We start from the raw sequence: 56,337 nt of genomic DNA, 5'->3' as shown, positions 1-56,337 counted from the left end.
TTCGTGGGTGGCCCACGGGTGTGACTCACCGGTGGTGAGCACCAGCACGTCACCGGGAGCGCGACCCGCGTCCAGCAGCAGGTCCACGGCCTCTTCGGCGGCGTCGAGAGCGCCTTCGACCGAGGCCGGGATCAGCTGGATCTGCGGAGCGGCCGAGCCCGCGGCGGGAGCGGCGGGAGCCGCAGGACCCGACGGGCCGGGCTTGACCGCAGCCGCGTCACGTGGCGTGCGCTGCGCCGGAGGCGCGGGGCGGAGTGGGCCGGGACGCCCGGGACGCGGCGGAGCCGCGGGGCGAGGACCGGGAACGGGGCGAGGGGTCGGCGCGATGCGGCCGCTGGCCGGAGTGGCGCGGGGACCCTGGGCACTCTCGTGAATCTGAGGCTCCTCGGGAATGAGAGGCATGAGCTGATTTTTATCAAACGTTGGTGCGGCTCGCGCCAGCGGGTGGCACATACGCACGGATGGAAGCGTCAGAAGTCGAAGCCGAGCTGACCCTCGATCGCCGGAACGCTTCCCTCCGCCAAGCTGCGGACCTTCTTGAGGTGCCGCCACTGGGGCAGCGCATCAAGATACGCCCACGACAAACGGTGGTACGGGGTGGGGCCCCGCTCCGCCAGTGCGGCCTTGTGCACGGGCGACGGATACCCGGCGTTGTCCGCAAAACAGAAGTCTGCATGGTCGATACCCAGTTCGGCCATCATTTTGTCGCGCTGGACCTTGGCGATCACCGAGGCCGCCGCGACCGCCACGCACGACTGGTCACCCTTGATCACCGTGCGTACTCGCCAGGGTGTGCCGAGGTAGTCGTGCTTGCCGTCGAGGATGACCGCGTCGGGACGGACCGGCAGGGTCTCCAGGGCCCGGACCGCGGCGAGTCGCAACGCGGCGGTCATCCCCAGGTCGTCGATCTCCTCGGGCGAGGCATGCCCCAGGGCGTACGACGTCACCCAGGTCCGCAGCACCTCGGCCAACTCGCCCCGTCGCCTGACGGTGAGCAGTTTGGAGTCGGTGAGGCCCTCCGGGGGCCGGCGCAGACCGGTGACGGCCGCGCAGACGGTGACGGGGCCGGCCCACGCGCCACGCCCCACCTCGTCGACACCAGCAATGATCTTCGCTCCGGTCGTGGCGCGAAGAGAGCGCTCGACGGTGTGGGTGGGTGGTTCGTACGGCATGGCGTTCATAGCGTACGCCGCCCCGAACCGCCGTCGACACCCCGGTTCCCTCAGCGGCGCGACGCCCTTCTGAGCCGCTTTCCCCGCCGCCCGGTCAGGGGCCGGGAGGACGCAGCAGCGGCACCATCAACTGGTCGATCATCTTCTCTATTTCCGGGTCCGCCCATTCGCTGCCGCACACCTTTGAGCGATACATCATCATCGCCGGGAGAGCATCGAATACATAGCCGTTCGCCGCATCGGAACGCACCTCGTTCCGCTCGATTCCACGATTGATGACCTCGCGCAGCAGCCTGATGGTCGGCTCGATCACGACCTCCGCGATTACGGCGTGGAAGCGTTCCGCCTGCGCGGTGTCGCATTCGTGAATGACCGAACGCAGGGCGAGTCCAGGCCGGGAGAACATGGCGTCGCGGGCCCGCCGGCACAGGGCGAGGAGGTCTTCGCGCACGCTTCCCAGGTCCGGCGCGGTGTCGAAACGCGACAGCCGGGACCGCAGCGCGTCCGCGACGAGATCCTCCTTGGACGGCCATCGCCGGTAGACGGCCGCCTTGCCGGTCTGCGCGCCGGCCGCGACGCCCTCCATCGTCAGCCCGTTCCAGCCGACCGTGCCGAGCTGCTCCAGCGCCGCGTCGAGGATCGCGCGTTCCAGCACCGCGCCACGCCGGCGAGAGGCCGCCTGAGCGGCGGCGACCCCCCATTGTGAAGTAGTCATTCAGCTGCCTCCAGAGGCATGTGAAGCGGGGATTCGGAGGTGCGGGGAGGCGCCGCGCGACCGCGAGGGGGAGGGAAACGCGACACCGGGGACAGTGAACGCTTGCGTTCACTGTCCGAGGGTCACTACCGTCGGCATGACAGTGAACGTCAGCGTTCACTAAGTCTCGCGTGGGGGATTCACAGTGACAACCTCTCCATTACTCCAGGACCGGAAGCCGGGCCAGGCCCGCAGGAACCAACGCCCCGGCATCGCGCTCACCGTCATCGCGGCCTGCCAACTCATGGTGGTACTCGACGCGACGATTGTGAACATCGCTCTCCCGCACATTCAAGACGCCCTGAAGTTCAGCACCACCGACCTCACTTGGGTGGTCAGTGCCTACACGCTCACCTTCGGCGGTCTGCTGCTCCTCGGCGGCCGGGCCGGTGACATCCTGGGCCGCCGCCGGGTCTTCATGGCCGGCATCCTGATCTTCACCTTCGCCTCACTGCTCGGCGGATTCGCCCAGGAGCCCTGGCAGTTGCTGGCCGCGCGGGTGCTTCAGGGCATGGGCGGCGCGATCGCGTCCCCCACCTCGCTGGCTCTCATCACCACGACGTTCTCCGAGGGTCCCGAGCGCAACCGCGCCTTCGGTGTCTTCGCCGCCGTCTCCGCGGGAGGCGGCGCCATAGGCCTGCTGGCGGGCGGCATGCTCACCGAATGGCTCGACTGGCGCTGGGTGCTCTTCGTCAACGTGCCCATCGGCCTGCTGATCGCCGCGCTCGCCCCGCTGTACATCAACGAGTCCGAACGGCACTCCGGCCGCTTCGACATCGCCGGTGCGGTGACCTCCACGGCGGGCATGGCGACCCTTGTCTACGGCTTCATCAGGGCCGCGGACGAGGGCTGGCGGGACAGTCTGACCATCGGCTCCTTCGGGGCCGCCGTGGTCCTGCTGCTGGCGTTCGTCCGCATCGAGTCCCGGGCCCGGGAACCGATCACCCCGCTGCGGATGTTCACCGACCGCAACCGCTCCGGCACGTATGTGATCATGCTGAGCCTGGCCGCCGCGATGTTCGGGATGTTCTTCTACATCGTGCTGTTCGTCCAGAACGTACTGGGCTACACCCCCATCGAGGCCGGACTCGCCTTCCTGCCGGTCACCGTGGTGATCGCGCTGGGTGCCGGTCTGTCCCAGCGCTTCCTCCCCGTCCTCGGCCCCAAGCCGTTCATGGTCGCCGGCTCGACGCTGGCGGCGATCGGACTGGCCTGGCAGGCGCTGATCAGCTCCGACAGCTCGTATGTGGGCGGGGTGCTGGGGCCCATGCTCATCTTCGGTTTCGGGATGGGGCTGAACTTCGTCACGCTGACGCTCACCGCGGTCTCCGGCGTCGCCCAGCACGAGGCGGGCGCGGCCTCCGGCCTGCTCAACACCATGCAGCAGGTCGGCGGGGCACTCGGGCTGTCCATCCTGACGACCGTGTTCGGCACGGCGAGCAGGAACGAGGCGGAGAAGCAACTGCCGAGCTTCCTCGCCGACAGCTCGCCGGAGCAGAAGGCGGAGTTCGCCCGGACCCAGCAGCTGCCCGCCCCCTGGGGGCACGACGTACTGGCACAGGGCATCTCCGCGGCGTTCGTCCCGGCCGCCGCGATGGCCGTGCTCGCGCTGGCCACGGCCTGGCTGGTGATCCGGGTCCGCAAGAGCGACCTGGAGGCCCTGTCCGGGACCGCCGGGCCCGCCGCCGGATGAGGTGACCAGCCCGCGGGCCGGCCGGGGCCGGCCGACAGGTCTGTATTCCGCGGCCTGTCGGCCGTCGTCCCGTCGGCTCACGGCCCCTGTCCGGCGGCTCCATGACCGTCCGTGACGCTCGGGAGCGGACGCGCCCCGTCGTCCGCCGCCCGCCGAGCGGCGCAGCGAGCGGTGCCAGGGACAGCCTGGCCAAAAGGACGACGGGCAGGACAAGGAACCGGACGGCGAGCAAGGCAACCGATACGAACCTGACCAGGACGGACAGGGACGCCATGACCTCCTCCTGACACTCGGCCGATCGGTGCGCGGCCTCCCTGCCTCATGCATGGAGGTCGCACCGCACTTGCCACGACAACGAGCGGCCAGTCACAGAGAGTTCCCAAGACGCGCGGTGCGTCACCGGCGCGCGGCGCGGCGGCTCAGACCCCCGCCGTCAGCCAGTCCGGCAGCGCTTCCGTCCGTTCCGCCCAGGCCGTGGGCGGGGCCCCGGCCCGGCCCGCTGCGATCACGCCGCCCGCAATGGCGCAGGTCGTGTCCACGTCCCCACCGACCTGGGCCGTGGTCCAAAAGCCCCGCTCGTAGTCTCCGAGGGCCCGCGCGGCCGACCAGATCGCGAACGGCACCGTGTCATGAGCGGTCGTACGCCGCCCGCAGCCCAGGACCGCCGCCACCGTGCCCGCGTCGCCGTAGTCGAGCATGTCCCGGGCGCGGCGCAGACCCGCGCCGACCGCGCTCTTCCCTGGTACCAGCGCGATCACCCCGTCGAGGAGCGCCTCCGCGTCCGGCGGGCCGCCGGGCGTCGCGGCCAGTGCGGCGGCAGCGGCCACGGCCATGGCTCCGACCACCGCTTCCCGGTGCTGGTGCGTGGGGTAGGCGGAGATCTCCGCCTGATGCGTGGCCTGCTCGGGATCGTCCGCGTACCAGGCGCCCAGCGGGGCGATCCGCATCGCGGCGCCGTTGCCCCAGGAGCCCCGTCCGTCGAAGAGCGCGGCGGCGAGTTCCCGCCAGTCACCGCCCTCGCGGACCAGCCGCAGCAGCCGGTTGACCGCGGGGCCGTACCCCCGGTCGAAGTCGTGGTGCTCGGCGAAGGAGCGGGCCAGCGCGTCCTGGTCGATGCGCTGGTGGGCGGCGAGCACGGCCACCACGGAGCAGGCCATCTCCGTGTCGTCCGTCCACTGCCAGATTCCGGGCGGTACCTCGCGCCGCTTCAGCAGCGGATGGTTGACGGGCACGAAGTACTGCGAGCCCAGCGCGTCGCCCACCGACAGCCCGCGCAGACTGGCCAGGGCCCGGTCCAGGCGCACCTCGGCCGAGGAACGACGCCCTTCGGCAGAAGAGTGTGCGGTCGTCATGGCCCTGCCCTCCCGTCCAGTCATCGGGTCTGCTCATCCATTCATCGGGGCTGCTCATCCAGTCAGCTGGTCACCTGGCGGCATCCGCTCCGTCATCCAGTCATCCAGTACGGTTCCGGATCGCGCCAGCGGTGGAACGGCCGGTCGAGCCGGTACCGCCCGTCGTCATCGAGAACGAGCATCCGTATCTCGCCGTTCCCCGGGTTGGACAGCGACTCGAACTCCGCGACCGTCCAGTGGAACCACCGCATGCAGAACAGCCGCATGGCCAGCCCGTGCGTCACCAGGAGCACGTTGGGCGGGTGGTCGGGGTCCTCGAAACTGCGGAACAGGCTCTCCAGGAAGCCGCCCACCCGGTCGTACACGTCCGCGCCGGACTCGCCCTGGGCGAAGCGGTAGAAGAAGTGGCCGTAGGCGTCGCGGTACGCCTTCTGGAGGCGTACGTCCTCGCGGTCCTGCCAGTTCCCCCAGTCCTGCTCGCGCAGCCGGGGCTCCTCCCGAACCCGTATGAGTTCGGGGTCGAGACGGAAGGCACTCAGGGTCTCGTGCGTGCGCCGGTAGGGGGAGACGTACACACTGACCCGCTCGCGGCCGAACACCTCTCGCAGCTTCTCGCCCGTCCGCCCGGCCTCCCGCCGGCCCTGCTCGGTCAGCCCCAGGGCGTGGTCGGGCTCGCGCTCGTACACGGAGTCGTCGAGGTTGCCGGTTGACTCTCCGTGCCGGACAAGGACGATGCGCCGTGGTCGTGCCATGCCAAGACCCTAGATCGCGCCGGCCTCCGCCGAGCACCCGGGCGGCCTCCATACGGCGTACGTCACACAGCGCTTCACACCGTCCAGGACGGTTCCAGCTCCACGATGTCCCCGGTGAGCGCCGCGACGTCGGCCTCCGTCTGGGCCCGCAGGGCGAGCCGCTCCAACCGCTCGGTGCGGTATTTGCCGTGCTCGGCGGCGGCCTGCCACATCGACAGCACCAGGTACTCGTGTCCCGGCGCTTCACCGAACAGGCCGCGGATCATGCCGGGCGAACCGGCCATCGCGGGATTCCACACCTTCTCCTGCATCAGGACGAAGTGCTCGGCACGCTCCTCGTGGGCCCGGCAGAGGGCCACCCGTACCAGATCGGCGTCCGTGAACCGCGGTTCAAAACCGGTCTTCACATCGAAGCGGTGGTCGAAGAGCCTGGTCCTGGCGTCCTTGAAGGTGCCCGACTGGGACGCCGCGAGCCGGTCGTGGGAACGGGCCATGAAGGAGTCGTAGAAGGTGCGGCTCTCCCAGAAGGCGAAGACGTGCGCCACGTCCGGCCGTATCCGGCTCCAGCCACCGCCCTGTCCGCGAAAACCCGGCTCCCCCGGAAGCCCCGCCCACTTTCGCTGCCCCCGCTCGAAACCGCGGCGGTCCACCACGGTGCAGCGAATCCACTTGACCAGCACCGCGCCATCGTACGGCCAGGAAACACGGCCCCGGTCGCCCTTGCGGAGTCTGCTTTCCGCTCCGGCCCGCGCATGCGTGGCAGGATGGACAATCGGCCGTCGCTGTTCGGGAGTTGGCGTGCACGGGCAGGACGGGCTACCGGGAAGGGGAAGTGAGTGAACGGCCTCAGCAAGGGGATCGGCAAGGTCGAGGTCGCCCTGAGATGGGACCCGAACCCGGCGGGCGAGCCGCCGGCCGATCTGGACCTGGTCGCCGCGACCTATCTGGCGGGCGATCCGTACGGTGATCCCTCCTATGTGGTGCACTTCGACAGCCGTTCCCCGGACGGCACCATCTATCTCAACCGGGACAGCCAGGACGGCAAGGGCTTCGGCTTCGACGAGGTCATGACGCTGGAACTGGAACGGCTCGACGCGCGGTACGCGCGCGTGGTGGTCGGTGCGGTCATACAGCAGCGCTCCGGCCGGCGCACCTTCGTCGGCGTGACCCACCCGGGCCTGCGCATCCGTGAGGGTTACACCGAGCTGGCCGTGACCGACTTCGGCGAGGTGCTGGGGGCGACGGCGGCGACGGTCGCCGAGTTCGTCCGGGACGCGGACGGGGCGTGGGAGTTCCGCGCCGGTGTGCACGGCTACGAGGACGATCCCGCCGATTTCACCAGGACCATGGGAGCCACCCGGCGGTCCTGAGCGCCGTACCTGAGTAAGGGGCGCCGGCCAATGGCCGGCGCCCCTTACTCATGCGTTACCGGGTGTCAGCTGCAACCGCTGGTCGAGCCGCAGCCCTCGCAGATGTAGCAGGAGCCGGCCCGCTGCATCTTGGTGCCGCAGGAGAAGCACAGCGGGGCGTCGGCCTGGATGCCCAGCTGCATCTCCACCAGCTCGGCGCTGGTGTGCGCCTGCTTGGGGGCGGGCTTGGCCGCCTCGACCTCGGCCTTCGGCGTGGCCACCGCCTTCAGCTCCTGGGCGCGCGGCGCCGACTGGGCCAGGCCCTCGACGTCGACCTCGTCGTCGGACTGCTCGTAGGAGCCGGTCTCCAGGTGCCGCTGGCGCTCGTCGGCGGAGTGGATGCCGAGCGCGGAGCGGGTCTCGAAGGGCAGGAAGTCCAGCGCCAGGCGGCGGAAGATGTAGTCGACGATCGACTGCGCCATCCGCACGTCCGGGTCGTCCGTCATACCGGCCGGCTCGAAGCGCATGTTGGTGAACTTCGAGACGTACGTCTCCAGCGGCACGCCGTACTGGAGGCCGACGGAGACCGCGATGGAGAAGGCGTCCATCATGCCCGCGAGGGTCGAGCCCTGCTTGGACATCTTCAGGAAGACCTCGCCGAGACCGTCGTCCGGGTAGGAGTTGGCGGTCATGTAGCCCTCAGCGCCGCCGACGGTGAAGGACGTGGTGATGCCGGGACGTCCCTTCGGGAGGCGCTTGCGGACCGGGCGGTACTCGACGACCTTCTCGACCTTGGCCTCGACGGCCGCGGGCGCCTCGGCCTGCTCCGCCTTGGTGTCCTTGGTCTTGGCGGAGAGCGGCTGGCCCACCTTGCAGTTGTCGCGGTAGATCGCGAGCGCCTTGACGCCGAGCTTCCAGGCCTCGTAGTAGATCTCCTCGACCTCCTCGACGGTCGCCGACTCCGGCATGTTGACCGTCTTGGAGATGGCGCCGGAGATCCACGGCTGGATCGCGGCCATCATGCGGACGTGGCCCATCGGGGAGATGGCCCGCTCGCCCATGGCGCAGTCGAACACCTCGTAGTGCTCGGGCTTGAGGCCGGGGGCGTCGATCACATTGCCGTGCTCGGCGATGTGGGCGACGACCGCCTCGATCTGCTCCTCCTGGTAACCCAGGCGGCGCAGGGCCTGCGGCACGGTGCCGTTGACGATCTGCATCGAGCCGCCGCCGACCAGCTTCTTGAACTTGACCAGCGCGAGGTCGGGCTCCACACCGGTGGTGTCGCAGGACATCGCCAGACCGATGGTGCCGGTCGGGGCGAGCACGGACGCCTGGGAGTTACGGAAACCGTTCTTCTCGCCGAGGCGCAGCACGTCCTGCCAGGCCTCGGTGGCGGCGGCCCACACCGGGGTGTCCAGGTCGTCCATGCGGACGGCCACCCCGTTGGCGTCGGAGTGCTGCTTCATGACCCGCTGGTGGGCGTCCGCGTTGCGGGCGTAGCCGTCGTACGGGCCGACGACCGAGGCCAGCTCGGCGGAGCGGCGGTAGGCGGTGCCGGTCATCAGGGAGGTGATGGCACCGGCCAGCGAGCGGCCGCCGTCGGAGTCGTAGGCGTGGCCGGTCGCCATCAGCAGGGCGCCGAGGTTGGCGTAGCCGATGCCGAGCTGGCGGAAGGCGCGGGTGTTCTCACCGATCTTCTGGGTCGGGAAGTCCGCGAAGCAGATCGAGATGTCCATCGCGGTGATGACCAGCTCGACGACCTTCTGGAAGCGGTCGGCCTGGAAGGACTGGTTGCCCTGGCCGTCGTCCTTCAGGAACTTCATCAGGTTCAGCGAGGCGAGGTTGCAGGACGTGTTGTCCAGGTGCATGTACTCGCTGCACGGGTTGGAGCCGTTGATCCGGCCGGACTCCGGGCAGGTGTGCCAGTGGTTGATGGTGTCGTCGTACTGGATGCCCGGGTCGGCACAGGCCCAGGCGGCCTCGGCCATCTTGCGGAACAGGCTCTTGGCCTCGACCTCTTCGATGACCTCGCCGGTCATCCGGGCTCGCAGGCCGAACTTGCCGCCCTGCTCGACCGCCTTCATGAACTCGTCGTTCACGCGGACCGAGTTGTTGGCGTTCTGGTACTGGACGGACGTGATGTCGTCGCCGCCCAGGTCCATGTCGAAGCCCGCGTCGCGCAGGGCGCGGATCTTCTCCTCCTCCGAGACCTTGGTCTGGATGAAGTCCTCGACGTCGGGGTGGTCGACGTCCAGGATGACCATCTTGGCCGCGCGGCGGGTGGCGCCACCGGACTTGATGGTGCCGGCCGAGGCGTCGGCGCCGCGCATGAAGGAGACCGGGCCGGAGGCGTTGCCGCCGGAGGACAGCAGTTCCTTGGAGGAGCGGATCCGGGAGAGGTTCAGGCCGGCGCCGGAGCCGCCCTTGAAGATCATGCCCTCTTCCTTGTACCAGTCGAGGATCGACTCCATGGAGTCGTCGACGGACAGGATGAAGCAGGCGGAGACCTGCTGCGGCTGGGGCGTGCCCACGTTGAACCAGACGGGGCTGTTGAAGCTGAAGATCTGGTGCAGGAGGGCGTAGGCCAGCTCGTGCTCGAAGATCTCGGCGTCGGCGGGCGAGGCGAAGTACTTGTAGTCCTCGCCGGCCTTCCGGTACGTCTTCACGATGCGGTCGATCAGCTGCTTGAGGCTGGTCTCGCGCTGCGGGGTGCCGACGGCACCCCGGAAGTACTTGCTGGTGACGATGTTGACCGCGTTCACCGACCAGAAGTCGGGGAACTCCACGCCGCGCTGCTCGAAGTTGACCGAGCCGTCGCGCCAGTTGGTCATGACGACGTCACGACGCTCCCAGGCCACCTCGTCGTAGGGGTGCACCCCCGGGGTGGTGTGGATGCGCTCGACGCGGAGTCCCTTGCTCGCCTTCGTGCCCTTGGCGCGGGAACTCCGTGCCGGACCGCTCGCCGTCTCTGTCATGCCGCCTCCCTGTACGGGCGAAAACGCCCTGAAGTACCACGATGTTCCCGTGACACGGTGTTCTGTCTGGTGCTGCGGGCCCCCTGGCACGGCCCGCAACAGGTCTCTTCTTCGCCGCCGTCCGGCCGGGCCCCGGTCCTCACTCCTGGGGCCGGCCCGCCGGCCAGTCGGCGGCGCCTGCGGGCTCGGGGACCTGCGTCGTCCCCGCGGGCCCGCGGCCGTCTTCTTCCTGGCTCCCCGCGCCGGCACCGGCACCCTCGCCGGGCCGTCCCGTCTCTTCCCTGAGTTCCGCGATCGCGGCGTCGAAGTCCTCGAGCGAGTCGAACGCCCGGTAGACCGAGGCGAACCTCAGGTAGGCGACGAGGTCCAGCTCCTGGAGCGGGCCGAGTATGGCCAGCCCCACGTCGTGACTGGTCAGCTCGGCACTTCCGGTGGCCCGCACCGCCTCCTCGACCCGCTGGCCGAGCTGGGCGAGCGCGTCCTCGGTGACGGGCCGGCCCTGGCACGCCTTGCGCACACCGTTGATGATCTTGGTGCGGCTGAACGGTTCGGTGACCCCGGACCGCTTGACCACCATCAGTGAGCAGGTCTCCACGGTCGTGAACCGACGGGAGCAGTCAGGGCACTGGCGACGCCTGCGGATCGACGTGCCGTCGTCGGTCGTACGGCTGTCGACGACGCGGCTGTCGGGGTGCCTGCAGAAGGGACAGTGCATGGGACTCCAACCCTCCTCACGGCAGACTCAATAGCCTCACAAGGGCCTTCAGGCCCCTCGAAGCAGCCCCCAGCATAGGCGATCGCCACCGGCCTCAAGACCGGGGGGACCACAACTTGTGGGCCACTGATGCAATCCAACCACTAGATGTGGGGATTGGCTCATACATCCACGCCGTCACGCGTGTCGCACCCCGACAGGCCCCCGCCACCCGGCCGTTCACCTCGGCGAACCGGACCGTACTCGGCCGGGGCCCTCGCCGGGACCGCCGCCGGGGCCGCTTCCCGGACCGCCCCCGGCACCGCGCGCGGTCCGCCGGCGCGGCGCCGCCGGCCGGGCCGCGCGTGCGCGACCGCAAAGCCGGGACATGTGCGCTCGCGAATCCGGGACCCGTACGGCCACGCATCCGGCAGCCGGACGACACGGCACGCGCGCGTGCGCACCAGGTACCGGCGCGGCACGTGCGGAGATACCGTGGGCGCCGCGGGGAGGCGAGGTGGGACTCCCGCACAGATGGGGACCGCTCCCCGTCCGACGGAATGCCGAATGGCAGACTGGGGCACAGCCCGCGAGGTGACCACCCGGCGGTGAAGGGTACAGCAATGGACCCTTATGTCCGCCGGACCGCGTGGGGCGATACACCTGGACACCTGATCACGTCAGGCAAACCGCGTTTTTTCACTCGAACGTGTGTTTGGCGCAACCTTTCGAAAGCAACTACCGTTGTCCAGCAGGGAGACCATCGAGAGGGGCCGACGTGACCACCACCGCAGACAGTGCCGCCATCACCGCCCAGGACCGCTCCGCTGGGCGGATCGAGCCGGTGCACGCGATGAACGAAGCCACGAATCCCGAGGGGGTAAAGCGCTCGATGCCGGGCCGACCTCCAGGAATCAGGGCGGACAGCTCGGGACTCACCGACCGCCAACGCCGGGTGATCGAAGTCATCCGGGACTCGGTCCAGCGCCGGGGCTACCCGCCGTCGATGCGGGAGATCGGCCAGGCCGTCGGCCTCTCCAGCACGTCCTCGGTCGCCCATCAGCTGATGGCGCTGGAGCGCAAGGGCTTCCTGCGCCGCGACCCGCACCGCCCGCGCGCCTACGAGGTGCGCGGCTCCGACCAGGCCGCCTCCGTGCAGCCCACGGACACCGCGGGCAAGCCGGCCGCGTCGTACGTGCCGCTCGTCGGGCGCATCGCGGCCGGTGGCCCGATCCTCGCCGAGGAGTCCGTCGAGGACGTCTTCCCGCTGCCCCGGCAGCTGGTCGGTGACGGCGAGCTGTTCGTGCTCAAGGTGGTCGGCGACTCGATGATCGAGGCCGCCATCTGCGACGGCGACTGGGTCACGGTCCGCCGCCAGCCGGTCGCCGAGAACGGTGACATCGTCGCCGCGATGCTCGACGGCGAGGCCACGGTCAAGCGCTTCAAGCGCGAGGACGGCCACGTCTGGCTGCTCCCGCACAACTCGGCGTACGAGCCGATCCCCGGCGACGACGCGACCATCCTCGGCAAGGTGGTGGCGGTGCTGCGCCGCGTCTGACCGTCACGGCGCGCGGGCCCCGTCCGGGCCCCGCCGTCCTGACCGGGCCCCGGGACCCCTGCGCCGGTTCCGGGGCCCTGTGCTGTCCGCGGGCCCCTGGTGACAGCGGCTTTGGTCCCCCGATGACGGCGGCCTTCGGATCCCCGATGACGGCGGCTTTCTGATCCCCGGTGACAGCGGCTTTCTGAACTCCGATGACAGCGTGACAGCGGCTTTCTGATCTGCCCCGGTGGCAGCGGCTTTCGGGTCGGTGGGTAGCCTGGCGCGGTGCCGCGCCAGGCTACCCACCGATCAGCCGGCCTCGGTCCCCGCCACCGCCTGCTTCGCCGCCGCGTCGATGGCGGAGAGGGACTTCCGGGCCTGATTACGGTCCGTGGTGTACCAGAAGTCGGGCAGTGACGCCTTCAGATAGCTCCCGTACCGGGCCGTGGCCAGCCGCGGATCCAGTACCGCGACCACGCCCCGGTCGCCGGAGGCCCGCACCAGCCGGCCCGCGCCCTGGGCCATCAGCAGGGCCGCGTGGGTGGCGGCGACCGCCATGAAGCCGTTGCCGCCGCCCTCCTCCACGGCCTTCTGCCGGGCGCTCATCAGGGGATCGTCGGGGCGCGGGAAAGGGATCTTGTCCATGACGACCAGCTGACAGCTGGGACCGGGGACGTCGACGCCCTGCCACAGGGACAGCGTCCCGAACAGACAGGTCCCCGGATCGCCCGCGAAGTTCTTGATCAGCTCGCCGAGCGTCTCCTCGCCCTGGAGCAGGATCGGGAACTCCGGAATCCGCGTGCGCAGCTCCTCGGCGGCCAGCTGAGCCGCCCGCATCGACGAGAACAAGCCGAGGGTCCGCCCGCCGGCGGCCTGGATCAGCTCGGTCAGCTCGTCCAGCATGTCGCCGCGGTCGCCGTCCCGAGCGGGGCGGGCCAGGTGCTTGGCGACGTACAGGATGCCCTGCCGGGGGTAGTCGAAGGGCGAGCCGACGTCGACGCCCTTCCACGGCGGGACGTCCTCACCCTCGGTGCCCTCGGGGGCGAGGCCGAGCGAGGCGCCCACCCCGTTGAAATCACCGCCCAGCTTCAGTGTCGCCGAGGTCAGCACGACCGAGCGGTCGGCGAACAGCTTCTCCCGCAGCAGACCGGACACGGACATGGGCGCGACCCGCAGGGACGCCCCGAAGCGGTCGTGCCGCTCGTACCAGACGACGTCCCACTCGGAGCCGTTGACGATCCGCTCCGCCACATCGTGCACGTTCTCCACGGAGGCGAGGGCCTGTTTGCGGACCGCGTCCTCGTCCTGGACGGACTTGTCGCGGGTGGCGCCGATCCCCGAGATCACCGTGCGGCAGGCGTCGCGCAGGGCCGCCAGGGCGTAGCCGAGGTCCTCGGGGATCTCCTCCAGACGGCCGGGCAGGGCCAGTTCCATGAGCCGTTCGAAGCCCTCGGAGGCGGTCTGGAGCTGGTCGGCGGCCTTCTCGTTGACCAGCTTCGCGGCGCGCCGCACCGCGCGGTTGACCTGGCCCGGGGTGAGCTCGCCGGTGGCGACGCCGGTGACCCGGGAGACCAGTTCGTGCGCCTCGTCGACGATCAGCACCTCGTGCTGCGGGAGGACCGGGGCGCCCTCGATGGCGTCGATGGCGAGCAGCGCGTGGTTGGTGACGACTACCTCGGCGAGCTTGGCGCGCTCCCGGGCCATCTCGGCGAAGCACTCGGCGCCGTACGCGCACTTCGAGGCGCCCAGGCACTCCCGGGACGACACCGACACCTGGGACCAGGCCCGGTCCGAGACCCCGGGCGTGAGGTCGTCGCGGTCGCCGGTCTCGGTCTCGTCCGCCCAGTCGCGCATGCGCAGCAGGTCCTGGCCCAGTCTGCTGGTGGGGGCGGCGGCCTCGAACTGGTCGAAGAGGCCCTCCTCCTCGTCCTGCGGGACGCCCTCGTGCAGCCGGTGCAGACACAGGTAGTTCGACCGGCCCTTGAGCATCGCGAACTCCGGGCGGCGGCGCAGCAGCGGGTGGAGCGCGTCCACCGTGCGCGGCAGGTCCCGCTCGACGAGCTGGCGCTGGAGGGCGAGCGTCGCGGTCGCCACGATCACCCGGTCCCCGTGCGCGAGCGCGGGCACGAGGTAGCCGAGCGACTTGCCGGTGCCGGTGCCGGCCTGGACCAGCAGATGGGAACCGTCGTCGATCGCCTCCGCGACCGCTTCGGCCATGGCCACCTGGCCGGGACGCTCCGTGCCGCCGACGGCGGTGACGGCAGCATGCAGGAGTTCGGGGAGTGAGGGCTTCGTCATAGCGCGACCACCCTACGGCCCGGCACTGACAAACGGGTGAGCAGGCAGCCGGGAGGGCCCGCCCGCCAAAAGCCCGGCAGGGGCGCAGGGAAGGACAGCAGGGCGCACGGGGGTGGTGGACGGCGCTACCGGAGTCGGTCGGGGGCCCGGTCCCGGACCATGAGGGCGGCCCGCTTGGCCGGCAGGTCGACCGCGCCGCCGAACCGGAAGCCGGCGCCCCGGAACGCGGCGACGCAGGCGGTGTTGCGGAAGTCCGGTTCCGCGAGGACACGCGTGCACGCGGGCCGGCGGTCCAGCGCGAGTTCGGCGACGGCCCTGATCAGCGTGGTGCCGAGCCCCCGTCCTCGATCGGCGGCGGCGCCGATGAGCAGATGGATGCCGATGTCGTGGGGGCGTACGGCGCAGTGGCGCGCCAGCGGATCGAGGTCGGCGCGGTAGATCTCCCAGTAGCTCATCGGCCTGCCCTCCAGCACACCGAGGCACGGCACGCTGTCGCCGTCCCCAGTCAGCTGGGCGCGGACATGGGCCTCGGTGATGCCCGGCGGCCCGGCCAGCTCCCAGAACCGGGCGACCGCCGGATCGTTCATCCAGCGGCTGAGCAGCCGAAGGTCCCGCCCGAGGCGCACCGGGAGCAGGCGGAACGCGCCGACGGGTGTGCCGGTCGGGCCCCAGTCGGCGACGTGGGTCCTCACCTCGGTGCGTGACACGGTGTCGCTCCTGTTTCGGACGGGTCGGCTGTGACGACTCGGGCGGGGGCGGTGATGCAGGGCTGGGCGGGGGGTGGGGCGGTGGTGCAGGGCTGGGCGGAGGGGTGGGGCAGTGTGTGCAGGGCTGGGCAGGGCAGTGGTGCCGGCTCGGGCCAGTCAGCGGTGAAGGCTTGAGCCGGCCGGTGGTGCGGGCTCGGACCGGGCAGCGGTGAAAGCCCCAGCCGGTCAGTGGTGCGGGCTCGGGCCGGTCACTGGTGCAGCGGGTTGGCCAGGGTGACGTAGACGGACTGGGTGTCGACCGGGCCGACGAGTTCGTCGAGGCCCCGCATCCGGGTCAGCAGGTTGGCCTTGCAGCGCAGGACGGGTGAGTCGAGGAGCCGGGCGGGCAGTGCGGTGCGCATCCGGCGCGGTCCGGCGGCGGCCTCGCTCAGGAAGCGGCGGAAGACGCCGAGCAGCAGCCTTTCGTCGGCGAGCCGCTGGGAGCCGAGGGCGCCCACCAGGCCGAGGACGTTGTTGATCGCCAGGTAGTAGGCGAACCGTTCGTCGGCGACCTCGTCGGAGACAAACGTGTCGCTGCGCTCGCCGATGCCGGGCAGCCGGGCGTCGAGCTCCGCGCGGTGCGACGCGCGGAAGTAGTAGCCCTGGTTGTCGCGGTAACGGCCGCCCGTGGGCCACCCGTCGGCGTCCAGCAGGACCAGCGTGTTCTGCTGGTGCGCCTCCAGGGCGATGCCCGCTTCGCCGTCCAGCCACAGGACGGGACGCACCACCTGTTCGAGGTAGCGCAGGAACCACTCGGCGGCCACGGTGTCGTACGGCCGGCCGGTCCGGGCGGCCAGGCGGTGGACGATGTCGGCCAGCCGGGAGGCGGAAGTGTGGGCGCGGGGTGCGACGAGTCCGGCGACGCAGCTGACGTCGTCGGACGGACTGAACGGGTTGTGCCGGATGACGACGTCGAGTCCGCGCACGGGTGCGCCGTCCGGTCCGTCCACGGCGAGCCAGGCCGGGTCGCGGACGATGTCGAACCCCGGGTACGCGGCCTGCCACCGGGCCGCCAGGCCCCTGCGCAGGAGGCGGTGCACCTCGACGCCCCGGTGCAGTTCCTTGCGGAGGTTCTCCCGGCATGAGTTGGTGATGCGCAGGCCCAGTGAGAGCTTGAGCATGGCGGGCGCGGCGGTGCGATGGACGGTGCGCACGGAGGAGGTGGGTGACCAGGGCAGGCCGCGGACACCGAGGTCGAGCAGGAGTCCGGCGTCCAGCAGGGCCGCGACCTCGGGCCGGCGCCGGAGCTCCTGGGCCTGCCAGGGGTGCAGGGGCAGGGCGGCGTATCCGTCCGGGAGGTCCGGCAGTTCGCGTTCCGGTCCCAGCCGGGCGGTGAGTCGAGGGCCGGTGACAAGGCGGCCGCGTTCGGTCCAGGCGGAGTCGGTACGGAGCACGGCGGGGGCGACCGCCATCCAGTGCAGGGCGAAGGAGCCGCGCAGTTCCGGCGAGTAGCGGCGCAGTTCGCTCTCCGAGAGTCCCTCGCGGCTCTTCGGGGTGGGGTGCAGGGGGTGGCCGTGGACGAGGGCCTGTTCGGCGGCGAGGAACAGGTCGGGCGGACCGGCTGGCCGTGCCCCGCGGTCGGCGATGAAGACGGTGGTACGGCGGACCGAGTCGGCGACCCGGGCCACCAGGTCGACGGCGTCCTCCGGGGCACCGGGCGCCTCCCTGGCGAGCAGCGCGGCGACCGTCACCGCGTCGACCGGTCCGGGAGCCCCGGCCAGGCACGGGGCACCGAGACGGTGCCGGCCGGTCGGCGACCAGTACTCGACGGGCACCAGCAGGGCCGTACCGCTGGCGGGCAGGGGCACGCGGAGTACCCCGTCCTCCGGGGCGGGTGCGCCGGTCTCCCGGAGCCAGCAGCGCAGCAGGTTCTCCACGGTGGCGGCCTGCGCCGCGGAGTGGGGGTCCGTTTCGGCCGGTGGCTGCTGTCTGGGCACGGTTTCGTGGGCGCGGGCGCGGTTCTCGGACGAGGGGAAGGAGATCAAGGCGAATCCTTTGGATAAACGTTTCTTCATACCGAAGTACTGCGAACGGGATGATCGGTACGGTCTTCTGCGGCCGACCGGAGATCGGCATACCGGCCCGTCGTGCGAGAAGGGTCAGCCCGGGTGCGGATCGGCCGGGGCCCGGCCGGAGTGGCCGCGGGCCGCTGAGCCGACGGCGTCGGCCAGGCGGTCGAGTACCGCCGCCGCCTGTTCCTCCGTGGTGGTCAGCGGCGGTGTCAGCCGGACCAGGTCGGCGGACCGGCCGCCGATGCCCACGATGAGGCCGCGGCGCAGGCACTCGCGCTGCACGGCGGCCGCCAGTTCGGGCGCGGGGCGACGGCCGCCGTCGAGCGGGTGCTCCTCGGCCCGCACGAACTCGATCCCGATCATCAGCCCGCGCCCGCGCACATCACCGACGCACGTATGGGAGCCGGCCAGTTCTCGCAGCCGGCCGAGCAGACCGGCGCCCAGGGCGGCCGCGTGCTCGGCGAGGCGGTTCTCGCGGACGTGGGCGAGGGTCGCCGTACCGGCGGCCATGGCGAGCTGGTTGCCGCAGAGCGCCGCGGTACGGGCGCCGAGGTCATCGGGGCCGGGGTCGAGGGCGTCCTGGTGGACGACGACAGACAGCGGCAGGCCGCCGCCGATCGCCTTGGACAGGACCAGCACGTCGGGGACGACCCCGGCGTGGTCCACCGCCCAGTAGGCACCGGTCCGGCCGACGCCCGTGCTTCGCTCGTCGGCGATCAGCGCGACGGACCGCTCGGCGGTCAGCCGTCGCGTACGGCGCATCCGGTCGTCGGAGACGGGACGCAGGTCCTCGTCCGAGACCGGCGCCAGGAGCAGCCCGGCGGGCGCATCGGCACCCCACGCGACGACGCCCGTCCGCCCGGTCGCGGCCGAAACGGGGCCATCACACGGGCCGGCAGGCGTGTCCGCACCCCACGTGACAATGCCCGTCCCCCCAGCCGCGGCCGACTCGGGACCAGTCCACAGCCCGGCGGGCGCGTCCGCATCCCACGCGACGACACCCGTCCGCCCGGTCGCAGCCGAAACGGGGCCGGCACACGGGCCGGCAGGCGCGTCCGCACCCCACGTGACAATGCCCGTCCCCCTAGCCGCGGCCGACTCGGGACCAGTCCACAGCCCGGCGGGCGCATCCGCACCCCACGCAACGGCACCCGTCCCCCCAGTCGCGGCCGAAACAGGGCCATCACACGGACCCGCAGGCGCATCCGCACCCCCCACAACAGCGCCCGTCCCCCCGACCGCAGCCGGCTCGGGGCCGCACCACGGCCCGGCGGGCTCTCCCGCACCGCACGCGGCAATGCCCGTCCGACCGGTCGCCGCGCGGACAAGCGCGATGGCGGTATCCAGCGCGTCCGCCTCGCAGGGGCCGCAGAACCGTACGCGCGCGTGCCGGGCGAGAGCGGGCGGCAGGGTGTGCAGGAGTTCGTCGACGAAGGCGTCCTTGACCGGTGTCGGCAGGCCGGGGGCCTGCAAGGGCGCGCCGGAGTCGAGCACCGCGCGGATCGCCGCCAGCACGACCGGATGGTTGTGTCCGAGGGCCAGGGTGCCGGCGCCGGACACGCAGTCCAGATAGCGGCGGCCGTCCGCGCCCTCCACGGTGAGGCCCCGCGCGCGAACGGGGACGATCGGCAGGGCGCGCGGGTAGGTACGCGCCGCCGCCTCGCGCGTCGGCCGGCGCCGTGCCGCACCCTCGTACGCCCCTGGCTCCGCCGCTCCGGCGGACCCCGCGGACCCCGCGGACCCCGCGGACCGGGCGGACCGGGCGGAACGCACCGTCGTCCCAGCCGCCCCGTCCCCCGACGACACCAACCCCCCGCACCCGGATCCGGCCACGGTTTTCTGTCCTCCCGCTGTTCAGAGGGGGACCGCGGTCGGGCAGCAGGCCACCCCTCACCGCTACCAACCCCCGAACGCGCAACGGGTTACGGCCTGCCGCCAGATCCGCGCGGAGAGGCGGCCGCTGCCGTACCGGCGACGGTCCCCCACAGCGGGTGCATAGTGTGAAGTGCCGTGCGGTTCTCAGCAGGGGGGGTCACACCATGCGATCCATACGGCTGTCGTTCCCCGGGCGGCGACCAAGGGACGGGCGGCGGGGCCGCGCCCTCGCGGGACCGGCCGCCCTGGCGCTGGCGCTGGCACTCACCGGCTGCGGCTCGGACGGCGGTTCGGCCGGCGATTCCGCCGCGTCGACCGCGGCCGACGGCAGCGGCGGGTTCGAGATCCCGGACGATGTCAGGGACAGGCTCGAGGAGCACGGGATCGACGTCGACCAGTGGCAGGACGGCGCCTGGCGGGACTGGGACCGTGCCGACTGGCTGCGCCGGGCGCGGGATTTCGTCAACCCGGTCATCGAGGACCTGTGGGACCCGGACCGCATGCGGGACGCCGAGGAACTGGACCCGGAGGTCACCGCGGGCGATCTGGCCGGTGACGGCGACGCGGGCGTCACCGACCCGGAGCCGCGGCCGGTACCGGCGCGGGCCGTGCCGCCCCCGTACCACGCCAACGCGGCCACGGCCGGCAAGGTCTTCTTCGACGCCCCCGAGGGCCAGATGGTCTGCTCGGCCACCGTGGTGGCGGACCCGGCCCGGCCCGGCCGGTCCAACCTGGTGTGGACCGCGGGGCACTGTGTGCACGCCGGCCGGACCGGCGGCTGGTACCGCAACATCGCGTTCGTGCCGTCGTACAACGACGCGGGCCGGTCGGGCGCGGAACTGGCGAACGCCACCGAGGACGAGGTGGCTCCCTACGGCGTGTGGTGGGGGGACCGGGCGCGGACCTCGGACCAGTGGATCGAGCGGGGCGGGGCGACGGGCGGGGACGGTGCCCCGTACGACTTCGCTGTCATCCATGTGACGCCCGAGGAGGGCGGTGGCGGCAGGTCGCTGGAGGAGACGGTCGGCGCGGCGCTGCCGGTGGACTTCGCGGCTCCCGCAGTCTCGGAGCTGCCGGATCTGACGGCGTTCGGCTATCCGGCCGCCGCGCCCTTCGACGGGCAGACGCTGTTCGGCTGCGAGGACCGGCCGGGCCGGCTGTCGGTCGACGCGGCCGAGCCGACGATGTACCGCGTCGGCTGCACCATGACCGGGGGTTCGTCCGGCGGCGGCTGGATCGCGGCCGGGGCCGACGGGGATCCGGCGCTGGTGTCCAACACGTCCATCGGCCCGGTGGGCGCGGGCTGGCTGGCCGGTCCGCGGCTGGGCGGGGCGGCGCGGGCCGTGTACGACGCGGTCAGCGCGGACGCCGCCGGGGACGGCAGTCAGTAGTACGGGCACCCGCCCGTACTACTGACCGCTCGGACCCGCCGCCTCGCGGACCGGTGGTACGGGTGAGGGCCCGCCCCGGCCAAAGCAGGGGCGGGCCCTCACCGCGTACGCGTTCCGCGCCGGTCAGGCGAGCGGCGCCGGTACGTACGGCGTGAGCTCCGCCGCCAGTTCCTCGTGCACCCGGAGCTTGAGCAGGGTGCCCTCCGGGGTGTGCTCCTCGGAGATCACCTCGCCCTCGTCGTGGGCGCGGGCGACCAGCTTGCCGTGCGTGTACGGCACCAGTGCCTCGATCTCGACGGACGGGCGGGGCAGTTCCTCGTCGATCAGCGCGAGCAGTTCCTCGATGCCCCGGCCGGTGCGGGCGGAGACGGCGATGGAGTGCTTCTCGACCCGCAGCAGCCGCTGGAGGACCAGCGGGTCGGCCAGATCGGCCTTGTTGATCACGACGATCTCGGGTACGTCGGTGGCGCCGACGTCCCTGATCACCTCGCGCACGGCGGCGAGCTGCTCCTCCGGAACCGGATGCGATCCGTCCACCACGTGCAGGATCAGGTCGGCGTCGCCGACCTCCTCCATCGTGGAGCGGAACGCCTCGACCAGGTGGTGCGGCAGGTGCCGGACGAAGCCGACGGTGTCCGTCAGCGTGTACAGCCGTCCGCTCGGCGTCTCCGCGCGGCGCACGGTCGGGTCCAGGGTCGCGAACAGCGCGTTCTCGACCAGGACGCCCGCGCCGGTGAGGCGGTTGAGCAGGGAGGACTTGCCGGCGTTGGTGTAGCCGGCGATGGCGACCGACGGCACCTTGTGGCGCCGGCGCTCCTGGCGCTTGATCTCGCGGCCGGTCTTCATCTCCGCGATCTCACGGCGCATCTTGGCCATCTTCTCGCGGATCCGGCGCCGGTCCGTCTCGATCTTGGTCTCACCGGGACCGCGGGTGGCGAGACCGCCGCGACCGCCACCCATCTGCCGGGACAGCGACTGGCCCCAGCCGCGCAGCCTCGGCAGCATGTACTGCATCTGCGCGAGCGCGACCTGCGCCTTGCCCTCCCGGGACTTGGCGTGCTGGGCGAAGATGTCCAGGATCAGGGCGGTCCGGTCGATGACCTTGACCTTGGCGACGTCCTCCAGCTGGATCAGCTGGCCGGGGCTCAGCTCACCGTCGCAGATGACCGTGTCCGCGCCGGTCTCCAGCACGATCTCGCGCAGCTCCTGCGCCTTGCCGGAGCCGATGTAGGTGGCCGGGTCGGGCTTGTCACGGCGCTGGATCACGCCGTCGAGGACCATCGCGCCGGCGGTCTCGGCGAGCGCGGCGAGCTCCGCCAGGGAGTTCTCCGCGTCCCGTGCCGTGCCCGTGGTCCAGACGCCGACGAGGACGACCCGCTCCAGGCGGAGCTGTCGGTACTCGACCTCGGTGACGTCCTCGAGTTCGGTGGACAGGCCCACCACGCGGCGCAGGGCCGCGCGCTCGGAGCGGTCGAACTGGTCGCCGTCCCACTCCGCGTCGTCTCCGTGGCTCCAGGCGACGTCCTCTTCCATCAGGGCATCGGCCCGAAGACCTTCGGGATAGGTGTGCGCGAGGCGCTTGGTGTCCTGGGAAGGGGAAGAAGAGGAGGTCATTGGATCCTTACGTCTCTGGGAACGGATACTGCGGCGCTTTTCCGCGTCGTAGGTCACAACGCGTGAGCGGGCGGCGAGATTCCCGCGCCCGTGCCACGCCGACCGGAAAAGCGGTCCGGAAAATGGTCGCACGGCACGGGACGTCTCGTCACCGGCTTATTCCCCGGGCGCGGGTGAGGTAGTCGCGGCCGGCTGCTGGACCGGTTTCCAGTCGGGGTGGCCCGGCATCGGCGGGGTCTTCGCGCCGTAGAGCCAGGCGTCGAAGAAGCCGGCCAGGTCGCGGCCGGAGACCTCGGTGGCGAGCCGGACGAAGTCGGCGGTGCTCGCGGCGGCGTCCCGGTGCCGGCTCACCCAGGTCCGTTCGAGGCGTTCGAAGGCCGGGGCGCCGATCTCCTGGCGCAGCGCGTAGAGGACCAGCGCGGAGCCGTCGTAGACGCTGGGCCGGAAGATGCTCGTCTTGCGGCCCGGTTCGGGCACCTTGGGCGCGGCCGGCGGTCCGCCCTTGGCGCGCCACTGGTCGGAGGCGCCGTAGGCGGCCTTCATCCGCGCGGTCAGCGTTCGGCCGGCCCGCTCCTGCGCGTACAGGGCCTCGTACCAGGTGGCGTGCCCTTCGTTGAGCCACAGGTCGGACCAGGCGCGCGGGCTGACGCTGTCGCCGAACCACTGGTGGGCCAGCTCGTGCACCATGATCGACTCGACGTACCACTTCGGGTAGCCGGGCTCGGTGAACAGTTCCCGCTCGAAGAGGGAGAGCGTCTGCGTCTCCAGTTCGAAACCGGTCGCGGCGTCGGCCATGAGCAGGCCGTACGTCTCGAAGGGGTAGGGCCCGGCCTTGCTCTCCATCCAGGCGATCTGGCCGGGGGTCTTCGCCAGCCAGGGTTCGAGCGCCGCGCGGTGCCGGGTGGGCACGACGTCCCGTACCGGCAGGCCGTGCGGGCCGGTGCGGTGCAGGACGGTGGAGCGGCCGATGGACACCTGCGCGAGTTCGGTGGCCATCGGGTGCCGGGTGCGGTACGTCCAGGTCGTCGCGCCGCCGGCCGCGCGGGGCCGGTTGGCCGGCAGCCCGCCGGCGACGGCGGTGTGGCCGTCCGGGGCGGTGACCCTGATGGTGAAGTACGCCTTGTCGGAAGGGTGGTCGTTGCAGGGGAAGACCAGGTGGGCGGCGTCGGCCTGGTTGGCCAAGGCGAGGCCGTCCGCAGTGCGCACCCAGCCGCCCTGGCGGCCTTCGGGGGGCACGGGGTCGCTGGTGTGCCGCACGGTGATCCGGGTCCGGTCGCCCTCGTCCAGGGCGTCCTCGGGTGTGATCACCAGGTCCTCGCCGGCGGTGGTGAAGCCGGCGGGTTCGCCGTCGACCGCCACGGAACCGACCGTGCCGTGGGCGAAGTCGAGGTTGAGCCGGTCCAGGTCGGCAGTGGTGCGGGCCTCGATGGTGGTGACGGCCCGCAGCGGCTCGGTGTTGCTGCCGGAGTAGGTGAAGGAGAGGTCGTACGCCAGCACGTCGTAACCGGGGTTGCCCAGGTGGGGGAAGAGGCGGTCGCCGATGCCGAGCGGGGCCGGCGGGGCGCTAGCGGCGATCAGACAGACCGAGACGGCCGAGGCGAGCGGCACCGCCGCCCGCAGCCGCCGTCGGCGGCCGGGGCGGGCAGAGGGGGCGGGGCTGCGGGGGATGTGCGGCATGCCCCACGGCTATCAGCGCCCGCCCGCCCGACGTCGACGGCGCGCGCCCGGCGCACCCGAACGGGTTCCCGCGCTGCGGAGCGCCCAGGCGTGCGCCACGGGGCGGGCGCCGCCCGCGTCTCAGCCCCCCGTCGGCTGCGGCTGCTGGGCGCGGCTCACGTCGTACACGCCCGCCACGTTGCGCATCGCGCGCATCAGGGCGGGGAGGTGGGCGACGTCCGGGAGGCGGACGGTGTACGTGTGGCGCACGCGCTGCCGGTCGGGGGGTTCGACCGTCGCGGAGACGATTTCGGCGCCCTCCAGGGCCATCGCCTCGGTGAGGTCGGCGAGGAGATGCGGACGGACGAACGATTCGGCGAGCAGCGTGACCCGGCCGCCGGCGGTACCGCCCCAGCGCACGCCGACCTCCGCGCGCCCTCCGCTCTTCATCCGCGCCACCACGGCGCACTCCGCGCGGTGCACGGTCACCACCGACCCGCGCACCGCGAAGCCGGTGACCCGGTCGGGCGGTACGGGGGTGCAGCAGCCGGCCAGCCGTACGGTCACGTCCGGCAGGTCGACCAGGACGGCGGGGGCGTCGGCGCCGGACGGGTCCTCCGGGGTACGGCGTACGACCAGCCCCTCGTCGGTGCCCGGCCGGGCGGATTCCGCGTCCTCGGCGGCACCGCGCCCCGGATGGGCGGTGAGCCAGCGCTGGATGGCGATCCGGGCGGCGGGGGTGTGGGCGTGCTCCAGCCACTCCCGGGACGGCTCGGAGGCCGGGTCCTGGCCCATCAGGAGCTGCACGGTGTCGCCGTCGCGCAGCACCGTGCTGAGCGTCGCCAGCCGGCCGTTGACCCGGGCGCCGATGCAGGCGTGCGCGTCCTCGCCGTACTGCGCGTAGGCGGCGTCCACGCAGGTCGCGCCGTCCGGCAGGCCCAGCGTGCCGCCGTCCGGGCGGAAGACGGTGATCTCCCGGTCCTGGGCGAGGTCCTCGCGCAGGGTGGACCAGAAGGTGTCCGGGTCGGGGGCGGCCCGCTGCCAGTCCAGGAGGCGGGAGAGCCAGCCGGGGCGGGTGGGGTCGATCCGCTCGCCGTCGCCCGCGGCCTGCTCCTCGGCGGGCCCGGTGTACGGGTTGCCGAGGGCGACGACGCCGGCCTCGGCGACCTTGTGCATCTGGTGGGTGCGGATGAGGACCTCGACGACCTGGCCGTCGCCCGCGCGGGCCACCGCGGTGTGCAGCGACTGGTAGAGGTTGAACTTGGGTACCGCGATGAAGTCCTTGAACTCCGAGACCACCGGCGTCAGACAGGTGTGCAGTTCGCCCAGCACCGCGTAGCAGTCGGCGTCCTCGTTGACCAGCACCAGCAGGCGGCCGAAGTCGGTCGGGCCGATCCGGCCGCGTTTGCGGCCCACGCGGTGCACGGAGACGAAGTGGCGGGGCCGGATCAGCACGTCCGCCGGGATGTCGGCCTCGCGCAGCACGGCGCGCACCTCGTCGGCGGTGGCGGCCAGCGGGTCGTCCGCGCGGGCCGCGTTCTCGGCGATGAGCTCCTTGGTGCGGCGGTGGTCCTCGGGGTGCAGGACCGCGAAGACCAGGTCCTCCAGCTCGGTCTTGAGCGCCTGGACACCGAGCCGTTCGGCGAGCGGGATGAGGACGTCGCGGGTGACCTTGGCGATGCGTTCCTGCTTCTCCTGGCGCATGACGCCGAGGGTGCGCATGTTGTGCAGCCGGTCGGCGAGTTTGATCGACATCACCCGGACGTCGTTGCCGGTGGCGACGAGCATCTTGCGGAAGGTCTCGGGCTCGGCGGCGGCGCCGTAGTCGACCTTCTCCAGTTTGGTGACGCCGTCGACGAGATAGCGGACCTCTTCGCCGAACTCGGCGCCGACCTGGTCGAGGGTCACCTCGGTGTCCTCGACGGTGTCGTGCAGCAGGGAGGCGGTCAGTGTCGTGGTCTCGGCGCCCAGCTCGGCGAGGATGAGAGTGACGGCGAGCGGGTGCGTGATGTAGGGCTCGCCGCTCTTGCGCATCTGGCCGCGGTGCGAGGACTCGGCGAGCAGATAGGCGCGGCGCAGCGGGTCGATGGCCGCGTCGGGGTGGTGGGCGCGGTGCGCCTCGACCACATGGCCGATGGCGTCGGGCAGCCGGCCCCGGGTGCCGGTGCCGAGGAGCGCGGCGCGGCCCAGACGCCGCAGATCGAGCCGGGGGCGGGCCTTGCGGCGGGGCGCCGCCGGGGTACCGGCGACGGTGGTCGCGGGCGTCACCGGGCCGGGGCTCGCTGGTTTCGCGGCCTCCGCGTTCATGGGCACCTCCGGCTGCGTCGACCGGCGGACGGGCCACCCCGGGGCGGACGGGGCGCGGGGGACGGCGTCGGTCCCCCGCCCGGGCCGGTGCTTGATGCTATCGAGCCCATCACGTACGGCCGACCGCCTCTCGCCGAGCATGAAACGGATCACCCATTCGAGCGATGGGCGGCGGGTTTATGTTTCCGAGCGGGGCGTCGAGGATCGCTCTGGTGCTCACCCGGCGGCCCCTGCCAGCCACTCCGCGTCGATCTCGCCCTCGGCGACGATCACCGCCGGGCCGGTCATCTCGATCTCGCCGTCCGGCCGCTCGGTGATGACCAGGGTGCCGCCGGGGACGTCGACCCGGTACGTCGCCGGCGTCCCGGTGACGGCCGGGTCGGCGTCGTCCCGGCGGGCCGCGGCGACGGCCACGGCACACGCGCCCGTGCCGCACGAGCGGGTCTCCCCGGAGCCACGCTCGTGCACGCGCATCGCGACGTGCCCGGGGCCCCGGTCGACCACGAACTCGACGTTCACCCCGTCCGGGTAGGCGTCGGCCGGGCTGAACGGCGGCGGCGAGTGCAGGTCGCCGGCGTGCGCGAGGTCGGCGACGAAGGCGACCGCGTGCGGGTTGCCCATGTTCACGTTCCGCGCGGGCCAGCTGCGCTCGCCCGCGCCGACCGTGATCTCGCCCTCGGGGAGCAGCGCGCGGCCCATGCCGACCGTGATGTCACCGTTCTTCGCCAGGTGGACGGTCTTCACGCCGCCGCGCGTGCCGACCGCGAGGTCGCCCTCGCCGGCGAGCCCGGCGTGCTGGAGGTAGCGCGCGAAGACCCGCACGCCGTTGCCGCACATCTCGGCGACGGACCCGTCGCCGTTGCGGTAGTCCATGAACCACTCGGCCTCGGCCGCCAGGTGCCGGGCCTCCGGGTGCGCGGCGGACCGCACCACGTGCAGCAGCCCGTCACCGCCGATTCCGGCGCGGCGGTCGCACAGGGCGGCGACGGCGGCCGGCGGCAGCTCGACGGCGTTCTCCGGGTCCGGCACGATCACGAAGTCGTTCTCGGTCCCGTGACCCTTGAGGAAAGCGATCCGCGTGCTCATTCCTCGATCGTACGGGGTGGCGCCGGCCGGCCCGCCGGACAGGGGCGGCCTCAGCCGCGCAGGCGGGCCACCCGCCACACCGCGAGGACGACGACCGCCGCCACCACGACCACGTAGGCGAGGACCACCCGCCAGTCGGGGCGGCGGCCCGAGCCGCGCTGCGGCAGGCCCGGCCAGGTGTGGCCCACCCGGCGGGCGGCCATCATGCCCCAGCCGGCCGCACAGGAGCAGATCAGCAGCCCCAGCATGGCGATCATCGCCCCGCTGTCGCCGAAGTCGAAGGCGAGCGGGAAGGCGAACATCAGGGAGCCGACGGCGGCCAGGCACACGATGGGCGCGAGCTGCCACAGGCGCAGCCGGCGCTGCGGACGCAGCTCGACCTCGACCTCTTCGCCGCTCGCGTACATCTCCTCGGGCTCCGGGCCGTCGGCGGTCACGCCGCCGGACGTCTCGTCGAGCCCGTCCAGCCGGTCCGGGCCCGGACGGTCCGCGTCCGGCTCCGGTTCCGGGCCGTCGACGGTGATGTGATCGGTGCTCGGTGCGGTGTCACGAGGGCCGGCCTCCATCGCCACGCGCCCTCCCCACTAGGACTCCACTTGGTCGATCGAAGCTCGATGATGGCACGCCCCCGCAGGCCGCGATGACGGCCGGAGCGTCCCGATGCCATGACGTGATCAGGCTGTAACCGGTCGTTCGACCAATGACAGCGCGAGCTGCGGAAGTTCCCCGAGGTCCGCCGCGGCCCCACTCAACCAGTGCACCCGTGGGTCGCGCCTGAACCACGAATCCTGACGGCGCGCGAAGCGTTTGGTGGCCCGTACGGTCTCGTCCCGGGCCTCGTCCATGGTGCACTCACCGGCGAGCGCCGTGAGCACCTGCTGGTAGCCGAGGGCGCGCGACGCCGTACGCCCCTCTCGCAACCCGCGCGCCTCCAGTGCGCGTACTTCGTCCACCAGACCGGCCGCCCACATCCGGTCCACCCGGCGCGCGATACGGGCGTCCAGTTCCGGGCGGGCCACGTCCACGCCGATCTGCACGGTGTCGTAGACCGAGTCGTGGCCGGGGAGGTTGGCGGTGAAGGGGCGGCCGGTGATCTCGATCACCTCGAGCGCGCGGACGATCCGGCGGCCGTTGCCGGGCAGGATGGCGCGGGCGGCCTCCGGGTCGGCGGCGGCCAGCCGGGCGTGCAGCGCCCCGGAGCCGCGCAGGGTCAGCTCCTCCTCCAGCCTGGCCCTGATCTCCGGGTCGGTGCCGGGGAACTCCATCTTGTCGACGGCGCCCCGCACGTAGAGGCCGGAGCCGCCGACCAGCACCGGCCAGCGGCCGGCGGCGAGCAGGGCGTCGATCCGTTCCCGGGCGAGGCGCTGGTACTCGGCTACGGAGGCGGTGACGGTCACCTCCCAGATGTCCAGGAGGTGGTGCGGGACTCCCGCGCGCTCCTCGGGCGTCAGTTTGGCGGTGCCGATGTCCATCCCTTGGTAGAGCTGCATGGAGTCGGCGTTGACGACTTCGCCGCCGAGCCGCTCGGCCAGGAAGACGCCCAGATCGGACTTACCGGCCGCGGTCGGTCCGACGACGGCGATGACGCGGGGGGCGGGAGGTGCACTGCTCACCGCCCCAGTCTCGCAAACCTCCCGGTGCGGCCACGAACGAGTTACGTGACGGGACGTCATCGGGGTCGTTGCCCGTTGCGAGGTTCCCGCCCCGGCGCACGGAGGCGGTGGCCCGGGTCGCGCGAACGGACGCACCGGGCGACGCGGGAATTCGCCCGCACGAGTACCGTATGGAGTTGATATGGGCGTTTTTACACGACTTCTTCGGAGGTCGAAGGCCACGGAGGAGGCAGCGGCCACCGAGGCGGCGGTCGGCGCACCGGCCGCCGAGGCCGAGGCGGAGAAGGCGGCCGTCGCCGCTGAGCCGGCCGGGGCCGGAGCCGACGGGGCGGCGCAGCCGGCGGTCGAGGAGACCGCCGGCGGTGCCGGGTCCGACGGCGTCGAGATCCCCAAGCAGCAGTCCGCCGGGGAGGCCGTCGACAACGAGGCCGGTGAGGGCGCCCGCACCTGACAGTTGACCGCACCAGCCGCGCAGGAAGGTGGACCATGGGTCTCCTGGACAACTTGAAGGCCAAGCTGGGCCCGGCGAAGGGCAAGGTCTCCGACCTCGCGCAACAGCACGGGGGCAAGATCCAGCACGGTCTCGACAGGGCGGCGAAGACCGTCGACGAGAAGACCAAGGGCAAGTACAGCGACCGGATCCAGTCCGGTACGGGCAAGGCCAAGGACGCTGTGGACCGCCTGGCGCACAAGGACGATCCCGGCTCCGGCCCGGCGGGCGGCCCGCCCCCGGCGGGTCCCACACCCCCGGCCGGCTGAACGGCACGGATCGGCGGGTACCCGACGGCGGACGGCCGCGGAGCGCATGGCTCCCGGCCGTCCGCCGTCGGGTACCGGCATGCCCCGCCCGCCACGGCACCTTCGCGCTGCGGGGCTACGGGGCTACGGGGCTACGGGGCTACGGGGCTACGGGGCTACGACCAGGCGGCCACCACGTAGCCGACCCCGTAGGGCGCGTCCTCGTACAGCAGCGTGCCGCTCAGGCCAGTGCCCTCGGCGGCGCCCGCGAGGACCTGCCAGGGTGCCCGCCCGGACACCTTCAGCTCGTGGGCCAGTTCCGGATCCAGGGCCCTGAGCGCCGCCAGGTCCGCCGCGCCCAGCGCGCGGGCCGCCTCCGCGTCGAAGGGTGCCGCCCGCTCGTCGAGGTAGCCGGGCGCCTTGACTGTGCGGCAGGCGCTGGCGTCTCCCAGCACGAGCATCGCCACCCGGCCGGCTCGCCCGGCGATGTCCCGCCCGAGGGCGGCGCACCGCTCGGCCGCCAGGAACTCCCCCACGCCGAGCCCTTCGACCGGCGTGGCGGACCACCCCGTCCGCGCCAGCAGCCAGGCACCGACCGCGAGCCCGTACGGCAGCTCCGGCCCGGTCGCCTCGCCGCCCCGGTCGGCACCGAGCCGTACGTCCACGTCCACGCCGAAGCCGCGGAACGATCCGCGGGCGCCCTCGGGGTACCGCTCGGTCTCCTGCGGTCCGGTGCCCTCGGCGGGCCCGACGACCACGAGCAGGTCGGGCCGCGCGGCGGCGAGCCCGCCCAGCGCGTCCGCGCACCTGGCGCGCGCCGGATCGAGTTCTGGCGCGGCGCCCGCGGCGACCTCGGGGACCAGGAGGGGCGGGCAGGGACAGACGGCGGCGGCGACAAGCATGATCGGCAGCGTATCCCCGTCCGCTCTGGAGGGTTTCCGGGGCAGCGCGGTGGCGGGGTCTGGGTCAGCCGACCGACATCGACCTCTGCGCCCGCCCCTCCTCCCTTCCCGGCCTCCCGGCCGCGCGGTCAGTCGCAGCCGCAGCCGCTCGCCACGGCCGGCAGTGGTTCGGGGACGCCGATCTTCGGCAGGCCCAGCAGCACGCCCGTGGACTTGGCGGTCTGTTCCGCCGTGTTGCGCATCTCCCAGGCGTCGCCCGCGCGGGTGCGCCGCATCGCGAGGACAGTGCCCTCCGCGAGCAGGTGGTGCGGGGCGGCGTAGGTGATCTCGACGGTGACCACGTCGCCGGGCCGGACCTCCTGGTCCGGCTTGGTGAAGTGGACCAGGCGGTTGTCGGGGGCGCGGCCGGAGAGGCGGTGGGTGCTGCCGTCCTTGCGGCCCTCGCCCTCGGCGACCATCAGCTCCACGGTGCGGCCGACCTGCTTCTTGTTCTCCTCCCAGGAGATCTCCTCCTGGAGGGCGACCAGCCGCTCGTAGCGCTCCTGGACGACCTTCTTGGGGATCTGGCCGTCCATCTCGGCGGCCGGGGTGCCGGGGCGCTTGGAGTACTGGAAGGTGAACGCCTGCGCGAACCGGGCCTCGCGGACGACGTGCAGGGTCTGCTCGAAATCCGCCTCGGTCTCGCCGGGGAAGCCGACGATGATGTCGGTGGTGATCGCGGCGTGCGGGATGGCGGCGCGGACCTTCTCGATGATCCCGAGGTAGCGCTCCTGGCGGTAGGAGCGGCGCATCGCCTTGAGGACCGGGTCGGAGCCGGACTGGAGCGGCATGTGCAGCTGCGGCATCACGTTCGGCGTCTCGGCCATGGCGGCGATCACGTCGTCGGTGAAGTCGCGCGGGTGCGGTGAGGTGAAGCGGACCCGCTCCAGGCCGTCGATGGTGCCGCAGGCCCGCAGCAGCTTGCTGAATGCCTCGCGGTCGCCGATGTCGGAGCCGTACGCGTTGACGTTCTGCCCGAGCAGGGTGATCTCGCAGACGCCCTCGGCGACCAGGGCCTCGACCTCGGCCAGGATGTCGCCGGGGCGGCGGTCCTTCTCCTTGCCGCGCAGGGCGGGGACGATGCAGAAGGTGCAGGTGTTGTTGCAGCCCACCGAGATGGAGACCCAGGCGGCGTAGGCGCTCTCGCGGCGGGTGGGCAGCGTGGACGGGAACGCCTCCAGCGACTCGGCGATCTCTACCTGTGCCTCCTCCTGCACGCGGGCGCGCTCCAGGAGGACCGGCAGCTTGCCGATGTTGTGCGTGCCGAAGACCACGTCCACCCAGGGGGCGCGTTTCACGATGGTGTCGCGGTCCTTCTGAGCCAGACAGCCGCCGACCGCGATCTGCATGCCGGGGCGGCTCGCCTTCTTCGGGGCGAGGTGGCCCAGGTTGCCGTACAGCTTGTTGTCGGCGTTCTCGCGCACCGCGCAGGTGTTGAAGACGACGACGTCCGCGTCGCCGTCGGCGCTCTCCGGGGCGCGGACGTACCCGGCGTCCTCCAGCAGACCTGACAATCGCTCGGAGTCGTGGACGTTCATCTGGCACCCGTAGGTGCGTACCTCGTATGTGCGGGGGGCGCCCACGGTCTGGCTCCGGTCGATGCTGGTCATGGCAATAAGGGTAGGCGCTCCGCGGCAGTGCCCCGGGCGGCCTGTGGACAACCGCGAAAGCCGCTGGTCAGGGCTCGATGAGGCCGGCTCGGATCGCGTACCGGGTCAGCTCCAGGCGGTCCCGGACGCCGAGCTTCTGGAGCAGGTTGGCGCGGTGCCGTTCGACGGTCTTGGCGCTGATGAAGAGGAGTTCGCCGATCTCCTTGGAGGTGTGTCCCTCGGCGACGAGCTTGAGGATCTCCTCCTCGCGCTCGGTGATCGGCCGCGCGGGCAGTCCGTCGCCCCGGTGCAGGCGGTCCAGATAGGCGCGGACCAGGGCGCGCTCGGCGCCCGGGTAGATGAACGGCTCGTCGCGCACGGCGGCCCGGCACGCCTCCACCAGGTCGCGGTCGGCGACCGATTTGAGCACGTAGCCGCAGGCGCCCGCCTTGAGGGCCTCGAAGAAGTACTGCTCGTTGTCGTACATCGTCAGGATGAGTATGCGCAGGTCGGGCAGGCGGCGGGAGAGTTCGCGGGCCGCCTGGAGGCCGGTCGTCCGGGGCATGGCGACGTCCAGGACGGCGAGGTCCACGCCGCCGGACCGGGCCGCCGCGACCGCCTCGGCGCCGTCCCCGGCCTCGGCGACGACCCTCAGGTCGGGTTCGCCGTCGAGTATGAGGCGCACACCGCGGCGCACCAGGGTGTGGTCGTCGGCGAGCAGGACGCGGATCGGGGGCGGCGGGGAGTGGATGGTCATCAGCGGTCTCCGGGCGCGGTGGGCGCGTTCGCGCGGGGGTCGGTTCCGGTCATTGCGGCGGGCGCGTTCGCGTACGGGTCGGTCCAGGGCGGGCCAACCTCCACGCGCGCGTACGGGCCGGTCCCGGGCGTACCGGCGGGCACGCGCGTGTGGAGGTCGGTCGCGGGCGTACCGGCGGGCACGCGCGCGTACGGGTCGGGGGCGGCGGGGTCCGCGGGTACGCGCGCGTACGGGTCGGTGCCGGCGAGGTCCGCCGGTACGCGCGCGTGGATGTCAGTTCCGCCGGGGGCGACAGGTACGCGCAGGCGTACGTGGGTGCCCCCGTCCGGGCCGGGTGCCACCGACAGGTCGGCTCCCACCAGCAGGGCGCGTTCCCGCATGCCGCCGATACCGGCCCCCTCGGGGGCGCCGCCGATGCCGGTGCCGTTGTCGCGGACCAGGAGTTCGACGGCGTCGGGAAGCCGGCGCAGGGTGACGTCGGCACGGTCGGCGGCGGAGTGCCGGGCGGTGTTGGTCAGGCCCTCCTGCGCGACCCGGTAGAGGACGAGTTCCGCCTCCGGGGAGAGCGGGGGCAGTTCGCCGGGGACCTGGTGGCGCACGGTGAGCCCGTGGTGGGTGAACTCGGTGGCGAGCGAACGCAGGGCGCTGGCCAGGCCCAGTTCCTCCAGCACACCGGGGCGCAGCCGGCGGGCGATGCGCCGGATCTCGTCCAGTCCGGCCCGGGTCGCCTCCTGGGTCTGGCCCACCTCGTCACGCAGTTCGGCGGGCACCCGGTCGGCGACCCGTTTGAGCTGGAGCAGGACGGCGGTGAGGGTCTGGCCGACCTCGTCGTGCAGTTCCCGGGCGATGCGGTGCCGCTCGCGTTCCTGGGCGTGCAGCGCGTGGGCGGCCCCGGCGGCGCGTTCCGCCTGGAGACGGTCGAGCATGGTGTTGTACGTCGCGATCAGCACGGCCGCCTCGGCCGGGCCGGAGACCTCCGGGCGGGTTCCGGGGCGCAGCAGGTCGGCGGTGGACATCGCGTGGCCCAGCCGTCGCAGCGGGGTGAGGCCGACCCGCAGCACGATCGCGTTGCCGATCAGCAGCGCGGCGAGGCCGCCGAGCAGGATCAGTGCCTCGTGCGGCAGCACGGGGGTGGAGACCGTGACCGGTCCCAGCAGCAGCGCGGTGGCCAGCACCAGGCCGGTGGCGTTGAGCGAGAAGATCCGCCAGAACAGCGACACGGTCTGCTTCCCGCTCCCTCCGTCACTCGCGGACGCGGATTTCGCGGCCGCCGGTCCCGGGGCCGCCGGTCCCGCCCACGACGCCGCCGGGAGCAGTCTCCGTACTCCCGGCCGGTTGCGTATATCCGTCACGACACCCATATCGCCACCGTACGCGCGGATGACAGCATGGCGACGCGCCACCGGATCCCATGGGCACCGGGGCGCCGCACAGCACGAGAACGAACGAGGGGAAGCCACGTGTCCGCTCCACGCCTGAGGGCGACGCCGCTGCCCGGCATCGGGGTCCAGTACGACCTGGTCACCCGGGAACACCGCCAGCTGTCGGTGGTGGCGCACCGTGACGGCGCCCGCACGGTCAACGTGTACCGGGCCGACGACCCCGACTCCTGCGCGCAGTCCCTGAAGCTGACGTCCGCCGAGGCGGACGCGCTGATCAACGCGCTGAAGCCGTCGCACCAGAGCGCGAGCCTGCTGGGCGCCTCCGGTCTCGGGCTGGTGGCCGAGCGGATCGAGGTGGCCGCGACCTCCCACTGGAACGGGCGGGTGCTGGGCGACACCAGGATGCGGACCGAGACCGGCGCGTCGATCGTGGCCGTGCTGCGGCACGCCGAGGCGGTCCCGTCCCCGGCCCCGGACTTCCGGCTGATGGGCGGCGACCTGGTGATCGTCATCGGCACCCGAGAAGGCGTCGACGCGGCCGCGGCGATACTCGGGCGGGAGTGACCCGGTGCACGGTTCCGCGGTACTGCTGATCGAGTTCGGTTCCATCATCCTGGGCCTCGGCCTGCTCGGCCGGTTCGCCGGGCGGTTCGGGCTCTCTCCCATACCCCTGTACCTGCTCGCCGGGCTGGCCTTCGGCGAGGGCGGGCTGCTGCCGCTGGGCGCGAGCGAGGAGTTCGTGGCGACCGGCGCCGAGATCGGCGTCATCCTGCTGCTGCTGATGCTGGGCCTGGAGTACACGGCCGGTGACCTGGTCACCAATCTGAAGTCGCACTATCCGGCGGGGCTGGTCGACTGCGCGTTCAACGCCCTGCCGGGCGCGGCGGCGGCGCTGCTGATGGGCTGGGGCCCGGTCGCGGCCGTCGTCCTGGCCGGTGTCACCTGGATCTCGTCGTCCGGTGTGATCGCCAAGGTGCTCGGTGATCTCGGCCGGGTCGGCAACCGGGAGACCCCGGTGATCCTCAGCGTGCTGGTCCTGGAGGACCTGGCGATGGCGGTGTATCTGCCGATCGTCACGGCGCTGGTGGCCGGTGCCGGGCTGATGACGGGCAGCGTGACGCTGGCGATCGCGCTGGGCGCGGCCGGGATCGTGCTGTTCGTGGCGGTCCGCTACGGCCGGGTGATCTCCCGGTTCGTCTCCAGCGACGACCCGGAGAAGCTGCTCCTGGTCGTGCTGGGGCTGACCATCCTGGTCGCGGGTGTGGCCCAGCAGCTCCAGGTGTCGGCGGCGGTCGGCGCGTTCCTGGTGGGCATCGCGCTGTCCGGGGAGGTCGCGGAGGGCGCGCACACGCTGCTGAGTCCGTTGCGGGACCTGTTCGCCGCCGTGTTCTTCGTCTTCTTCGGGCTGCACACCGACCCGGCGAGCATTCCGCCGGTGCTGCTGCCCGCCTTCGCGCTGGCCGTCCTCACCGCTCTGACGAAGATCGCCACGGGGTACTGGGCGGCGCGGCGGGCCGGGATCTCGGTCAAGGGACGCTGGCGGGCGGGCGGCGCGCTGGTGGCCCGCGGCGAGTTCTCCATCGTGATCGCGGGGCTTGCCGTCTCGGCCGGTATCGAACCGTCCCTCGGCCCGCTGGCGACGGCGTACGTGCTGATACTGGTCATCCTCGGTCCTCTCACCGCCCGGTACACCGAGTCGGTCGCGAGCCTGCTGGCCCGCCGCCGGAACGCCAAGCGGGACCGCCGCCCGGACCTCCCCGAGGAGACACCCCGGCCGGCCGACGCGGAGGCGTCGGTGGCCGAGTGAGAGGCGGGGCGGCCCGGCGTCGGTGGCCGAGTGAGAGGCGGGGCGGCCCGGTATCGGTGGCCGAGCGAGGGGCAGGCGGCCCGGCATCGGTGGCCGAGTGAGAGGCAGGACAGCCCGGCGTCGGTGCCGGCTGAGGGTCGGGTCAGTCCGGCGTCCACCCCTGCCGCCGCAGCACCCCCGCCACGTCCGGTGCCTCGTAGTGCTCGCCCTTGAGGACCTTGCCGTCGGCCCTGCGGCTGATCTGCCCATCGGGGCCCAGCTTCGTCATGTTGGACCGGTGGATCTCGGCGATCACCGCGTCCAGGTCGATGCCGTGCACCAGGGCCGTGCCGTAGGCGACGTAGACCACGTCGGCCAGTTCGTGCGCGAGGTGGTCCAGCGGTCCTTCGACGGAGACCTCGGCCACCTCCGCCGCCTCCTCGGCGAGCAGTTCGCCGCGGTGGGCGGCCAGGCGCGGATCCACCCGCGCCGGGGTGTCGCGGGCGTCCAGCCCGAAAGTCCGGTGGAAGACCCGGACCAGGTCAGCGGGGGACGGACTCGCGCCGTCGATGAAGGACGAACTCATGCGACCGACTGTAACGACCGCCTGTGACAATCCGGCCCCGCCCCCGGCCGCCCTGGTCAGCGGGCATGCGGGCTGGCAGGATCGCGCGCATGCCCACGCTGTTCTCCCGTATCGGCACCCGCCGGGCCCTGCTGGGCGCGACGGCCGCCGCCGTCGCGTTCGGCCTGCTGCTGTGGTGGCTGCTGCCGCTGGGCGAGAAGCCGCCGACGGGGACGATCACACTGGCCACCGGCACCCGCGCGGGGGTCTACCAGAAGTACGGCGAACTGCTGCGCGAGGAACTGCGCAAGGACATGCCGGGGCTGAAGGTGAAGCTGCGCACCAGCGCGGGGTCCCAGGAGAACGTCGCACGGGTGGCGACCGGCCAGGCCGACTTCGCGATCGCCGCGGCCGACGCGGTGGAGACGTACGGCTACGACGACCGGCCCGGCGCCGACCGGCTGCGCGGGGTGGCGCGGCTGTACGACGACTACGTACAGCTGGTCGTCTCCGCCGACTCGCCGATCCAGTCGGTCGCCGACCTGCGGGGCAAGCGGGTGGCCATCGGGCTGCCGGACTCGGGCGTGCGGCTGATAGCGACCCGGCTGCTGAAGGCCGCGGGCATCGATCCGCAGACGGACATCACCGCGCGGGCCGACGGCATCGACACCGGCCCCGAGCGGCTGGGGCACGGGCTCGACGCGTTCTTCTGGTCGGGCGGGCTGCCGACGGACGGGCTGGAACGGATCGCCAAGAAGCCGTCGTTCCGGTTCGTGCCGATCGAGGCGAAGCTCGTCGCCAAGCTGCACGACCAGGCGGGACCGACTCGCTACTACCGGGCCGCCGCCATGCCGGAGTCGGCCTACCCCACGGTCCAGAACGGGTACGCGGTGCCGACGATGGCGGTGTCCAACGTACTGATCACGCGGGAGGACGCCGATCCCCGGATCACCGAGTGGCTGACCCGGACGGTGATCGAGAGCCGGGACGGCATCGGGGCGCACGTGCACTCGGCCCAGTTGGTCGATCTGCGCACGGCGATCTACACCGACCCGCTCCAGCTCCACGAGGGCGCCCGGCGCTACTACGCGTCCGTCAAGCCCTGACCGGCCCTCAGGGCGCGCTTCTCGGCACTGCCACGGTCACCTTCAGTCCGTGCGGACGATGGTGCTCGTAGGCCATCGTGCCGCCGCCCGCGGCGAGCAGGGCGCGGCAGATGGACAGGCCGAGCCCGGAGCCCTTGATGTTCTGGTGCCGGCCGCTGCGCCAGAAACGGTCGCCGACCCGGGAGAGTTCCTCGTCGGTCAGACCGGGGCCGCGGTCGGCGACGACGACGGTCGAAAGGACGCCGTCGGAGGCGACCGTGACCTGCACGATCTCGCCCTCGGGGGTGAACTTCACCGCGTTGTCGATCACCGCGTCCAAGGCGCTGGAGAGTGCCACCGGGTCCGACCAGGCGGTGGTCGGCGGGCAGTCCCCGGCCAGCACCACGCCCTTGGCGGCGGCCGTCGGCGACCAGGCCGCGACCCGCTCGGCGGCCAGCGCGCCGATGTCGGTGACCTTCAGGTCGGGCTCGGTGTGCTCGGCCAGCGCCAGGTCCAGCAGGTCGTCCAGGACGTGGGCCAGCCGCTTGCCCTCGGTCTGCACGGAGGCGATCTCCGCGTTGCCCTCGGGCAGTTCGAAAGCGAGCAGCTCGATGCGGAGCAGCAGCGCGGCCAGCGGGTTGCGCAGCTGGTGGGAGGCGTCGGCGACGAAGGCGCGCTGCTGCTCCAGCACGTCCTCGACGTTGTCCACCATCTCGTTGAACGACCGGGCCAGCCGCCGCAGTTCCGGCGGTCCCCCGGACGGGGCGACCCGGGACTTGAGGCGGCCGGTGGCGATGTCGTGGGTGGTGGCGTCCAGGACGCGGACGGGGCGCAGCACCCAGCCGGTGAGCCGCAGGGCGGCGCCGACGGCCAGTAACATCGCGGCGATCTCACCGGCGGCGATGACCAGCCAGCCGTCCAGGGTGCGCGACCGCATCGGACCGGTGGGCGAGTCGGTGACCACCACCGCGACCACGTCGCCGTCCCGGATGACCGGTGAGGCGACCACCAGCCGGCCGTCCTCCCAGGGCCACACCTGCTCCGGGTCGTGGCTGCGGCGGCTGAGCAGCGCCTCGTCGAAGGCGTCGCGCGCCTCGCCCTCCTGGGGGAGGAACCAGGTCGTCGGGGCATTGGCCATGGGGATGTGATTGGTGTAGAAGACGGCGGCCCGGATGTCGTAGACCTCGTAGTAGCTGATCAGTTCGCTCTGCAGGGTCTCCAACTGCTCGGTGGGGGTGGTGCGCGACCCGGAGGGCGCGTCGCCGACGAACTGGGCGAGCGCCGCGAACCGCGCGGTGTCGTCGATGCGGTCGACGACCGTCTCCTGCTGCTCGGCCCGGGCCACGCTGACGGCGAGCGGCACCCCGAACGCCAGCAGCATGGCCGCCAGCAGGACGATCAGCAGCGGGAGGAGTCGTGCGCGCACCTGGACCCGCTACGCGACGGGGGCGACGAGCCGGTAGCCGACGCCGCGCACCGTCTCGATCAGGGCCGGCCTGCGCAGCTTGGCGCGCAGCGAGGCGACGTGCACCTCAAGGGTGCGCCCCGTCCCCTCCCAACTGGTGCGCCACACCTCGCTGATGATCTGTTCCCGGCGGAAGACCACCCCGGGGCGCTGGGCGAGCAGGGCGAGCAGGTCGAACTCCTTGCGGGTGAGCTGGACGACCGTACCGTCCACCCGTACCTGGCGGGTGGGCAGTTCGATGTGCACGGCGCCGAGGCGCACCTCGTGCTCCGCGCCCGGCGCGTCCTCGTGGACGGTGCGCCGGCTGACGGCGTGGATCCGGGCCAGCAGTTCGCCGGTGTCGTACGGCTTGACCACGTAGTCGTCGGCGCCCAGGTTGAGGCCGTGGATGCGGGAGCGGACGTCCGCGCGGGCGGTCACCATGATGACCGGTGTGGCGGTGCGCTTGCGTATCTTGCCGCAGACCTCGTAGCCGTCCTGGTCGGGCAGGCCCAGGTCGAGCAGGACGACGCCGAAGCCGTCGCTCTCGGGGACCAGCGCCCGCAGCGCCTCCTCGCCGCTGCGCGCGTGGGTGACGTCGAAGCCGTGCCGCGCCAGGATCGCGGACAGGGCGGCGGCGACATGGTTGTCGTCCTCGACGAGCAGCAGTCTCATCCGGTCCCCCTTCGGTTCATCCGCCGTACGCTCGGCACGGGTACAAACGACGTCGGTACGCGCGCGTACCCGTGCAGTCACGCTGATGGACAGGGACGGCGTCAAGGGGGTTCCGGTTGCGGAAACCCCGAAGTTATCCGGCCGATATGCGCCCTGCTCGCAACTGCTACGACACGTGTCCGATTGCTATCGGATCGTGATGCTCAGATCTCCCTCAGATGTAATGACGCAGGTCGTCCGGCCTCACTACTGTCCTCCAAAACCGAGGAGGACGGAGCCTCAGAGCGATGACCGAAGTATCGGTGGCCAAGCAGGACGTGGCCGCAACCGGCGATCTGGTCGTACTGAAGAATGTCAACAAGCACTTCGGCGCGTTGCACGTGCTCCAGGACATCGATCTGACGATCGCCCGCGGCGAGGTCGTCGTGGTGATCGGGCCCTCCGGGTCCGGTAAGTCCACGCTGTGCCGCACCATCAACCGCCTGGAGACGATCGACTCCGGCGCCATCACGATCGACGGCAAGCCGCTGCCCCAGGAGGGCCGGGAGCTGGCGCGACTGCGGGCCGACGTCGGCATGGTCTTCCAGTCCTTCAACCTCTTCGCGCACAAGACGGTGCTCGACAACGTCATCCTGGGCCAGGTCAAGGTCCGCAAGGCGGACAAGAAGCAGGCCGAGGAGAAGGCCCGCGCCCTGCTCGACCGGGTCGGGGTCGGCGCCCAGGCGGAGAAGTACCCCGCGCAGCTCTCCGGCGGCCAGCAGCAGCGCGTCGCGATCGCCCGCGCGCTGGCCATGGACCCGAAGGTCATGCTCTTCGACGAGCCGACCTCGGCGCTGGACCCGGAGATGATCAACGAGGTCCTTGAGGTCATGCAGCAACTCGCCCGGGACGGCATGACGATGATCGTCGTCACGCACGAGATGGGCTTCGCCCGGTCCGCCGCCAACCGCGTGGTCTTCATGGCCGACGGCAAGATCGTCGAAGAGGCCACGCCGGACCAGTTCTTCAGCAACCCGCGCAGCGATCGCGCCAAGGACTTCCTGTCGAAGATCCTGCACCACTGACGCCGCTGCTCCGCCGGCTCACGTCACCCGCGCTTGACGGCCCCATCTGCTCATCTGAACACAGTCGAAGGATGTTCACCATGAAGCTCCGCAAGGTCACCGCCGCCTCGGCCACCGTGCTCGCCCTCGCCCTGTCCGCCACCGCCTGCGGCTCCGGCGACGACGACAGCGGCTCCTCCGGGGACAGCAAGAAGATCACCATCGGCATCAAGTTCGACCAGCCGGGCCTCGGCCAGAAGACGCCGGACGGCTACGCGGGCTTCGACGTGGACGTCGCCACGTACGTCGCCAAGAAGCTGGGCTACAGCGAGGACCAGATCGAGTGGAAGGAGGCGAAGAGCGCCGACCGCGAGACCATGCTCCAGCGCGGTGACGTCGACTTCATCGCCGCCACCTACTCGATCACCGACGAGCGTGCCGAGAAGGTCGACTTCGCCGGCCCGTACCTGCTGGCCCACCAGGACGTGCTGCTGCGCGCCGACGACAGCAAGATCAAGGCGCCGGAGGACCTGAACGACGCCAAGCTGTGTTCGGTCACCGGCTCCACCTCGGCGCAGAACGTCAAGGACAAGCTCGCGCCCAAGGCCCAGCTGCAGAACTACCCGACCTACTCGGCCTGTCTGACCGGTCTCCAGAACGGCGCCATCGACGCGCTGACCACGGACGACTCGATCCTCGCCGGTTACGCCTCGCAGTCGCAGTTCAAGGGCAAGTTCAAGCTCGGCGGCTTCAAGATGACCAACGAGAACTACGGCATCGGGGTCAAGAAGGGCAGCGACCTCAAGGCCAAGATCAACACGGCGCTCGAGGCCATGGTCTCCGACGGCGCCTGGGACACGGCCGTGAAGGACAACCTCGGTCCGGCCGACTACAAGAACGAGCCCGCGCCGAAGATCGGCGACATCAAGAGCTGAGGCAGCGCCTGACAGGGTGCGCCGTCCCGGGTGGGGGCGGCGCACCCTGTGCGGGCACCCCTACACGCGGAAGCGCGGGAGATCGTGTTCGACTTCTTGGAAGACTACGACCTGCTGGGAGCCTTCTGGACGACGGTGCAGCTCACCCTGCTGTCGGCCGTCGGCTCCCTGATCTGGGGCACTCTGCTGGCCGCCATGCGCGTCAGCCCGGTCCCGCTGATGCGCGGTTTCGGGACCGCGTACGTCAACATCGTGCGGAACATTCCGCTCACCGTCATCATTCTGTTCTCGTCCCTGGGCCTGAGCCAGACCCTGGGCATCTACCTCGGGGCCGAAGGCAACTTCGAGTCGCTCAACTTCCGGCTCGCCGTCCTCGGCCTGATCCTCTACACCTCGTCCTTCGTCTGTGAGGCGCTGCGCTCCGGCATCAACACGGTGCCGGTCGGCCAGGCCGAGGCGGCCCGGGCCATCGGCCTCAGCTTCGGCCAGGTGCTGTCCCTGGTTGTGCTCCCCCAGGCGTTCCGCTCTTCCGTGACGCCGCTGGCGAACGTCCTGATCGCGCTCACCAAGAACACCACGGTGGCCGCCGCGATCGGGGTCGCCGAGGCGGCGCTGCTGATGAAGGAGATGATCGAGAACGAGGCCCAGCTGCTGCTGATCTCCGCGATCATCGCCTTCGGTTTCGTGATTCTGACGCTGCCGACCGGTCTGATCCTGGGCTGGGTGGGCAAGAAGGTGGCGGTGAAGCGATGAGCTCCGTTCTCTACGACGCCCAGGGCCCCCGGGCCAAGCGGCGCAACATCGTCCTCACCGCGGTCTTCGTGGTCGCCGTCGCCGCCCTGCTGTGGTGGGTCATCGGCACGCTCCAGGACAAGGGCCAGCTGGAGTGGGCGAAGTGGGAGATGTTCTTCACCGGCACCGAGGCCTGGTCGACGTACATCTGGCCGGGCCTGGAGAACACCCTCAAGGCGGCCGCCCTCGCGGTGGTGATAGCGCTGCCGCTCGGCGCCGTGTTCGGCATCGCCCGGCTGTCGGACCACCGCTGGGTGCGGGTCCCGGCCGGCATCGTGGTGGAGTTCTTCCGCTCCATCCCGGTCCTGGTCCTGATGATCTTCGGTCTGGCGCTGTTCGCCGAGTACACCGACGTCAGCTCGGACGACCGCCCGCTGTACGCGGTCGTCACGGGTCTGGTGCTGTACAACGCCTCGGTGCTCGCCGAGATCGTCCGGGCCGGCATCCTCACCCTGCCCAAGGGCCAGTCCGAGGCCGCGATGGCGATCGGGCTGCGCAAGGGCCAGCTGATGCGGCTGATCCTGCTGCCGCAGGCGGTCACCGCGATGCTGCCGGCCATCGTCAGCCAGCTCGTCGTGATCGTGAAGGACACCGCCCTCGGCGGCGCCGTCCTCACCTTCCCCGAGCTGCTGTCCTCGGCCAACACGATGAGCGGCTACTACGGCGCCAACACCATCGCCAGCTTCACGGTGGTGGCCGTGATCTACATCGCGATCAACTTCGCCCTCACCAGTTTCGCGAGCTGGCTGGAGCGCCGGCTGCGGCAGGGCAAGAAGTCGACCGGCGCGGTCCTCACGGTCGACGACAACCAGCCGACCGCCGGGGCGATGGCAGCCTGACGGCCGGACACACGGTGGCACGGACGGGGGCAGTGGCGTGATCGCCACTGCCCCCGTCCGTGCCGGCGTGGACCTCCTGGTCGGTGTCGCTGTCGCTTGACGGGGGAACCGGCAATGGGTTGCATACGTTCTGTGATCGTGCACCCTGCTCAAACGTCCTGTTCACCCGTGTCCCAGTGGGCACCGCAGCGGGCAGGGGGCGCCGCGCCGTGGACCCGGTGATCATCGTCGGAGCGGGGCCCGTCGGGCTCACGCTCGCCCTTGCCCTGGCCCGGCAGGAGGTGCCCTGCGTCGTCCTCGACGAGGGACCGGGCAAGGACGAACCACGCCCCGCGCGCACCGTCGTCCTCCCCGAGGACACCGTCGCCCTGCTCGAACGGCTCACCGGTACGCCGCTGACCCAGCTCGGTTTCCGTTGGGCCGGATGGCGGTCGATGCGGCGCAAGCAGGTGACGCGCGAGATCACGTTCGACGACACCGCCCCCGCCCCGCTGCACCTCGCCCAGCATCTGCTGACCGGCGCGCTGCGCACCGCCCTGGCCCGCGAGTCCCTGGTGAAGATCGCCGCGGACAGCCGCCTGGACGCCGTCGAGCAGGAGCCGTCCGGTGTCACCGTGCACACCCGCGGCCCCAAGGGCACCTGGTGGCGCGGCAGTTACCTGATCGGCTGCGACGGCCCCCGCTCCACCGTGCGCAAGCTCCAGGACATCCGCTTCCCGGGCCGTACGGCGGTGGAACGGCACGCCGTCGCCGCGCTGCGCACCGAACTGCCCTGGAGTGAAGAAGCGTTGCTCCACCGCTCCCCGCCTTGGCGTACGTCCGGCCCGGCGGCCGGCGAGATCGCCGGCCGCCCGCTGCCCGACGGGGTGTGGCGGCTGGACTGGCTGCTGCCGCCCGGCAAGGACCTGGTCACCCCCGAACTGCTCGTCTCCCGCGTCCGCGAGACCCTCGCCGGCTGGAACGGCGGAGACACCCCGGCCTACGAACTCCTCGACACCGGCGTCCATACCGTCCACCACCGCCTCGCCCGCCGCTGGCGGGTGGGCCGGGTGCTGCTCGCCGGGGACGCGGCCCACCTGCTCGGCTCGCTGGGCACCCAGGGCCTCGACGAGGGGCTGCGGGACGCCGACAACCTGGCCTGGAAGCTGGCGGCGGCCTGGCACCACGGACCTGGCCCGAACGACGCCCTCCTCGACAGCTACCAGGCGGAACGGCGCACCGCGGTCGCCGCCCGGCTGCGCGCCGCCGACCAGGCCCTGCCGCTGCTGCGCGGTGGCGGCGGACTGCGCGGATACGTCCCCGGCTCGGCCCGGGGGCACGACGCGCTGCTCACGGACGGTCACTTGGGGCGCGGCGCGCTCGGTGCGCCGGGGGCGTACCCCGATTCACCGCTCGCACCTCCGCACCTCGACGGGCGGACAACGGTCGGTACGGCGCCCGGTGCGCAGGTCAGCGACGTACGGGTGACCGCGGAGGACGGTGCCTTCGTCCGGCTGCGCGACCGGCTGGGGCGCGGGGCGCTGCTGGTGGTACTGGTCGCGCCGGGCACCGGCGTGTGGGAGCGCAGGCACTGGGTGACCGCCGGCGTCATGCCCCGGCTGGCCGCGGCGGTGACCGCGCTGCCGTACCGCGCCGAGCTGCTGGTCGCCGAGAGCTACCCGGGCGCCGGCGCCCACACGGTGCTGCTGGTACGGCCCGACGGACACCTGGTCACGGCGTTGAACGGGGTGCGTCCGGCCGACCTGTACACGGCGGCCGAGGCCGCGCTGGGCAGGGCGGCGGGCTCGGCGCGGGAGGCTTCGGCGGCGTCGGCTTCGGCGTCCGCCGCCACGTCCGCGTCCGCGGCTTCCGGCTGAGACCCCACTCATCGTCACCGCACCGTCCGCATGGTGACGGTGAGTTGACCGGTCCGCACGGTCATGGTGTACTCCGGACCATGACCGACACCGATGTGCGCCTGTGGCGGAGGGTCCATATGGACCTCGTCCGCTATGCGGGCTGCGTGTGTCGTCCGTCCTGCTGAATTCGCCTCCCTCTTCCTCGCGCGCGCCGTTCCGCACGCCGCCGCGCGCTCCCGCGAACTTCCAGGACGGTAACCGTGTCTGTCTCCACCCCTGCTCCCACCCCTGCACCCAGCCCTTCCGCCGCCTCCGCCGCCGCGGCGCCGCGTTCGGCCGCGCCCACCCAGGCCGAGCTACTCGCCTTCGCCCGCCGGGCCGCCGCCGACACCGCGCTCGTCGCCTCGCTCCCGCTCGACCCCCAGGGCCGGACCTGGGTACGGCTGGAGGGGCCGGGCGGCAGCGAGGCGTGGCTGATCGGCTGGCCGCCCGGCACCGGCACCGGCTGGCACGACCACGCCGACTCGGTGGGTGCGTTCGTGACCGCGGCCGGCGAGCTCAAGGAGAACGCGCTCGCCGCCCGGCTGCCCACCCACGCCTGGCGCACCCTGGAACTGGCCGACGGCGTCGACCGGGAACGCCGGCTGTCGGCCGGGCAGGGACGCGCCTTCGGCCGGCACCACGTGCACGAGGTGCTCAACGAGTCCCCGGACCAGCACGCCGTCTCGGTCCATGCCTACTACCCGCCACTGCCGCTGATGCGCCGCTACAGCCGCACCGGCCCCGTACTGCGCCTGGAGCAGGTCGAACGCCCGGAGGACTGGCAGTGACCGGCCCGGACGGGTCTGGCAGCCCGGACGGGCCCGATGGGCCTGACGGGGCGCCTGGCGGACACGAAAGGGCAGGACGCGCGGGCACCGCGAGGCCGGAGGAGGCCGCCCGGCACGAGGGGATCGACGCCCTGCTGGAGCGCGTACGCCGGGGTTACCAGCGGATCGAGCCCCGCGAGGCGTACCGGGCCGCCGAGGCGGGCGAGGCCCTCCTGGTCGACATCCGGTACGCCGCACTGCGCGAGCGGGACGGCCTGATCCCCGGCGCCCTGGTGATCGAGCGCAACGAACTGGAGTGGCGGCTGGACCCCCGGGGCAGCCACCGCGTCCCCGAGGCCACCGGCCACGACCTGCGGATCGTCGTGCTGTGCAACGAGGGGTACGCCTCCAGCCTGGCGGCGGAGTCCCTGCACCGTCTGGGGCTGCGCCGGGCCACCGATCTGACCGGCGGCTTCCAGGCCTGGCGGGCGGCCGGGCTGCCCGTCCGGCGCCCACCGGCTCAGCCGTCGGAGTCGCAGTAGAACGGGGCCGTGTCCGCCGTGCTCTTGGTGATCAGCCGGATCGGCGTCTTGGCGATCTTCTCCGCCGTCCGGCCGCGCAACAGGGCGATGGTGTTCCGCACGGCCAGTTCCCCGGTCTCACCGGCCGAGTTGGAGACGGTCGCCGAGAACCGTCCGTCCTTGAGCGCCGCCAGCGCCTCGTCGGTCCCGTTGACCGTCACGATCCGTACCCCGTCGGCACCGGCCGCGTCGAACGCCTCGCGGGCGGCGAACGCCATCTGCTCGTTCGCGACGAAGGCGTAGTCCAGGTCCGGATGGTCCCGGATCATCGCCGCGGCGACCTTCCGGGCCTGGTCGGCGTCATACATGCCGGGCTGGGTGTCGACCACCCGGACGTTGCCGGGCAGCGCCTTGGTGAAACCGCCGACGAGCAGGTCGGAGGCGGCACCGGGGGCCCCGGCGATCACCCCGGCCCTGGCCGGGCGGCCCGCGGCGTCCCGGTCGATCCACTGGGCGTCCAGCCGGCCCACCGCCTTGAGGTCGACGACGACGGCACCGAGGATGTCGGACGGATCGGTACTGACCGACGTCAGGAAGACGGGGACATCCGCTTCCTTCGCCATGGCGACACCGCGCTCGAGCACGTCCGTGCTGACCGTCTGGAGGATGATCGCGTCGACCTCGCGGGCGATCATGTCCTCGATGTTGGACAGTTCCGTCGCGGCGTCCTGCCGGGAGTTGGCCGTCACCAGCGTGGCGAAGTTGGTCCTGGCCGTCAGCTCGACGGTCTTCTGGAGGCACTGGTGGAACTCGCTGTCGCCCCCGTTGACGAACCCGAGGGTGAGCCGGCCGTCGACCGAGGTCCCCGAGTCCGCGTCGGAGAACACGCCGCACCCGCTCAGCAGCAGACCCGCGCTGAGCAGCAGAGCGAGGGATGCGCTCCGGGACGGGGCGGGCATCCGGGAGGGAACAGGCATTCGGGGCGGGCTGGAAAAGGGCATGGCTGAGGGCACGGCGGGCTGCCTTTCTGGACACGGAGAAGATCCGTGCGGGTTTCAGCCCTCCGACCGGAAATCCAGGGGGGCGGCGCATGCGCGACGTCACGGCTCGGGCACCCGCGCGACGGCAGCAGACGGTACAGCCGCGTGGGGAAGGGTGACCCTTCCGGGAACGCAAGGTAATCGTGCGCCGCGAGTGGGCTCGGCCCACCCCGTCAGAACGACGTCCCGTCCCCGTCCCCGAGGAACTCCGTGTCCTCGCCCTCCTCCTCCAGCGCCTGGCGGACCACCCTCAGGACCATGCCCTCCGGGTAGCCCTTGCGAGCCAGCATGCCCGCGAGCCGGCGCAGCCGCTTGTCCCGGTCGAGCCCGCGGGTGGACCGCAGTTTCCGGGCGACCAGCTCACGCGCGGTCTCCTCCTCCTGCTCGGAGTCGAGCTGCGAGACCGCCTCGTCGATGAGGGCGGAGTCGACGCCCTTGGTCCGCAGTTCCCGGGCGAGCGCACGCCGGGCCAGTCCCCGGCCGTGGTGCCGGGACTCCACCCAGGCGTCCGCGAAGGCACCGTCGTTGATCAGACCGACCTCCTCGAACCGGGACAGCACCTCCTCAGCGGCGTCCTCGGGGATCTCCTTCTTGCGCAGGGCGTCGGCGAGTTGCTTGCGGGTGCGCGGGGTCCCGGTGAGCAGGCGCAGGCAGATCGCCCGTGCCTGCTCGACCGGGTCCCGCGGAGGCTCCCCCTGCTCGGCCCTCGACGAGAGAGTGGTGCCTCCGTCCTCAGCGGGCCCGTCCCCGCGGTCGCGCGCGCGCCGCCCCCGGGAACCGCCCGTAGCCCTGGCCCCCGCCCGGCGACCGCCCCGGCGCGCCCTGCCGGCACCGCGTGCGCCACTGCCGTAGCCCTCGCCGTCCTCCGTCCCTCTCCTATAGGGCCCGTCCGGCTCATCCCTCCCGCCGGCCCCGAATCGCTCGTCGGCCTCGTACTCCCCGTACAGCGCCTCGGCACCGAACGGCGGCGCCCCGTCGTACGCAGCCGGACCGTCGTACGAGGCCGAGCCACCGAACGAAGCCGGACCGTCATACGTAGCTGAGCCGCCGTACGAGGCCGGACCGTCATACGAGGCTGAGCCGCCGTACGAGGCCGAGCCGCCGAACGGCGGCGGACGACGGCGCCCGGCCCCCATACCGTCGACCGCCCCCACGGCGTCACTGCCGTCGCCGTATCCGTCTCCGTGCCCGTCCCCACCCTCCCGGGTGGAGCCCTCGTCGTCCCGGCCGTCCCGCCCGCGCCGCCGCGCCGGGGTGGCCGGGTAGGCGTCGTACTCGGCCCAGTCGGTTCGTCGTGTCACGGGTCAGCTCTTGGCGGCCGCGGCCTTGGTCTTGGTGACCTTGGCGGCGGGCGCCGGCACCGTGGTGGCCCCGTCGGCCGGCGCGGCGGGGACCGCGGCGGCGTCCGTACCCGGCTCGGCGGCCGGCTCCTCGGGACGTGCCCCGACGCCCAGCTTCTCCTTGATCTTCCGCTCGATCTCGTTGGCGAGGTCGGGGTTGTCCTTCAGGAAGTTACGGGCGTTCTCCTTGCCCTGGCCGAGCTGGTCGCCCTCGTACGTGTACCAGGCACCGGCCTTGCGGACGAAGCCGTTCTCCACGCCCATGTCGATCAGGCCGCCCTCGCGGCTGATGCCGTGGCCGTAGAGGATGTCGAACTCGGCCTGCTTGAAGGGGGGTGCGACCTTGTTCTTGACGACCTTGCAGCGGGTGCGGTTGCCGACCGCCTCCGTGCCGTCCTTCAGTGTCTCGATGCGCCGGATGTCGATGCGCACCGAGGCGTAGAACTTCAGCGCGCGGCCACCGGTCGTGGTCTCCGGGGAGCCGAACATCACGCCGATCTTCTCGCGGAGCTGGTTGATGAAGATCGCGGTGGTCTTGGACTGGTTGAGCGCGCTGGTGATCTTCCGCAGGGCCTGGCTCATCAGCCGTGCCTGGAGACCGACATGGCTGTCGCCCATCTCGCCCTCGATCTCCGCACGCGGGACGAGCGCGGCGACGGAGTCGATGACGATGAGGTCAAGGGCACCGGAGCGGACCAGCATGTCCACGATCTCCAGGGCCTGCTCGCCGTTGTCCGGCTGGGAGAGGATCAGGTTGTCGATGTCGACGCCGAGCTTCTTGGCGTACTCGGGGTCGAGGGCGTGCTCCGCGTCCACGAAGGCGACCTGGCCGCCGGCCTTCTGTGCGTTCGCCACCGCGTGCAGGGTCAGGGTCGTCTTGCCGGAGGACTCCGGACCGTAGACCTCCACCACGCGGCCACGCGGCAGGCCGCCGACACCGAGGGCCACGTCGAGCGCGGTCGACCCGGTCGGAATGACCTCGATGGGGTCGTTCGGCCGGTCACCCATGCGCATGACCGCGCCCTTGCCGAATTGCCGTTCAATCTGTGCGAGAGCGGCGTCCAGGGCCTTCTCGCGGTCGGTTCCTGCCATGGGTTCCACCCGATTTGCTTGAGTCGATCGCTTCACGCCAAAGACGCTAACGCCTGCCACTGACAATGCGCCCCGACGCAGGTCCGACCTGTGGATAACTCGGGTGCATATCCGTCCATAGTCAACCGAATCGCCCATCGCGAGCGTCCGTCGACGCTTCCATATGAATGGATGTTCGATTTTCGTGTCAAGCGCACCACTCGTCCCTTCCCGCCCCTCCCGGGGCCGCGCCGCGGCCCCGCGGCCGCTCAGGAAGACCCGCTCAGGAAGACCCGCTCAGGAAGGCCCGCTCAGGAAGGCCCGCTCAGGAAGAGCCTCTCCGGGACCGCTGTGCGGACCACCTGGCCCACACCCGCCGCGCCCGCGTGAAGGCCCCCGGCCCCGCCCCTAGGTCCCGGCGCCCGTGCACCCGGGGGTCGTCCGTGACGTCGTACCGCTTGATGTAGGCGCCCAGGAACGCCTGGAGCGTGGCGACCGCCGGGATGGCGATCAGGGCGCCGACGGCGCCGAGCAGCGCGGTGCCCGCGACGACCGAGCCGAAGGCGACCGCAGGGTGGATGTCGACGGTCTTCGAGGTCAGCTTGGGTTGCAGCACATAGTTCTCGAACTGCTGGTAGATCACCACGAAGACCAGCACCCACAGCGCGTACCAGGGGTTGACCGTGAAGGCGATCAGCATCGGCAGGGCGCCCGCGAGGTAGGTGCCGATGGTCGGGATGAACTGCGACACGAGCCCCACCCACACGGCGAGCGCGGGCGCGTAGGGCACCTCCAGGATCTCCAGCAGGATGTAGTGCGCCACGCCGGAGATCAGCGCCATCAGACCGCGCGAGTACAGGTAGCCGCCGGTCTTGTTCACCGCGATCTCCCACGCGCGCAGCACCTCGGCCTGCCGGGCGGGCGGCAGGACTGAGCAGAGCGCGCGGCGCAGCCGTGGTCCGTCGGCGGCGAAGTAGAACGCGAACAGGGTGATCGTCAGCAGTTGGAAGAGCCCGCCGAGGACCTGGGCGGACACGTCCAGGACTCCGGTGGCGCTGTTCTGCACGTAGTTGCGCAGCCAGTCGGAGCGGAGCAGGCCCTCCTGGATGTCGACCCGTCGCAGCTCGGTGTGGAAGTGGCCGTTGACCCAGTTGATGACGGAGTCGAGGTACTCGGGGAACTCCTCGACCATCTTGACGATCTGGCCCGCGAGCATGGAGCCGAGCAGCGTGACGAAGCCCGCGGCGGCGATCAGCACGGCGAGGAAGACCAGGAAGGTGGCCAGCCCCCGACGCAGCCCCCGCGCGGCCATCCAGCTGACCGCGGGCTCGATGGCGAGAGCCAGGAAGAACGCGATCAGGACGTTGATCAACAGGCCGGTGAGCTGGTGGAAGGCCCAGCTGCTCAGCTGGAAGACGGCGTAGAGCGTGAGGGCGAGCACCATGGCCCGGGGCAGCCAGCGCGGCATGCGGGCGGCCGGCCCGGCGGGACCCGCCGGAGGACCGGCGGGCGGCGTCGGGCCGGACGGGGATGAGTGCGGGGCTTCCCGCCCGGTCTCGTCAGTGGATGCCACGGTCCCAGTTTCGCGCACGCCACCGACAGCCGGATGCCGTCCGGTGATCTTCGTGACGATTCAGCGCTGCTCTTGTGGCACGTTCATGACCGAGCACACCACGCGCCACACGTCCTTCGCCTCCCAGCCGGAATTAAGCGCCTCGTTCACCGTGCGCCCGCCCAGCTCCGCCATCACGTGGTCGCGCGCGAAGGTGTCGGCGTACCCGGAACCGAAGTGTTCCGCCATCCGCTGCCAGAAGACCGTCAACCGCATGCATCCCACTCCATACCCATCATGACCTGCTAGTTCTCCGTCCTTCACACCCCCTCACGACCATCAGGGGGGTTTCCAGGGAGTTTGCCTCTCCGCTGAACCAAGCATCCATGGCGGCGCGACCTCGCGTGCCGGCGTCGGGCATGAAGTGCGTGTATGTACGCAGAGTAAAGCCAGGGTCGGCGTGCCCAAGCCAGCGGGCGAGGGAGACGACCGACTCACCGGCTTCGAGCTGGACGCTGGCGTAGGTGTGGCGCAGGGCATGGAAGCCGAGTTCGCGTGACGGCTCCCACTTGGCCCCGGTGGAACCGTCCGTTCTGCCGATGAGTCCCGCGGAGGCGAGCGCCGGCTTCCACAGACGCGTGTTCCATGTGTCCCGATTGCATGCGCGCCGCTGCCGAGTGGCCAGGAAGAGTGAATAAGTACGCGGGGCCCAGTCGACGCGCTGCCGTTCGTTCTGAGGTTCGTAAGGGCTCGCCCACGGCAGTTTCACCTCGACCGGCTGCCAGCGCTTCGCGTGCTGTTTGATGCCGGCCAGGACACCGGGCGCCGCATCAACCTCTCGCGTCTTGCCCCCCTTGGGCAGCGCGAAGAAGAGGCGGCCGTCGATCATGCAGACCTGCCGCCGGACATGCACGATCCCGGCTTCTGAGTCGATGTCCTCCGGGGGCAGTCCGAAAACCTCGCCTTGACGCAGGCCGAGCCCTACCCCCAAGTCAACCGCAAGGCGGTACTGCTCCGGGAGCCCAGCGCGTACCCGCATCGTCTGCTCGCGCGACCAAGCCCGCGCCTTCTGAACGGGCTTGGCCGGTGGCCGAGCGGTGCGGCTCCCCTTCATCGGATGCTTGACCAGCCTGCCGTCCTCCACGGCGGCCTGGAGGATCGTAGAAAGATGTCCCCAAGTGGTGCGGATCGCTCCTGGCGCCAAGGTCTCCTCCATCCGGGCAACCCACTCCCGTAGGACTGGCGCGGTGATGGCGTTCAAGGGCTGCGATCCGAGCGCGGGGAGAACGTGCCCCCATATTCGCCGACGCGCCGCGTCTCGGGTGGTGGCGGCGTACCGCTGGTGCGGCCACCACTGCTCCTCCACGTACGAGCGCAGCAGGATCGTTCCTTCACGCGGGTCGACGAACTCCTGCCGCGTCACGTCGGTCTGAGCGTGGGCGAGCCACTGCTTGGCGTCGGTGAGCTTGGTGAAGCTGCGGGCGCGGACACCAGGTATACCGGCAACCTTGTAACGCTTGCCCTTGCCGTAGAGCTTGGTCTTCTCCTTGGTTCGCTTGCTGATCCAGCGGTCTTCTATATGTCCTGGCACGTACTTGGCACTCCCTGGCGAGATAGAACGGCACTAATCTCGTGTGACTTCAGCCACATTAATTACTGGCGAGTAGGGATGCAGCGGGACACATCTGGGACCGAGAAGGATGGAAAGCAACTGCAGCTCTACAGACCTGGGGTATGAGGCTTCCTCACCCGAAGATTCTGCCACGCGTACACCGACACAGCCCACTAATGTTGCCTTCGAAGGCAGTCACTCAACGATCTCCTTCAAAAGGATTTGTAGACGCCTCTGGAGGGTCTTGAAATGGGCGAATCGACGCTTACGCTCGAGCACACGCCAATTTGGCGATTGCTGGCGCCTCCCCAGCTCGCCGAGCTGCTCGCAGTGTCGGACAAAACGCTACGTAATTGGCGGAATAACGGTAAGGGGCCGTCTTACATCAAGCTCGACGGCGGCGCCGTCCGCTACCCGGTGCGAGACGTGTGCGCCTGGCTCGATGAGCAGCACCATTTCTCTGTCCGCTTGGATGCACACCGCACTCACGAAATGCGTCCGATGGAGCCAAAGAGATTTCTCGACGCCGCCTGATCCGCTCACTCCGATCCCTCACACAGAGGGGTGCTGACCCGAGACCTGGCCACACTGAGCGATGCATCAGGCATCGTTGTCGAGCTGGAATGCATCAGGCGGGACATGACGACCGACCCACAGGGAGCCATCGGGGCGGCCAAGTAACTAATCGAGGCACCAGCGAAGATAGCGCTCCGCGAGCTGAACGCTCCCATGCTGATTGCAGTCTTGATTTCGGTTATTTTTTCGAGGATGTCCGCATCCGAGTTACTGCCCATTTTGACCCCATATATTCCGATGAAGGTGTTGCCTCCGTGGTGGTTGGGTGTTATGTTCGACCCGTCGCATTATCTCTCTGATGAGATATAGACAGGGGAGGGTGAATTGTGATTTTCGCGGGAGCGGTTCTCATATGCCTAGGATTGCTTTCGATATTCGCACAGTCGGGCAGCTTCTTGGAGCACCGTCGACTGCAGGCACTGAAACATCATGGCGTAGACGGACAGGCGGTGTACGCCTTCCATGAGTACGTGACCAATTCCCATCGGGTATTTCTCGACATCTGCCTCCCGGAGGGACAGCCGAGAGCCAGGTTCCATGAGTACATGCAGGCATTGCCGGGTCCCGAGGGCACGGTCGTGCCGGTTGTGTATGACAGTCGGAAGCCGAAGCGGGCGAAGGTGGGAGTACGGGCGGAATTGGACTACGAGTTCGAGTTGGTGAGTGTTCTTCTGCTCGGTGCCGGCGGCCTGGTGCTCATCGGTATAGGGACGGTGCTCTGCCTCATCGGTGCGCTGGTCTGACGTGTCGACCGCGACGGCACGGCCTGCCGTCACATGGTGCGGGGTGTGGCGAGTCCGCGGACCTTGTTGCGGTAGGCGCCTATCTGATCGTTCAGTTCGCGCATCGCGTCCGTGACGGCGGTGATGCGCTCTTCCGAGGGGAGGGCGACCGACTGGGCGGTGGTAGTGGCGTTAGCCTCCTCGCCCGGCTTCAAGCCCTACTTTCGGCTTGCCGTTCGGCTTCACCTGGCCGTCCGCTAAGGGTTGTCCCGTAACGATCTTGGAGTTGGTGGAGGATAGGTCGGTCGCTGCGTCCCCCTGTGCTTACCCGGCGAAGGTGAGATTGTGCAGGCGAGCGATGCCGAGCATCGCGTGATGAACGCCGTCCCCTTTGAGCCGGCAGTCGCGCAGGATCTTCCAGCCCTTCATGCGGGCGAAGGTGTGCTCGACGCGGGCCCGGACCTGCTTGTGGGAGTGGTTGTGTGCCTCTTTCCAGGCCGGGAGGTCCTCGCCTTTGCGCCGGCGGTGCGGGATGACCAGTCCGGTGCCTTGGTAGCCGCCGTCTGCGATGGTCATCGTCTTGCCGACGGCGGCCTTGGCACCGGATTCTTCCCAGCCGCGGGAGTCGTGCCGGTTGCCCGGCAGGGGTCGGCCGACCACGACGACCAGGCGGGTATCGGCGTCGATGACCACCTGATGGGCCGTGGAATAGCGGTAGTTCTTGGACTGCTCAGCGATCGTGTGGTCACGGGTGGGAACCAGGGTGCCGTCCACGATCAGGACTGTGTCCTTCGCGAACCGCTTGCGGGGCTGGAGTGCTAGGTCGTGTCCGCAAAGTGGTTGGGGCGTTGGTCTGTTCGTGGTGCGTCGTCATGAGCTGACTGATGAGTCGTGGGCGGTGATCGGACCGTTGCTGGCTCCGTCGCGTATGGGGAGGCCGGTGCGGGACCGGCGCCAGGTGGTCAACGGGATTCTGTGGAAGCTGTCCACGGGTGCCGCCTGGCGAGACCTGCCTGAGAGGTACGGGCCCTGGAAAACGGTCTACGAGCGCTTTCGCCGCTGGTCGGCCGACGGGCTCCTGGGACCGGCTCCTCGCCCACGTCCAGCAGCACTGCGATGCGGTCGACTGGACGGTCGTGTGCGTCGACTCCACCACGGTTCGGGCCCATCAGCATGCGGCCGGGGCACGAAAAGGGGGCAATCGCTCTGGCCAGGTGAAGCGATCGGCAGGTCCCGAGGCGGGCTGACCACGAAGATCCACCTGGCCTGCGACGGGCAGGGCCGACCACTCGCCTTCACCCTGACCGCCGGGAACGTCAACGACTGCACCCAGTTCGAGCAGGTGATGGCTCGCATCAGCATCAGCCGACGCGGGCCCGGCCGGCCCAGAACACGACCCGAGCGCGTCGTCGCAGACAAGGGCTATTCGTCCACCAGGATCCGCTCCTACCTCCGGCGCCGGGGCATCAAAGCAGCGATCCCGGAGCGCATCGACCAGATCAACGGCCGTATCCGCCGGGGCAAGAGCCTCTGCCGTCTCGACCGGGCCGCCTACCGGCGCCGCAACATCGTCGAGCGCTGCTTCAACAAGCTCAAGCACAGCAAAGCCCTGGCCACCCGCTACGACAAACGCGCCCGCCACTACGAAGCCATGGTCACCATCGCCTGCCTGCGACTCTGGCTCCCCTGACTTTGCGGACACGACCTAGGGCCAATGCCGTTGTCTTTGCTTGCGGCGTAGGCTCGGTGGTGGCTGCTGGGGGTGGTTCGGGTGTCTGCGAGCGTGTCGGAGTTATCGGGCCTGGG

51 protein-coding genes and 2 pseudogenes (1 of these 53 only partly in view) are annotated in these 56,337 nt (G+C 71.2%); 20 read left to right on the top strand and 33 right to left on the bottom strand.

Annotated features, from left to right (window positions below; genetic code table 11):
• From AB0G32_RS16185 to AB0G32_RS16175, 3 genes are all read right to left on the bottom strand, one after another.
• A protein-coding gene (locus AB0G32_RS16185; RefSeq protein ID WP_361162994.1) for a hypothetical protein crosses the window boundary here: on the bottom strand, positions 1-402 show its 5' portion. The gene continues 240 nt to the left of window position 1, outside the view; the window shows 402 of its 642 coding nt (coding positions 1-402); the start codon lies at positions 400-402; its stop codon lies off the left edge, out of view.
• A gap of 68 nt (positions 403-470) precedes the next feature.
• Entirely contained in the window at positions 471-1,172 is a 702-nt protein-coding gene (locus AB0G32_RS16180) for a ribonuclease HII (RefSeq protein WP_361162992.1), read from the bottom strand.
• A gap of 94 nt (positions 1,173-1,266) precedes the next feature.
• A complete protein-coding gene (locus AB0G32_RS16175) occupies positions 1,267-1,887 on the bottom strand; it encodes a TetR/AcrR family transcriptional regulator (RefSeq protein WP_361162990.1) in 621 nt (206 codons plus the stop codon).
• 184 nt (positions 1,888-2,071) lie between these two features.
• Between AB0G32_RS16175 and AB0G32_RS16170 the strand changes: the two genes are divergently transcribed.
• Positions 2,072-3,619: an MFS transporter gene (locus AB0G32_RS16170; protein WP_361162988.1), complete on the top strand. Its 1,548-nt coding sequence runs from the start codon at positions 2,072-2,074 to the stop codon at positions 3,617-3,619.
• A gap of 419 nt (positions 3,620-4,038) precedes the next feature.
• Here AB0G32_RS16170 and AB0G32_RS16165 read toward each other — a convergent pair whose 3' ends face one another.
• From AB0G32_RS16165 to AB0G32_RS16155, 3 genes are all read right to left on the bottom strand, one after another.
• Positions 4,039-4,971: an ADP-ribosylglycohydrolase family protein gene (locus AB0G32_RS16165; RefSeq protein ID WP_361162986.1), complete on the bottom strand. Its 933-nt coding sequence runs from the start codon at positions 4,969-4,971 to the stop codon at positions 4,039-4,041.
• Positions 4,972-5,063: 92 nt separating this feature from the next.
• Complete coding sequence (locus tag AB0G32_RS16160) at positions 5,064-5,723, bottom strand: histidine phosphatase family protein (protein ID WP_361162984.1); 660 nt, start codon at positions 5,721-5,723, stop codon at positions 5,064-5,066.
• A 74-nt stretch (positions 5,724-5,797) separates the two neighbouring features.
• Complete coding sequence (locus AB0G32_RS16155; RefSeq protein WP_361162982.1) at positions 5,798-6,403, bottom strand: YdbC family protein; 606 nt, start codon at positions 6,401-6,403, stop codon at positions 5,798-5,800.
• 156 nt (positions 6,404-6,559) lie between these two features.
• On the opposite strand from AB0G32_RS16155, the gene AB0G32_RS16150 reads away from it, so the two are divergent.
• Entirely contained in the window at positions 6,560-7,093 is a 534-nt protein-coding gene (locus AB0G32_RS16150; RefSeq protein ID WP_361162980.1) for a TerD family protein, read from the top strand.
• Positions 7,094-7,158: 65 nt separating this feature from the next.
• On the opposite strand, the gene AB0G32_RS16145 is transcribed toward AB0G32_RS16150, so the two are convergent.
• A complete protein-coding gene (locus AB0G32_RS16145) occupies positions 7,159-10,047 on the bottom strand; it encodes a vitamin B12-dependent ribonucleotide reductase (protein ID WP_361162978.1) in 2,889 nt (962 codons plus the stop codon).
• A gap of 139 nt (positions 10,048-10,186) precedes the next feature.
• Entirely contained in the window at positions 10,187-10,762 is a 576-nt protein-coding gene (gene nrdR / locus AB0G32_RS16140) for a transcriptional regulator NrdR (protein ID WP_361162976.1), read from the bottom strand.
• A gap of 757 nt (positions 10,763-11,519) precedes the next feature.
• Between nrdR and lexA the strand changes: the two genes are divergently transcribed.
• Complete coding sequence (gene lexA, locus AB0G32_RS16135) at positions 11,520-12,299, top strand: transcriptional repressor LexA (protein WP_361162973.1); 780 nt, start codon at positions 11,520-11,522, stop codon at positions 12,297-12,299.
• Between the two features lie 291 nt (positions 12,300-12,590).
• Here the strand turns inward: lexA and AB0G32_RS16130 are convergent, their stop codons facing one another.
• The 4 genes from AB0G32_RS16130 to AB0G32_RS16115 all read right to left on the bottom strand — a co-directional run bounded on the left by AB0G32_RS16130 (position 12,591) and on the right by AB0G32_RS16115 (position 19,143).
• Positions 12,591-14,579 (bottom strand): ATP-dependent DNA helicase, encoded by a 1,989-nt coding sequence (locus AB0G32_RS16130; protein ID WP_361162971.1) that lies wholly within the window; start codon positions 14,577-14,579, stop codon positions 12,591-12,593.
• 125 nt (positions 14,580-14,704) lie between these two features.
• On the bottom strand, positions 14,705-15,286 hold the full coding sequence (locus AB0G32_RS16125; RefSeq protein WP_361162969.1) for a GNAT family N-acetyltransferase: 582 nt from the start codon (positions 15,284-15,286) through the stop codon (positions 14,705-14,707).
• Positions 15,287-15,534: 248 nt separating this feature from the next.
• The gene (locus AB0G32_RS16120; RefSeq protein ID WP_361163169.1) at positions 15,535-17,262 is read right to left on the bottom strand and encodes an IucA/IucC family protein; all 1,728 of its coding nucleotides are present in this window, start codon (positions 17,260-17,262) and stop codon (positions 15,535-15,537) included.
• A gap of 162 nt (positions 17,263-17,424) precedes the next feature.
• Complete coding sequence (locus AB0G32_RS16115) at positions 17,425-19,143, bottom strand: aminotransferase class III-fold pyridoxal phosphate-dependent enzyme (protein ID WP_361162967.1); 1,719 nt, start codon at positions 19,141-19,143, stop codon at positions 17,425-17,427.
• Positions 19,144-19,376: 233 nt separating this feature from the next.
• Here AB0G32_RS16115 and AB0G32_RS16110 point away from each other — a divergent pair, with 233 nt between their 5' ends.
• Positions 19,377-20,603 (top strand): hypothetical protein, encoded by a 1,227-nt coding sequence (locus AB0G32_RS16110; RefSeq protein ID WP_361162965.1) that lies wholly within the window; start codon positions 19,377-19,379, stop codon positions 20,601-20,603.
• A 123-nt stretch (positions 20,604-20,726) separates the two neighbouring features.
• Here the strand turns inward: AB0G32_RS16110 and hflX are convergent, their stop codons facing one another.
• The 6 genes from hflX to miaA all read right to left on the bottom strand — a co-directional run bounded on the left by hflX (position 20,727) and on the right by miaA (position 28,879).
• Positions 20,727-22,217: a GTPase HflX gene (hflX, locus tag AB0G32_RS16105; RefSeq protein ID WP_361162963.1), complete on the bottom strand. Its 1,491-nt coding sequence runs from the start codon at positions 22,215-22,217 to the stop codon at positions 20,727-20,729.
• A gap of 156 nt (positions 22,218-22,373) precedes the next feature.
• Positions 22,374-23,894 (bottom strand): M1 family metallopeptidase, encoded by a 1,521-nt coding sequence (locus tag AB0G32_RS16100; RefSeq protein WP_361162961.1) that lies wholly within the window; start codon positions 23,892-23,894, stop codon positions 22,374-22,376.
• Positions 23,895-24,014: 120 nt separating this feature from the next.
• Entirely contained in the window at positions 24,015-26,180 is a 2,166-nt protein-coding gene (locus tag AB0G32_RS16095; RefSeq protein WP_361162959.1) for an HD domain-containing protein, read from the bottom strand.
• Positions 26,181-26,396: 216 nt separating this feature from the next.
• The gene (gene dapF, locus AB0G32_RS16090; protein ID WP_361162957.1) at positions 26,397-27,266 is read right to left on the bottom strand and encodes a diaminopimelate epimerase; all 870 of its coding nucleotides are present in this window, start codon (positions 27,264-27,266) and stop codon (positions 26,397-26,399) included.
• Between the two features lie 50 nt (positions 27,267-27,316).
• Complete coding sequence (locus tag AB0G32_RS16085; RefSeq protein ID WP_361163167.1) at positions 27,317-27,832, bottom strand: hypothetical protein; 516 nt, start codon at positions 27,830-27,832, stop codon at positions 27,317-27,319.
• A gap of 108 nt (positions 27,833-27,940) precedes the next feature.
• Complete coding sequence (gene miaA / locus AB0G32_RS16080; protein WP_361162955.1) at positions 27,941-28,879, bottom strand: tRNA (adenosine(37)-N6)-dimethylallyltransferase MiaA; 939 nt, start codon at positions 28,877-28,879, stop codon at positions 27,941-27,943.
• A gap of 181 nt (positions 28,880-29,060) precedes the next feature.
• On the opposite strand from miaA, the gene AB0G32_RS16075 reads away from it, so the two are divergent.
• Both AB0G32_RS16075 and AB0G32_RS16070 read left to right on the top strand, forming a co-directional pair.
• On the top strand, positions 29,061-29,330 hold the full coding sequence (locus AB0G32_RS16075; RefSeq protein ID WP_361162953.1) for a hypothetical protein: 270 nt from the start codon (positions 29,061-29,063) through the stop codon (positions 29,328-29,330).
• 35 nt (positions 29,331-29,365) lie between these two features.
• Positions 29,366-29,638, top strand: coding sequence for an antitoxin (locus tag AB0G32_RS16070; protein ID WP_361162951.1), 273 nt, complete (start codon positions 29,366-29,368; stop codon positions 29,636-29,638).
• 155 nt (positions 29,639-29,793) lie between these two features.
• On the opposite strand, the gene AB0G32_RS16065 is transcribed toward AB0G32_RS16070, so the two are convergent.
• The 4 genes and pseudogenes from AB0G32_RS16065 to AB0G32_RS16050 form a co-directional block, all read right to left on the bottom strand.
• Positions 29,794-30,519, bottom strand: coding sequence for a class III extradiol dioxygenase subunit B-like domain-containing protein (locus AB0G32_RS16065; protein ID WP_361162949.1), 726 nt, complete (start codon positions 30,517-30,519; stop codon positions 29,794-29,796).
• Positions 30,520-30,647: 128 nt separating this feature from the next.
• Entirely contained in the window at positions 30,648-32,168 is a 1,521-nt protein-coding gene (miaB, locus tag AB0G32_RS16060) for a tRNA (N6-isopentenyl adenosine(37)-C2)-methylthiotransferase MiaB (RefSeq protein ID WP_361162947.1), read from the bottom strand.
• A gap of 67 nt (positions 32,169-32,235) precedes the next feature.
• Positions 32,236-32,904 (bottom strand): response regulator transcription factor, encoded by a 669-nt coding sequence (locus AB0G32_RS16055; protein ID WP_361162945.1) that lies wholly within the window; start codon positions 32,902-32,904, stop codon positions 32,236-32,238.
• Positions 32,905-33,194: 290 nt separating this feature from the next.
• Positions 33,195-34,124, bottom strand: a pseudogene (locus tag AB0G32_RS16050) (HAMP domain-containing sensor histidine kinase); the annotation flags it as partial.
• Between the two features lie 240 nt (positions 34,125-34,364).
• Between AB0G32_RS16050 and AB0G32_RS16045 the strand changes: the two are divergent.
• Together AB0G32_RS16045 and AB0G32_RS16040 are read left to right on the top strand one after the other, a co-directional pair.
• Entirely contained in the window at positions 34,365-34,850 is a 486-nt protein-coding gene (locus AB0G32_RS16045; RefSeq protein WP_361162943.1) for a TrkA C-terminal domain-containing protein, read from the top strand.
• Between the two features lie 4 nt (positions 34,851-34,854).
• Positions 34,855-36,093, top strand: coding sequence for a cation:proton antiporter (locus AB0G32_RS16040; protein WP_361162941.1), 1,239 nt, complete (start codon positions 34,855-34,857; stop codon positions 36,091-36,093).
• 142 nt (positions 36,094-36,235) lie between these two features.
• Here AB0G32_RS16040 and AB0G32_RS16035 read toward each other — a convergent pair whose 3' ends face one another.
• Positions 36,236-36,658, bottom strand: coding sequence for a MazG nucleotide pyrophosphohydrolase domain-containing protein (locus AB0G32_RS16035; RefSeq protein WP_361162939.1), 423 nt, complete (start codon positions 36,656-36,658; stop codon positions 36,236-36,238).
• An 89-nt stretch (positions 36,659-36,747) separates the two neighbouring features.
• Between AB0G32_RS16035 and AB0G32_RS16030 the strand changes: the two genes are divergently transcribed.
• On the top strand, positions 36,748-37,743 hold the full coding sequence (locus tag AB0G32_RS16030; RefSeq protein WP_361162937.1) for a TAXI family TRAP transporter solute-binding subunit: 996 nt from the start codon (positions 36,748-36,750) through the stop codon (positions 37,741-37,743).
• Positions 37,744-37,750: 7 nt separating this feature from the next.
• Here AB0G32_RS16030 and AB0G32_RS16025 read toward each other — a convergent pair whose 3' ends face one another.
• Together AB0G32_RS16025 and AB0G32_RS16020 are read right to left on the bottom strand one after the other, a co-directional pair.
• Positions 37,751-39,148 carry a HAMP domain-containing sensor histidine kinase gene (locus tag AB0G32_RS16025; RefSeq protein WP_361162935.1) on the bottom strand — a complete coding sequence of 466 codons (1,398 nt, stop codon included), beginning with the start codon at positions 39,146-39,148 and terminating at the stop codon, positions 37,751-37,753.
• 9 nt (positions 39,149-39,157) lie between these two features.
• Complete coding sequence (locus tag AB0G32_RS16020) at positions 39,158-39,841, bottom strand: response regulator transcription factor (RefSeq protein ID WP_361162933.1); 684 nt, start codon at positions 39,839-39,841, stop codon at positions 39,158-39,160.
• 287 nt (positions 39,842-40,128) lie between these two features.
• Between AB0G32_RS16020 and AB0G32_RS16015 the strand changes: the two genes are divergently transcribed.
• The 8 genes from AB0G32_RS16015 (at position 40,129) to AB0G32_RS15980 (ending at position 46,639) form a co-directional block, all read left to right on the top strand.
• A complete protein-coding gene (locus AB0G32_RS16015) occupies positions 40,129-40,905 on the top strand; it encodes an amino acid ABC transporter ATP-binding protein (RefSeq protein WP_361162931.1) in 777 nt (258 codons plus the stop codon).
• An 80-nt stretch (positions 40,906-40,985) separates the two neighbouring features.
• A complete protein-coding gene (locus AB0G32_RS16010) occupies positions 40,986-41,819 on the top strand; it encodes a glutamate ABC transporter substrate-binding protein (RefSeq protein ID WP_361162929.1) in 834 nt (277 codons plus the stop codon).
• Positions 41,820-41,903: 84 nt separating this feature from the next.
• Positions 41,904-42,572, top strand: coding sequence for an amino acid ABC transporter permease (locus tag AB0G32_RS16005; RefSeq protein ID WP_361162927.1), 669 nt, complete (start codon positions 41,904-41,906; stop codon positions 42,570-42,572).
• Positions 42,569-43,450, top strand: coding sequence for an amino acid ABC transporter permease (locus AB0G32_RS16000; RefSeq protein ID WP_361162925.1), 882 nt, complete (start codon positions 42,569-42,571; stop codon positions 43,448-43,450). Before AB0G32_RS16005 ends, AB0G32_RS16000 begins: the two co-directional genes overlap by 4 nt.
• Before the next feature lie 209 nt (positions 43,451-43,659).
• Positions 43,660-45,306, top strand: coding sequence for an FAD-dependent monooxygenase (locus tag AB0G32_RS15995; protein ID WP_361162923.1), 1,647 nt, complete (start codon positions 43,660-43,662; stop codon positions 45,304-45,306).
• Between the two features lie 80 nt (positions 45,307-45,386).
• The gene (locus AB0G32_RS15990; RefSeq protein ID WP_311605579.1) at positions 45,387-45,473 is read left to right on the top strand and encodes a putative leader peptide; all 87 of its coding nucleotides are present in this window, start codon (positions 45,387-45,389) and stop codon (positions 45,471-45,473) included.
• Between the two features lie 75 nt (positions 45,474-45,548).
• Positions 45,549-46,118, top strand: coding sequence for a cysteine dioxygenase (locus AB0G32_RS15985; protein ID WP_361162921.1), 570 nt, complete (start codon positions 45,549-45,551; stop codon positions 46,116-46,118).
• Positions 46,119-46,240: 122 nt separating this feature from the next.
• Complete coding sequence (locus AB0G32_RS15980) at positions 46,241-46,639, top strand: rhodanese-like domain-containing protein (RefSeq protein ID WP_361163165.1); 399 nt, start codon at positions 46,241-46,243, stop codon at positions 46,637-46,639.
• Here the strand turns inward: AB0G32_RS15980 and AB0G32_RS15975 are convergent.
• The 6 genes from AB0G32_RS15975 to AB0G32_RS15950 form a co-directional block, all read right to left on the bottom strand.
• A complete protein-coding gene (locus AB0G32_RS15975; RefSeq protein WP_361162919.1) occupies positions 46,618-47,595 on the bottom strand; it encodes a sugar ABC transporter substrate-binding protein in 978 nt (325 codons plus the stop codon). The genes AB0G32_RS15980 and AB0G32_RS15975 overlap by 22 nt on opposite strands.
• Before the next feature lie 236 nt (positions 47,596-47,831).
• Entirely contained in the window at positions 47,832-48,605 is a 774-nt protein-coding gene (gene recX / locus AB0G32_RS15970) for a recombination regulator RecX (RefSeq protein ID WP_361163163.1), read from the bottom strand.
• A 357-nt stretch (positions 48,606-48,962) separates the two neighbouring features.
• Positions 48,963-50,090: a recombinase RecA gene (gene recA / locus AB0G32_RS15965; protein ID WP_361162917.1), complete on the bottom strand. Its 1,128-nt coding sequence runs from the start codon at positions 50,088-50,090 to the stop codon at positions 48,963-48,965.
• 304 nt (positions 50,091-50,394) lie between these two features.
• Entirely contained in the window at positions 50,395-51,642 is a 1,248-nt protein-coding gene (locus AB0G32_RS15960) for an AI-2E family transporter (protein ID WP_361162915.1), read from the bottom strand.
• 60 nt (positions 51,643-51,702) lie between these two features.
• On the bottom strand, positions 51,703-51,897 hold the full coding sequence (locus AB0G32_RS15955) for a DUF3046 domain-containing protein (RefSeq protein ID WP_361162913.1): 195 nt from the start codon (positions 51,895-51,897) through the stop codon (positions 51,703-51,705).
• Positions 51,898-51,916: 19 nt separating this feature from the next.
• The gene (locus tag AB0G32_RS15950) at positions 51,917-53,212 is read right to left on the bottom strand and encodes a tyrosine-type recombinase/integrase (RefSeq protein ID WP_361162911.1); all 1,296 of its coding nucleotides are present in this window, start codon (positions 53,210-53,212) and stop codon (positions 51,917-51,919) included.
• 270 nt (positions 53,213-53,482) lie between these two features.
• On the opposite strand from AB0G32_RS15950, the gene AB0G32_RS15945 reads away from it, so the two are divergent.
• Complete coding sequence (locus tag AB0G32_RS15945; RefSeq protein WP_361162909.1) at positions 53,483-53,767, top strand: helix-turn-helix domain-containing protein; 285 nt, start codon at positions 53,483-53,485, stop codon at positions 53,765-53,767.
• Positions 53,768-54,135: 368 nt separating this feature from the next.
• A complete protein-coding gene (locus tag AB0G32_RS15940; RefSeq protein WP_361162907.1) occupies positions 54,136-54,552 on the top strand; it encodes a DUF3592 domain-containing protein in 417 nt (138 codons plus the stop codon).
• A gap of 29 nt (positions 54,553-54,581) precedes the next feature.
• Here the strand turns inward: AB0G32_RS15940 and AB0G32_RS15935 are convergent, their stop codons facing one another.
• The gene (locus AB0G32_RS15935; RefSeq protein ID WP_361162905.1) at positions 54,582-54,746 is read right to left on the bottom strand and encodes a hypothetical protein; all 165 of its coding nucleotides are present in this window, start codon (positions 54,744-54,746) and stop codon (positions 54,582-54,584) included.
• A 109-nt stretch (positions 54,747-54,855) separates the two neighbouring features.
• Positions 54,856-55,353, bottom strand: a pseudogene (locus AB0G32_RS15930) (transposase); the annotation flags it as partial.
• Between AB0G32_RS15930 and AB0G32_RS15925 the strand changes: the two are divergent.
• Entirely contained in the window at positions 55,271-56,221 is a 951-nt protein-coding gene (locus AB0G32_RS15925; RefSeq protein WP_361162903.1) for an IS5 family transposase, read from the top strand. The pseudogene AB0G32_RS15930 and the gene AB0G32_RS15925 sit on opposite strands and share 83 nt — an antisense overlap.
• The last annotated feature ends 116 nt before the right edge of the window (positions 56,222-56,337 follow it).

The organism is Streptomyces sp. NPDC023723 (assembly GCF_040639815.1).
Taxonomy (GTDB): Bacteria; Actinomycetota; Actinomycetes; order Streptomycetales; family Streptomycetaceae; genus Streptomyces.
The sequence above is the reverse complement of the archived record's forward strand: the minus strand, read 5'-3'. Positions and strand labels throughout refer to the sequence as shown.

Excerpts from the sequence above, each read along its gene's own strand:
- AB0G32_RS16010 (WP_361162929.1), top strand. The coding sequence starts at position 40,986 with ATGAAGCTCCGCAAGGTCACCGCCGCCTCGGCCACCGTGCTCGCCCTC.
- AB0G32_RS16035 (WP_361162939.1), bottom strand. The coding sequence starts at position 36,658 with ATGAGTTCGTCCTTCATCGACGGCGCGAGTCCGTCCCCCGCTGACCTG.
- AB0G32_RS16070 (WP_361162951.1), top strand. The coding sequence starts at position 29,366 with ATGGGTCTCCTGGACAACTTGAAGGCCAAGCTGGGCCCGGCGAAGGGC.
- dapF (WP_361162957.1), bottom strand. The coding sequence starts at position 27,266 with ATGAGCACGCGGATCGCTTTCCTCAAGGGTCACGGGACCGAGAACGAC.
- hflX (WP_361162963.1), bottom strand. The coding sequence starts at position 22,217 with ATGACCTCCTCTTCTTCCCCTTCCCAGGACACCAAGCGCCTCGCGCAC.
- AB0G32_RS15990 (WP_311605579.1), top strand. The coding sequence starts at position 45,387 with ATGACCGACACCGATGTGCGCCTGTGGCGGAGGGTCCATATGGACCTC.
- AB0G32_RS15955 (WP_361162913.1), bottom strand. The coding sequence starts at position 51,897 with ATGCGGTTGACGGTCTTCTGGCAGCGGATGGCGGAACACTTCGGTTCC.
- AB0G32_RS16015 (WP_361162931.1), top strand. The coding sequence starts at position 40,129 with ATGACCGAAGTATCGGTGGCCAAGCAGGACGTGGCCGCAACCGGCGAT.
- AB0G32_RS16055 (WP_361162945.1), bottom strand. The coding sequence starts at position 32,904 with ATGACCATCCACTCCCCGCCGCCCCCGATCCGCGTCCTGCTCGCCGAC.
- AB0G32_RS16160 (WP_361162984.1), bottom strand. The coding sequence starts at position 5,723 with ATGGCACGACCACGGCGCATCGTCCTTGTCCGGCACGGAGAGTCAACC.
- AB0G32_RS15945 (WP_361162909.1), top strand. The coding sequence starts at position 53,483 with ATGGGCGAATCGACGCTTACGCTCGAGCACACGCCAATTTGGCGATTG.
- nrdR (WP_361162976.1), bottom strand. The coding sequence starts at position 10,762 with ATGCACTGTCCCTTCTGCAGGCACCCCGACAGCCGCGTCGTCGACAGC.
- AB0G32_RS16175 (WP_361162990.1), bottom strand. The coding sequence starts at position 1,887 with ATGACTACTTCACAATGGGGGGTCGCCGCCGCTCAGGCGGCCTCTCGC.
- AB0G32_RS15975 (WP_361162919.1), bottom strand. The coding sequence starts at position 47,595 with ATGCCTGTTCCCTCCCGGATGCCCGCCCCGTCCCGGAGCGCATCCCTC.
- AB0G32_RS16000 (WP_361162925.1), top strand. The coding sequence starts at position 42,569 with ATGAGCTCCGTTCTCTACGACGCCCAGGGCCCCCGGGCCAAGCGGCGC.
- AB0G32_RS16095 (WP_361162959.1), bottom strand. The coding sequence starts at position 26,180 with ATGAACGCGGAGGCCGCGAAACCAGCGAGCCCCGGCCCGGTGACGCCC.
- AB0G32_RS16145 (WP_361162978.1), bottom strand. The coding sequence starts at position 10,047 with ATGACAGAGACGGCGAGCGGTCCGGCACGGAGTTCCCGCGCCAAGGGC.
- miaB (WP_361162947.1), bottom strand. The coding sequence starts at position 32,168 with ATGACCAGCATCGACCGGAGCCAGACCGTGGGCGCCCCCCGCACATAC.
- AB0G32_RS16020 (WP_361162933.1), bottom strand. The coding sequence starts at position 39,841 with ATGAGACTGCTGCTCGTCGAGGACGACAACCATGTCGCCGCCGCCCTG.
- AB0G32_RS16180 (WP_361162992.1), bottom strand. The coding sequence starts at position 1,172 with ATGCCGTACGAACCACCCACCCACACCGTCGAGCGCTCTCTTCGCGCC.
- AB0G32_RS16165 (WP_361162986.1), bottom strand. The coding sequence starts at position 4,971 with ATGACGACCGCACACTCTTCTGCCGAAGGGCGTCGTTCCTCGGCCGAG.
- AB0G32_RS16110 (WP_361162965.1), top strand. The coding sequence starts at position 19,377 with ATGCGATCCATACGGCTGTCGTTCCCCGGGCGGCGACCAAGGGACGGG.
- AB0G32_RS16030 (WP_361162937.1), top strand. The coding sequence starts at position 36,748 with ATGCCCACGCTGTTCTCCCGTATCGGCACCCGCCGGGCCCTGCTGGGC.
- AB0G32_RS16085 (WP_361163167.1), bottom strand. The coding sequence starts at position 27,832 with ATGGAGGCCGGCCCTCGTGACACCGCACCGAGCACCGATCACATCACC.
- recA (WP_361162917.1), bottom strand. The coding sequence starts at position 50,090 with ATGGCAGGAACCGACCGCGAGAAGGCCCTGGACGCCGCTCTCGCACAG.
- AB0G32_RS16075 (WP_361162953.1), top strand. The coding sequence starts at position 29,061 with ATGGGCGTTTTTACACGACTTCTTCGGAGGTCGAAGGCCACGGAGGAG.
- AB0G32_RS16065 (WP_361162949.1), bottom strand. The coding sequence starts at position 30,519 with ATGCTTGTCGCCGCCGCCGTCTGTCCCTGCCCGCCCCTCCTGGTCCCC.
- AB0G32_RS16130 (WP_361162971.1), bottom strand. The coding sequence starts at position 14,579 with ATGACGAAGCCCTCACTCCCCGAACTCCTGCATGCTGCCGTCACCGCC.
- AB0G32_RS16100 (WP_361162961.1), bottom strand. The coding sequence starts at position 23,894 with ATGCCGCACATCCCCCGCAGCCCCGCCCCCTCTGCCCGCCCCGGCCGC.